56 protein-coding genes and 2 pseudogenes (1 of these 58 running past the window's edge) are annotated in these 56660 nt (G+C 70.3%); 31 read left to right on the top strand and 27 right to left on the bottom strand.

All coding sequences use genetic code 11. The annotated features are described in order from the left end of the window. The 6 genes and pseudogenes from ENC19_RS15805 to ENC19_RS15825 all read left to right on the top strand — a co-directional run. Window positions 1-1846, top strand: a pseudogene (locus tag ENC19_RS15805) (FtsX-like permease family protein); the annotation flags it as partial. A gap of 319 nt (window positions 1847-2165) precedes the next feature. Further along, window positions 2166-2606 carry an FtsX-like permease family protein gene (locus ENC19_RS30260; RefSeq protein WP_235944830.1) on the top strand — a complete coding sequence of 147 codons (441 nt, stop codon included), beginning with the start codon at window positions 2166-2168 and terminating at the stop codon, window positions 2604-2606. Continuing rightward, on the top strand, window positions 2603-4660 hold the full coding sequence (locus tag ENC19_RS15810; RefSeq protein ID WP_208020914.1) for a SpoIIE family protein phosphatase: 2058 nt from the start codon (window positions 2603-2605) through the stop codon (window positions 4658-4660). The genes ENC19_RS30260 and ENC19_RS15810 overlap by 4 nt, the downstream gene beginning before the upstream one ends. 137 nt (window positions 4661-4797) lie before the next feature. Beyond that, window positions 4798-5352, top strand: a complete 555-nt coding sequence (locus tag ENC19_RS15815; RefSeq protein ID WP_164447952.1) for an RNA polymerase sigma factor — start codon at window positions 4798-4800, stop codon at window positions 5350-5352. Then, window positions 5349-6416, top strand: coding sequence for a hypothetical protein (locus ENC19_RS15820; protein WP_164447953.1), 1068 nt, complete (start codon window positions 5349-5351; stop codon window positions 6414-6416). Before ENC19_RS15815 ends, ENC19_RS15820 begins: the two co-directional genes overlap by 4 nt. A gap of 174 nt (window positions 6417-6590) precedes the next feature. Then, window positions 6591-6866, top strand: a complete 276-nt coding sequence (locus ENC19_RS15825) for a putative quinol monooxygenase (RefSeq protein ID WP_166458696.1) — start codon at window positions 6591-6593, stop codon at window positions 6864-6866. 84 nt (window positions 6867-6950) lie between these two features. On the opposite strand, the gene ENC19_RS15830 is transcribed toward ENC19_RS15825, so the two are convergent. Both ENC19_RS15830 and ENC19_RS15835 read right to left on the bottom strand, forming a co-directional pair. Beyond that, complete coding sequence (locus ENC19_RS15830; protein WP_164447955.1) at window positions 6951-7508, bottom strand: dihydrofolate reductase family protein; 558 nt, start codon at window positions 7506-7508, stop codon at window positions 6951-6953. Window positions 7509-7540: 32 nt separating this feature from the next. After that, the gene (locus tag ENC19_RS15835; RefSeq protein WP_164447956.1) at window positions 7541-8446 is read right to left on the bottom strand and encodes an oxidoreductase; all 906 of its coding nucleotides are present in this window, start codon (window positions 8444-8446) and stop codon (window positions 7541-7543) included. A gap of 132 nt (window positions 8447-8578) precedes the next feature. Between ENC19_RS15835 and ENC19_RS15840 the strand changes: the two genes are divergently transcribed. Then, window positions 8579-9460 carry a helix-turn-helix transcriptional regulator gene (locus ENC19_RS15840; protein ID WP_164447957.1) on the top strand — a complete coding sequence of 294 codons (882 nt, stop codon included), beginning with the start codon at window positions 8579-8581 and terminating at the stop codon, window positions 9458-9460. A 62-nt stretch (window positions 9461-9522) separates the two neighbouring features. Here ENC19_RS15840 and ENC19_RS15845 read toward each other — a convergent pair whose 3' ends face one another. The 5 genes from ENC19_RS15845 to ENC19_RS15860 all read right to left on the bottom strand — a co-directional run bounded on the left by ENC19_RS15845 (window position 9523) and on the right by ENC19_RS15860 (window position 14816). Next, on the bottom strand, window positions 9523-9972 hold the full coding sequence (locus tag ENC19_RS15845) for a hypothetical protein (RefSeq protein ID WP_235944831.1): 450 nt from the start codon (window positions 9970-9972) through the stop codon (window positions 9523-9525). Window positions 9973-10025: 53 nt separating this feature from the next. Beyond that, window positions 10026-11237, bottom strand: coding sequence for a hypothetical protein (locus ENC19_RS15850; RefSeq protein WP_164447958.1), 1212 nt, complete (start codon window positions 11235-11237; stop codon window positions 10026-10028). A 392-nt stretch (window positions 11238-11629) separates the two neighbouring features. Beyond that, window positions 11630-12877, bottom strand: a complete 1248-nt coding sequence (locus tag ENC19_RS31420) for an FtsX-like permease family protein (RefSeq protein ID WP_309245969.1) — start codon at window positions 12875-12877, stop codon at window positions 11630-11632. Then, window positions 12799-14037 (bottom strand): ABC transporter permease, encoded by a 1239-nt coding sequence (locus ENC19_RS31425; protein ID WP_328824264.1) that lies wholly within the window; start codon window positions 14035-14037, stop codon window positions 12799-12801. The genes ENC19_RS31420 and ENC19_RS31425 overlap by 79 nt, the downstream gene beginning before the upstream one ends. Before the next feature lie 14 nt (window positions 14038-14051). Further along, window positions 14052-14816 (bottom strand): ABC transporter ATP-binding protein, encoded by a 765-nt coding sequence (locus ENC19_RS15860; protein ID WP_164447959.1) that lies wholly within the window; start codon window positions 14814-14816, stop codon window positions 14052-14054. A gap of 169 nt (window positions 14817-14985) precedes the next feature. Between ENC19_RS15860 and ENC19_RS15865 the strand changes: the two genes are divergently transcribed. The 5 genes from ENC19_RS15865 to ENC19_RS15885 all read left to right on the top strand — a co-directional run bounded on the left by ENC19_RS15865 (window position 14986) and on the right by ENC19_RS15885 (window position 19890). Continuing rightward, on the top strand, window positions 14986-16143 hold the full coding sequence (locus tag ENC19_RS15865; protein WP_309245967.1) for a sensor histidine kinase: 1158 nt from the start codon (window positions 14986-14988) through the stop codon (window positions 16141-16143). Then, window positions 16140-16808 (top strand): response regulator, encoded by a 669-nt coding sequence (locus tag ENC19_RS15870; RefSeq protein WP_164447961.1) that lies wholly within the window; start codon window positions 16140-16142, stop codon window positions 16806-16808. The genes ENC19_RS15865 and ENC19_RS15870 overlap by 4 nt, the downstream gene beginning before the upstream one ends. Window positions 16809-16993: 185 nt before the next feature. After that, entirely contained in the window at window positions 16994-18442 is a 1449-nt protein-coding gene (locus ENC19_RS15875; protein WP_235944832.1) for an endo-1,4-beta-xylanase, read from the top strand. A gap of 165 nt (window positions 18443-18607) precedes the next feature. Further along, entirely contained in the window at window positions 18608-18790 is a 183-nt protein-coding gene (locus ENC19_RS15880) for an antitoxin (RefSeq protein WP_164447963.1), read from the top strand. Between the two features lie 272 nt (window positions 18791-19062). Further along, entirely contained in the window at window positions 19063-19890 is an 828-nt protein-coding gene (locus tag ENC19_RS15885; protein ID WP_164447964.1) for an SAM-dependent methyltransferase, read from the top strand. A gap of 64 nt (window positions 19891-19954) precedes the next feature. On the opposite strand, the pseudogene ENC19_RS30275 reads toward ENC19_RS15885, so the two are convergent. Then, a pseudogene (locus tag ENC19_RS30275) lies at window positions 19955-22186 on the bottom strand (CHAT domain-containing protein). Window positions 22187-23151: 965 nt separating this feature from the next. Between ENC19_RS30275 and ENC19_RS29340 the strand changes: the two are divergent. After that, window positions 23152-23442 carry a hypothetical protein gene (locus tag ENC19_RS29340; RefSeq protein ID WP_166458695.1) on the top strand — a complete coding sequence of 97 codons (291 nt, stop codon included), beginning with the start codon at window positions 23152-23154 and terminating at the stop codon, window positions 23440-23442. A gap of 147 nt (window positions 23443-23589) precedes the next feature. Here the strand turns inward: ENC19_RS29340 and ENC19_RS15905 are convergent, their stop codons facing one another. Together ENC19_RS15905 and ENC19_RS15910 are read right to left on the bottom strand one after the other, a co-directional pair. Then, complete coding sequence (locus ENC19_RS15905; RefSeq protein WP_164447968.1) at window positions 23590-24690, bottom strand: hypothetical protein; 1101 nt, start codon at window positions 24688-24690, stop codon at window positions 23590-23592. 162 nt (window positions 24691-24852) lie between these two features. Further along, window positions 24853-25242 (bottom strand): nuclear transport factor 2 family protein, encoded by a 390-nt coding sequence (locus tag ENC19_RS15910; protein ID WP_164447969.1) that lies wholly within the window; start codon window positions 25240-25242, stop codon window positions 24853-24855. A gap of 80 nt (window positions 25243-25322) precedes the next feature. Here ENC19_RS15910 and ENC19_RS15915 point away from each other — a divergent pair, with 80 nt between their 5' ends. Next, entirely contained in the window at window positions 25323-26090 is a 768-nt protein-coding gene (locus tag ENC19_RS15915; RefSeq protein WP_166458697.1) for a helix-turn-helix domain-containing protein, read from the top strand. Window positions 26091-26119: 29 nt separating this feature from the next. On the opposite strand, the gene ENC19_RS15920 is transcribed toward ENC19_RS15915, so the two are convergent. Then, window positions 26120-26476: a VOC family protein gene (locus ENC19_RS15920; RefSeq protein WP_164447970.1), complete on the bottom strand. Its 357-nt coding sequence runs from the start codon at window positions 26474-26476 to the stop codon at window positions 26120-26122. Window positions 26477-26640: 164 nt separating this feature from the next. Next, complete coding sequence (locus tag ENC19_RS15925; RefSeq protein WP_208020916.1) at window positions 26641-27528, bottom strand: alpha/beta hydrolase; 888 nt, start codon at window positions 27526-27528, stop codon at window positions 26641-26643. A 104-nt stretch (window positions 27529-27632) separates the two neighbouring features. On the opposite strand from ENC19_RS15925, the gene ENC19_RS15930 reads away from it, so the two are divergent. Beyond that, window positions 27633-28061 carry a winged helix-turn-helix transcriptional regulator gene (locus ENC19_RS15930; protein ID WP_309245964.1) on the top strand — a complete coding sequence of 143 codons (429 nt, stop codon included), beginning with the start codon at window positions 27633-27635 and terminating at the stop codon, window positions 28059-28061. 155 nt (window positions 28062-28216) lie between these two features. Here ENC19_RS15930 and ENC19_RS15935 read toward each other — a convergent pair whose 3' ends face one another. Continuing rightward, window positions 28217-29125 carry an alpha/beta hydrolase family protein gene (locus ENC19_RS15935; RefSeq protein ID WP_208020917.1) on the bottom strand — a complete coding sequence of 303 codons (909 nt, stop codon included), beginning with the start codon at window positions 29123-29125 and terminating at the stop codon, window positions 28217-28219. Between the two features lie 104 nt (window positions 29126-29229). On the opposite strand from ENC19_RS15935, the gene ENC19_RS15940 reads away from it, so the two are divergent. After that, window positions 29230-29748 (top strand): helix-turn-helix domain-containing protein, encoded by a 519-nt coding sequence (locus ENC19_RS15940; protein ID WP_164447972.1) that lies wholly within the window; start codon window positions 29230-29232, stop codon window positions 29746-29748. Window positions 29749-30012: 264 nt separating this feature from the next. On the opposite strand, the gene ENC19_RS15945 is transcribed toward ENC19_RS15940, so the two are convergent. The 3 genes from ENC19_RS15945 to ENC19_RS15955 all read right to left on the bottom strand — a co-directional run bounded on the left by ENC19_RS15945 (window position 30013) and on the right by ENC19_RS15955 (window position 32249). Then, window positions 30013-30786, bottom strand: a complete 774-nt coding sequence (locus ENC19_RS15945) for an alpha/beta fold hydrolase (RefSeq protein WP_166458722.1) — start codon at window positions 30784-30786, stop codon at window positions 30013-30015. A gap of 67 nt (window positions 30787-30853) precedes the next feature. Further along, window positions 30854-31423, bottom strand: coding sequence for a DJ-1/PfpI family protein (locus tag ENC19_RS15950; protein ID WP_164447974.1), 570 nt, complete (start codon window positions 31421-31423; stop codon window positions 30854-30856). An 82-nt stretch (window positions 31424-31505) separates the two neighbouring features. Then, window positions 31506-32249: a GntR family transcriptional regulator gene (locus ENC19_RS15955; RefSeq protein WP_164447975.1), complete on the bottom strand. Its 744-nt coding sequence runs from the start codon at window positions 32247-32249 to the stop codon at window positions 31506-31508. A 440-nt stretch (window positions 32250-32689) separates the two neighbouring features. Between ENC19_RS15955 and ENC19_RS15960 the strand changes: the two genes are divergently transcribed. From ENC19_RS15960 to ENC19_RS15995, 8 genes are all read left to right on the top strand, one after another. Next, window positions 32690-34075, top strand: coding sequence for a sugar ABC transporter substrate-binding protein (locus ENC19_RS15960; RefSeq protein ID WP_309245963.1), 1386 nt, complete (start codon window positions 32690-32692; stop codon window positions 34073-34075). A gap of 47 nt (window positions 34076-34122) precedes the next feature. Further along, window positions 34123-35022 (top strand): carbohydrate ABC transporter permease, encoded by a 900-nt coding sequence (locus ENC19_RS15965; RefSeq protein ID WP_281603632.1) that lies wholly within the window; start codon window positions 34123-34125, stop codon window positions 35020-35022. Next, a complete protein-coding gene (locus ENC19_RS15970; protein ID WP_164447978.1) occupies window positions 35022-35933 on the top strand; it encodes a carbohydrate ABC transporter permease in 912 nt (303 codons plus the stop codon). Before ENC19_RS15965 ends, ENC19_RS15970 begins: the two co-directional genes overlap by 1 nt. Next, on the top strand, window positions 35933-37000 hold the full coding sequence (locus tag ENC19_RS15975; protein WP_164447979.1) for an ABC transporter ATP-binding protein: 1068 nt from the start codon (window positions 35933-35935) through the stop codon (window positions 36998-37000). Before ENC19_RS15970 ends, ENC19_RS15975 begins: the two co-directional genes overlap by 1 nt. Beyond that, entirely contained in the window at window positions 37000-38076 is a 1077-nt protein-coding gene (locus tag ENC19_RS15980) for an ABC transporter ATP-binding protein (RefSeq protein WP_164447980.1), read from the top strand. The genes ENC19_RS15975 and ENC19_RS15980 overlap by 1 nt, the downstream gene beginning before the upstream one ends. Before the next feature lie 274 nt (window positions 38077-38350). Then, on the top strand, window positions 38351-39811 hold the full coding sequence (locus tag ENC19_RS15985; RefSeq protein ID WP_164447981.1) for an NAD-dependent succinate-semialdehyde dehydrogenase: 1461 nt from the start codon (window positions 38351-38353) through the stop codon (window positions 39809-39811). Further along, complete coding sequence (locus ENC19_RS15990) at window positions 39808-39957, top strand: hypothetical protein (protein ID WP_164447982.1); 150 nt, start codon at window positions 39808-39810, stop codon at window positions 39955-39957. The genes ENC19_RS15985 and ENC19_RS15990 overlap by 4 nt, the downstream gene beginning before the upstream one ends. Then, window positions 39950-41176, top strand: a complete 1227-nt coding sequence (locus ENC19_RS15995; RefSeq protein WP_164447983.1) for an iron-containing alcohol dehydrogenase — start codon at window positions 39950-39952, stop codon at window positions 41174-41176. The genes ENC19_RS15990 and ENC19_RS15995 overlap by 8 nt, the downstream gene beginning before the upstream one ends. 24 nt (window positions 41177-41200) lie before the next feature. Here ENC19_RS15995 and ENC19_RS16000 read toward each other — a convergent pair whose 3' ends face one another. Then, on the bottom strand, window positions 41201-42391 hold the full coding sequence (locus tag ENC19_RS16000; protein ID WP_164447984.1) for a hypothetical protein: 1191 nt from the start codon (window positions 42389-42391) through the stop codon (window positions 41201-41203). A 211-nt stretch (window positions 42392-42602) separates the two neighbouring features. On the opposite strand from ENC19_RS16000, the gene ENC19_RS16005 reads away from it, so the two are divergent. Further along, entirely contained in the window at window positions 42603-43457 is an 855-nt protein-coding gene (locus ENC19_RS16005) for a DUF6745 domain-containing protein (RefSeq protein ID WP_164447985.1), read from the top strand. A gap of 219 nt (window positions 43458-43676) precedes the next feature. Here the strand turns inward: ENC19_RS16005 and ENC19_RS16010 are convergent, their stop codons facing one another. Next, window positions 43677-44558: a sigma-70 family RNA polymerase sigma factor gene (locus tag ENC19_RS16010; protein ID WP_164447986.1), complete on the bottom strand. Its 882-nt coding sequence runs from the start codon at window positions 44556-44558 to the stop codon at window positions 43677-43679. Window positions 44559-44627: 69 nt separating this feature from the next. Here ENC19_RS16010 and ENC19_RS16015 point away from each other — a divergent pair, with 69 nt between their 5' ends. Then, window positions 44628-45395, top strand: coding sequence for an SDR family oxidoreductase (locus ENC19_RS16015; RefSeq protein ID WP_164447987.1), 768 nt, complete (start codon window positions 44628-44630; stop codon window positions 45393-45395). Between the two features lie 70 nt (window positions 45396-45465). Here ENC19_RS16015 and ENC19_RS16020 read toward each other — a convergent pair whose 3' ends face one another. The 3 genes from ENC19_RS16020 to ENC19_RS16030 form a co-directional block, all read right to left on the bottom strand. Next, a complete protein-coding gene (locus tag ENC19_RS16020; RefSeq protein WP_164447988.1) occupies window positions 45466-46686 on the bottom strand; it encodes a CorA family divalent cation transporter in 1221 nt (406 codons plus the stop codon). Beyond that, window positions 46683-47534, bottom strand: coding sequence for a glycosyltransferase family 2 protein (locus ENC19_RS16025; RefSeq protein WP_164447989.1), 852 nt, complete (start codon window positions 47532-47534; stop codon window positions 46683-46685). The genes ENC19_RS16020 and ENC19_RS16025 overlap by 4 nt, the downstream gene beginning before the upstream one ends. A 170-nt stretch (window positions 47535-47704) precedes the next feature. Beyond that, on the bottom strand, window positions 47705-49327 hold the full coding sequence (locus ENC19_RS16030; protein WP_164447990.1) for an FAD-dependent oxidoreductase: 1623 nt from the start codon (window positions 49325-49327) through the stop codon (window positions 47705-47707). Window positions 49328-49402: 75 nt separating this feature from the next. Here ENC19_RS16030 and ENC19_RS16035 point away from each other — a divergent pair, with 75 nt between their 5' ends. Further along, window positions 49403-49960 (top strand): helix-turn-helix domain-containing protein, encoded by a 558-nt coding sequence (locus ENC19_RS16035; RefSeq protein WP_164447991.1) that lies wholly within the window; start codon window positions 49403-49405, stop codon window positions 49958-49960. A gap of 29 nt (window positions 49961-49989) precedes the next feature. Here the strand turns inward: ENC19_RS16035 and ENC19_RS16040 are convergent, their stop codons facing one another. Then, window positions 49990-50184, bottom strand: coding sequence for a helix-hairpin-helix domain-containing protein (locus ENC19_RS16040; RefSeq protein ID WP_164447992.1), 195 nt, complete (start codon window positions 50182-50184; stop codon window positions 49990-49992). Window positions 50185-50364: 180 nt separating this feature from the next. Then, window positions 50365-50991 (bottom strand): histidine phosphatase family protein, encoded by a 627-nt coding sequence (locus ENC19_RS16045; protein ID WP_164447993.1) that lies wholly within the window; start codon window positions 50989-50991, stop codon window positions 50365-50367. Window positions 50992-51151: 160 nt separating this feature from the next. Between ENC19_RS16045 and ENC19_RS16050 the strand changes: the two genes are divergently transcribed. Next, window positions 51152-52099: a hypothetical protein gene (locus tag ENC19_RS16050; protein ID WP_164447994.1), complete on the top strand. Its 948-nt coding sequence runs from the start codon at window positions 51152-51154 to the stop codon at window positions 52097-52099. Between the two features lie 52 nt (window positions 52100-52151). On the opposite strand, the gene ENC19_RS16055 is transcribed toward ENC19_RS16050, so the two are convergent. Next, a complete protein-coding gene (locus ENC19_RS16055; protein ID WP_164447995.1) occupies window positions 52152-52439 on the bottom strand; it encodes a DUF2277 domain-containing protein in 288 nt (95 codons plus the stop codon). 263 nt (window positions 52440-52702) lie between these two features. Between ENC19_RS16055 and ENC19_RS16060 the strand changes: the two genes are divergently transcribed. Together ENC19_RS16060 and ENC19_RS16065 are read left to right on the top strand one after the other, a co-directional pair. After that, a complete protein-coding gene (locus tag ENC19_RS16060) occupies window positions 52703-53134 on the top strand; it encodes a RidA family protein (protein WP_164447996.1) in 432 nt (143 codons plus the stop codon). A 155-nt stretch (window positions 53135-53289) separates the two neighbouring features. Continuing rightward, the gene (locus ENC19_RS16065; RefSeq protein WP_164447997.1) at window positions 53290-53697 is read left to right on the top strand and encodes a hypothetical protein; all 408 of its coding nucleotides are present in this window, start codon (window positions 53290-53292) and stop codon (window positions 53695-53697) included. A gap of 80 nt (window positions 53698-53777) precedes the next feature. Here ENC19_RS16065 and ENC19_RS16070 read toward each other — a convergent pair whose 3' ends face one another. Beyond that, window positions 53778-54824: an alpha/beta fold hydrolase gene (locus tag ENC19_RS16070; RefSeq protein ID WP_208020919.1), complete on the bottom strand. Its 1047-nt coding sequence runs from the start codon at window positions 54822-54824 to the stop codon at window positions 53778-53780. Between ENC19_RS16070 and ENC19_RS16075 the strand changes: the two genes are divergently transcribed. Beyond that, on the top strand, window positions 54780-55727 hold the full coding sequence (locus ENC19_RS16075) for a helix-turn-helix transcriptional regulator (protein ID WP_164447998.1): 948 nt from the start codon (window positions 54780-54782) through the stop codon (window positions 55725-55727). The two genes, ENC19_RS16070 and ENC19_RS16075, sit on opposite strands and share 45 nt — an antisense overlap. Window positions 55728-55934: 207 nt before the next feature. On the opposite strand, the gene ENC19_RS16080 is transcribed toward ENC19_RS16075, so the two are convergent. After that, entirely contained in the window at window positions 55935-56351 is a 417-nt protein-coding gene (locus ENC19_RS16080) for a hypothetical protein (RefSeq protein WP_235944833.1), read from the bottom strand. A gap of 162 nt (window positions 56352-56513) precedes the next feature. After that, window positions 56514-56660: the final stretch of a class I SAM-dependent methyltransferase gene (locus ENC19_RS16085; protein ID WP_164448000.1), read on the bottom strand. 513 nt of this gene lie beyond the right edge of the window; 147 of the gene's 660 nt are visible here — the last part of the coding sequence; its start codon lies off the right edge, out of view; it ends in the stop codon at window positions 56514-56516.

The raw sequence follows: 56660 nt of genomic DNA on the forward strand, positions 1-56660 counted from the left end.
CGTCCTCGTCCACGCCAACTGGGCACGCGACGACGGTCCCACCGGCGGGCGGATCCGGATGCCCCGCCTCGCCGAGGACGTCGACGACTTCCGCGCCCGGGCGACGTACGCGCTCGGGACCGACCTGGACGCGGCGCTGCTGCCGCCCATCGCCGTTGTCACCAGCCCGAGCCTCACCATCACCGACGGCGACCGACCGCGTACCCTCCAGGTCACCTACCTGGCCGATGACTTCGGCGGCCCGGACGTGACCTGGATCGCCGGCGACGCACCCGGCCCCGCCACACCCGGGCGGTCCGCCGAGATCCCCCACAACGGACCGCCCTGGCCGATACAGGTCGGCCTGTCCGAGGCGGACGCCGCCGCCCTGCACCTCGGCCCCGGCGATCGAATTCCGGTCCGGGACGGTCAGGGCCACGACAAGGACGTCCGGATCAGCGGGATCTACCGACCCGTGGACAGCGCCGACCCCGCCTGGCGACTCGCCCCGGCCCTGCTGCGACCCGTGCCCGGCGCCGACGGCGTGGGCACCACCCGGATCGCCGGACTGCTGTCGCGCGAGTCGCTGCCGGACGCCCGGCTCGCCTTCGACGAGGACCAGCTGCGGCGCACCGTCCACTTCGCCCCCGAACCCGACGCGCTCGCCTGGGACGCCACCGCGACGCTCGTCAGGCAGGTGGTCACGCTCAAGGCGACCTCCGGCTCGTCAGGTGCCCGCGACCAGTCCCTGAAATGGGAATCACAGCTCGACACCGTGGTGCGCGACGCCCGTACCCAGATCAGTGCCGCCTCGGCACAGGCCGCCGTCCTGCTCGCCGGGCTCCTGACCGGTACGGTGCTGGTCCTGCTGCTCGCCGCCGATCTGCTGGTCCGCCGGCGTACCGCTGTGCTGAGCGCCGCCCGGCAGCGTGGGGCTGCGCTACCCGACCTCGGTGCGGAACTGCTCATCGAGTCCAGCCTGGTGTCCCTGTCGGCCGCCGCCGTCGGGCTCGCGCTCGCCCGCGCGGTCGCTCCCGGCGTCTCCTGGACCTGGACCGTTCCCGTGGTCCTGGCCGGTGCTGTCGGCGGGCCGACGTTCGGCATCCTCGCCGCCGCCCGCGCCAGCCGCGACCGGCGTCAACCCGCCAACCCGGCCGCGCGCCGCCGGATCCTGGCCACCGGTCGGTTGCGCCGCGCCGCCGTGGAGGTCGCTGTGCTGATCGCCGCGGTCGCCGCCGTCGTGACCCTGCACCAGCGCGGGCTGCTACCCGTCGCCGCCGACGGCGACACCGGCGAGCTGACCGGCGAGCTGACCGGCGAGCTGACCGGCGACCTGGTCCTACCGGTCAGCGCCGTGGCGCTGGGCGTGCTCGCCGGCACGCTCGTCCTGCTGCGGCTGCTACCCGTCGGAGTGCGGCTCGCGCTCCGGCAGGCCCTGCGCTCGCGCCGCCCGCTGGCCGTGTTCGGTGCCGCCCAGGCGGCCACCACGGCCGGACGCGCGCTGCCGTTGCTGGCACTTGTCAGCGCCACGGCGCTCGCGTCGTTCGCCCTTGTCGTCGGCACCACCGTCGCCCGTGGTCTGACCGACGGCGCGTGGAGCGCCGTCGGCGCCGACGCCCGCCTCGACGTCGACGCCGATGCCGACGCCGCGACGCCCGCGCTCGCCGAGCGCATCGCCGCCGCACCCGGGGTGGAGCAGGTCGTCGTCGCGCAGGTGACCGACTCGGCACGTGTTCACCGAATCGGCACTGCTCACCCCACGCCTGGTCGTCGTGGACGCCGTCGCGTTCCAGCGCCTGCTGGCCACCACCCCGCTACCCGACGCGCCGGCGTTGGCCCGGCTCGCCGCACCCGGTCCCGACCCTGACGTCCCGGCTCTGGTCCGTTCGAGCAGCGGCGACCTGCGGACCGGCATGCGGCTGCGGCTGGCCCGACGACGCCCCGGCGATCGGTCTCGCCGCGGTCGGCACTGCTCCCGCCGTCGGCGGCGCCGCCGACGTCGTCATCGTGGAGGCCTCGGCTCGCCGACGCGGGGCTGCCCGCCGTTCCCAACACCGTCTGGGCGACCGGCCCCGGCGCGGCGCGGGCCGTGTCGAACAGCGGCGTCTCCGCCGACGTGGTGCTACGCACGGACGTCCTGCGGGCACAGCGGGTGGTCCGCTGACCGCGGGGATCTCCCGGCTGGCGTGGACGGTCGCCGCGGTGTTGGTGGCGCTGGGCCTGCTCGGCCTCACGCTCGCCGCCGCCGCCGGTGCGCGTCGGAGCGGTGGCAGACCCTGACCCGACTGCGGACCCTCGGCCTGCGGCCACGCGACATCCGCTGGGTCGCCGCGGGCGAACTGCTGCCGCCGGTCGTGGTCGCCGCCTGCTGCGGCCCGCTACTCGGGGCCCTGCTCGCCCACCTGACCCTCGGCCCGCTCGAGCTACGGCTGCTCACCGGGCAGGCCGCCGACCCGGCGGCGGTCCTGCCGTGGTGGCTGCTCGGCCTGGTGGGCGTGGCGCTGCTGGCGACGGCCGCCGTGGTCGTACCTGTCGAGTCGGCGCTGCGGCGACGCGACCGGCTGAGCGAGGTGCTCCGCGTCGGAGGGATTACGACATTAGGTGAAGGTGACGTCGGCAGGCGATGATGCCTCTGCGCGCGGCGATGGCGCGTGAGGGAGGTGGCGAGGTGGACGACTGGCTGCCTGACGCTCAGGTGCTCGCCATGCTGGACCTGGAACCGCAGGGCTGGATACTGGCCCGGGCGGTGCACGAGGGTCGCCTGATCGTTGATTTCGAACTGGCCTACATCAACGACGCGGGGTGCGGCCTGGTCGGACGGTCGCGCGCCGAGTTGATCGGTCGCCGCTACCGGCACCTGTGGCCGGAGACCGTGCACGACGGGACGCTCCCGTTCTACCGGTCGGTCGTGGAGACGGGGAAGCCGGCCTTACGCACGGTCTACTACGAGCGGCAGTCCATCACCGGACATTTCGAGTTCCGGGTGGGTCCGTACCGCGACGGGATCATGGTGCGGTGCGTGGATCTGCGTCAGGTGACGGTGTCTCCGCAGTCGGCCGGTGCGGTACGGCTGTACGACATGCTCGACACCGCGTTCGACGGGTTCACGGTGCTGCGTCCGGTGCGGGATGCCGGTGCAGCGATCGTCGACTTCGTCTGCGAGTACGTCAACCAGGTCGGGGCCAAGATGACCGGCCGCAGCGTGGAGGACGTGATCGGTCAGCGGCTCAGCGATGTCTCTGCCCACAGCTGGGACAGCGGGCTGTTCGATCGCTATCGCACGGTGGCCGAGACCGGGGAGCCGTGGCGGCAGGAGTTGACCTATCCCGAGATCAGTCAGGTGTGGGAGATCAAGGTGGGGCGTACCAGCGGCGGTCATGTCGCGGTGTCGTTCCGGGAGATCACTGAGCAGGTCGACAAACAGCGACAGCTGGCCGACAGCGTGGCCCGCGCCGAGAAGGCCGTCGCCCGCGCCCGCAGCCTGGAAAGCGTCACCGTGGCGTTGGTGGCGGCGAGCACGACAGCGCAGGTGTATGCCGCCATCGGATCGGTGCTGCGGCCCTCGGCCGGCGGGCAGTCCCTGGCGTTGCTCCTGCGCCAGGAGCAGTCCCTGCGCCTTGCCTACCACGCCGGGTACGAACCAGAGGTCATCGCGCGGCTGCACGACCTGCCGATCGAGCACTGCTACCCGGCGGCGGCCGTCGCCCACACCGGACAGCCCTGTTACCTGACCTCACTGGCACAGTTCCACGCCGCTCAGCCCGACCCGGAGACGGCCGTTCCGCCCGGGTCCCGCCAGGCGTGGGCTTTCCTCCCGCTGACCGTGGCCGGCGAGGTGCTGGGTGCGCTCGTCGTCGGCTATCGGGAACCACGCGACTTCGATCCCGACACCAGATCGACGCTGACCGCCCTGGCGGGGCTGGGCGCCCAGGCACTTCAGCGGGCGATGCTGTTCGAAACCAGCGTGTCGATCGCCTCCGAACTGCAGCACGCGCTGCTGCCGGCGACGCTGCCGCAGACGGCGGGGCTGCGACACGCGGCCCGGTACCTGCCGTGGACCCGCGGCGCCGAAGTAGGCGGCGACTGGTACGACATCATTCCCATCAGTGACGGCGTCGTCGCCGTCGCGATCGGCGATGTCGCCGGCCACAACACCGCGGCCGCAGCGACGATGGGTCAGGTCCGGGACGCCCTGCGCGCGTACGCCATCACCGGGCAGCGGCCGGCCACGGTCATGAACAACGTCAACCACCTCATCCGGACGCTGCGGCTGAACACCATGGCCACCTGCTGCTACCTGCAACTGGACGTCGCCGAGGGTGCCGTCACCGCAGTGCTTGCCGGACATCCGGCCCCGATCCTGCGCGACGCACACACCACCGGCCTGGTCCGCCTCGCCACGCACCCGGCCCTGGGTGTCTCGGACTCGGTTCTCTACCGTGAGGACCGCTTCGACCTCCCACCCGCCGCCACCTTGGTGCTGTACACCGACGGACTCGTCGAGGACCGCAGCCATCCCCTCGACCGGGGCTTGGCGGAGCTGTGCGCGGCAGTGCACAGCGCACCCCGCCTCGACCCGGCCGAGATCCTGGATCACATTCTGGCCGGCGGCGTCGGTCCGTCGCCGCGGCGCGACGACATCGCCCTGCTCTGTCTCACCCGGGACCCGGTCGAGCGCTGACGAGGCGATCCAGGCCGGCGGCGGCCCCACGACGAGCAGGTGCACGGTGAGTTCGGCGGTACGTTGGTGACAGCTGACCCGGTCGGCCGACGATATCGTGGTGTCACGATGCGCCTGGTGCCGGACATACAAAGAACGTGAGCTCTGAGGATCGGTTCCGGCGCGTCTACGCCGGCAACTTCGAAGCGCTTCTCGCGTACGCCTCACGTCGTGTCCAGCAGCCGGAGGACGCCGCCGACGTGGTCGCGGAGACCTTCCTGGTGGCGTGGCGGCGCAGCGCCGACCTGCCGCGCGACGATGAGGTCCGGCTGTGGCTGTACGGAGTTGCCCGCCGGGTGTTGGCGAACCACCACCGCAGCGGGATCCGCCGGGAGCGGTTGGGTGAGCGGCTCCGGCAGTGCCTGACCGCGTTCGCCACACCCGATCCCGGCAACGAGGTGCCGCAGCGACTCGCGGTGCAGGCCGCGCTGAGTCGACTGAACGACACGGACCGGGAGATGTTGCTGCTCGTCGCGTGGGAGGGCCTGCGGCCCCGGGAGGCGGCGAGGGTGGTCGGGGTGAGCGCGACCGCAGCCCGGACCCGCCTGTCGCGGGCGCGGGCCCGGCTGCGCGAACTCGTCGGTGACGATCCAGAAGCGCCCGGACATGTACTCGATGTCCTGGCCGTACCCGTTCCGAAGGAGGGCAGATGACCGACGACCACCTCGACCGCCTGATCCGCGACGTCGACCCCTATCGGCCTGAGATCATCAAGCGCCTCGCCGGGGCGGATGAGCAGCTCCTGGAGGAGATCATGTCCACCCCGAAACCCGACTCGGTGCCGGCGAGACCGCTACGCCGTACCCTCGTCCGTCGACTCGCCGGCCCTGCAGCCGCCGCGGCCGCCGTGGCCGGCATCGTCGTCGCCTCGTCGGTCTGGTCCACGCCGCCCGACGACCGGTACGCCGGACCGACCGGCCTGCCCGGCGTGGGCACGGCCGCGATCAGCGGGCGGGAACTCGACCTGAAGGCCGCGCAGCAGCACCCGCGCCTGCTGATCGACGAGCCGGGCTGGAACGCGACGAGCGTCTACGGGTTCGCCGAGGAGAGCGGCACCATCGAATTCCGCAACGGCGACCGCAGCCTGGAGATGAACTGGTACCCGGACGAGCAGTACCAGGACTACTACGACGACCGGCTGCAGGTGAGCAGACCGGAGGCGACCACCGTGGCGGACCGACCGGCCAGCGTCTTCACCTACAGCGAGAACGACATGTCGGCCATGCGCGAACCGCAGGACGGCACGTTCGTCGAGGTGCGCACCGGGGGCAACTGGACGCGGGCCACCTTCGACGGGATCCTCACCCACGTGATCAAGGTGGATGCCGAGTCGTTCCTCGATGCGCTGCCGCCGGAGATCGTCACGCCCGGCGACGTCCGGGAGGAAGCCGCCAGGATTCTCGCCGACCTGCCGTCCCCGCCGGGCTTCGACGTGTCGGTACTGGACAACGCCGGGGCCAACGACCCGTACCAGTTCGGCGCCGCAGTGGCCGGCAGGGTCACCTGCGACTGGATCGCCGAGTGGATCCGGGCCGACTCGGCCGGTGACACCCAGGCGGTCGAGCAGGCGGCGGCCGCGTTGCGCAGCAGCCACCGGTGGAAGGTGCTGCACGACATGAACGACGAGGGTGACTACCCGGAGGTCGTCTGGGAGATCGCCGACCAGGTCGCCGACGGCGATGTCCCCAGGTCGTACCAGGAGAGCCTGGGCTGCTGACCCAGCCGGCCGGCACCGGCGGGTGGCGCGGCTTCCGGCCGGCGCTCCACCTCACACCACGGCACCACACGACGACCACGAACACGTAACCTCCGAGGTTCGGATCGCGCTCACCCGTGAACGCGGCCCCTCGACCATCAGGGAGCGGTTGTGCCGTACGGATACATCGGATCGATGAAGAGCACACCGGGCCACCGCGACGAGGTGGTGGACATCCTGCTTCGCGGCGTCGAGGGGCTGCGGCTGATCGGATGCCAGCTGTACGTCGTCAGCGTCTCGGACACCGATGACGTCACGATCTGGGTGAGCGAGGTGTGGGAGAGCAAGGAGCAGCACGACGCGTCCCTCCAACTTCCCGAGACCAGGGCTGCGATCAACAAGGCGATGCCCATGCTCACGGGCGAGTTCACCGGGCAGGAGGTCACCGTCGTGGGCGGTCTCGGCCTGTGAACCCGGGTCGGTCGGCGCTGCACGGGAAGTCCGAGGAGGACCCCGGGTTGCCGGGTGAGCCGGCCGGCGACGGACTGCTGTGGTTCAGCCCGCGCGGCGGTAGTGCATCGCCACCGCACCGTTGCGCAGCGGCTCCGCGGAGAGCAGTTCCAGCCGGCGCGTACCGGGCAGCCCGTCCTGGTACAGCGTCGGGCCGTGACCGGCGATCCGGGGATGGACGAGCAGTTTGTACTCGTCGATCAGGTCCAGCCGGTCGAGCTCGGTCGCGAGCTTGCCGCTTGCGAGCAGGACCCCGGCCGGGGTCGCGTCCTTGAGCTTCCGCACGCCCTCACGCAGATCACCGGCGATGTGGTGGCTGTTCGCCCACGGGAAGTCCTGACGCGTCGACGACACCACGTACTTCGGCTTGGCCTCCAGCTTGACCGCCCACTCTCGGATGGCCGGCGGCGCCTCCACGTCGCCGCGGGCGACGGCCGGCCAGTAGCTCTCCATCATCTCGTAGGTGACGCGACCCCACAGCATCGCTCCGCCCTCGTCCATGAGACGGGTGAAGAAGGCGTGCGTCTCGTCGTCGGCGACTCCCTCCTGATGGTCGACGCAACCGTCCAGGGTGACGTTGAAGCTGAAGGTGAGAAGTCCCATGACCGGCGACTCTAACGCCCACCACCGCGTCGTCAGAGGTAGGTGACCCCGGTCAGGTCCTCGGCTGCCGCCCACAGCCGCGTGCCGACGGCCGGGTCGGCGGCCTCCCGGCTGAGCCGGGCCTCGGTGACCCGGCCCCGCGTCTCCCAGAGCCCGGACGGGCCGAAGAACTGGCCGCCGCGTACCCCGGGCTCGGTCGCGGCGCGCAACTGCGGCAGCGCGCCGCGCTCCACCGGCTGGGTTGCCAACAGCCCGCCCCAGGCGATCATTCGCCCGAACCGGCCACGGTGCTCCCAGGCACGCGGAGTCAGGTTGGTGCGGGTGAGACCGGGGTGGGCCAGCGCGCTGACGATCGGCGCTCCGGCGGCGCGCAGGCGGCGGTCCAGTTCGACGCCGAAGATCGTGGTGGCGAGCTTGGACCGGCCGTAGGCGGCGGCTGCCCGATAGTCCCGTTCGAACATCAGGTCAGCGAAGTCCAGGTGCGCGCTCCGGTGAGTGATCGAGCTGAGGCTGACCACGCGGGCTTCCCGCGCCGCGGCCAGGTTCCCGAGCAGCAGGCCGGTCAGCGCGAAGTGGCCCAGCATGTTGGTGGCGAGGTGCAGCTCGAATCCGTCGGCGCAGGTGCGGCGCGGGCCGAGCAGCACCACACCGGCGTTGTTGACGAGCAGGTCGATCGCCGGGTGGTCGCCGGCCAGCTTCGCCGCGAAGGCCCGCACGGAGGCCAGGCAGGCCAGGTCCAGCTCGCGGACCTCGACGTCGCCGCCGATCCGGCGGGCGGCCTCCGCACCGGCGAGGGTGTTGCGTACGGCGAGCACGACGTGGGCGCCGTGGCGGGCCAGTTCGGTGGCGGTGACCAGGCCGAGGCCCGAGTTCGCGCCGGTCACGACGGCGACCCGGCCGTGCTGGTCGGGGATACGGTCGGTGCTCCATCCGGTCATCTGCTGCTCCTGAAGGTGCCGGTGCGCTGGGGCCATCGACGTTAGGAGCGATCCGGGGCGGTTCGATCGTTCTCGGTTGCCTAGGTCTGCCGGGCCTACCTTCGGCGGTTCGCGCCACGGCACACTTGCGGCATGAACGGTCCCCATCCGTACGCTCGGGAACTCGGCGACTTCCTACGCGCTCGGCGTGGCCGGTTGCGTCCACACGACGTCGGCCTGGAGCCGGGCGGCCGACGCAAGGTCACCGGGCTGCGGCGCGAGGAGCTGGCCCTGCTGGCCGGGCTGAGCACCGACTACTACCAGCGGATCGAGCAAGGCCGGGAGGTACGCCCGTCCGACGACGTCCTGGACGCCCTCGCCGGCGCGCTCAGTCTCGACCACAAGGAACGTCGGCACCTGTTCACCCTGGCCCACGCCGCCCGCCGGCCCGCGCCCGCCCGCGTGGACCGCGATCCGGAGCGGGTACCGGAGGGCACCCGACGCCTGCTGCGGGTGCTGGACACCCCTGCGGTCATCCTCGGCCGGCATCTCGACCTGCTCGACTGGAACCCGATGGCGCAGGCGCTCCTCGGCGACCCGGACGCCTACCCGGCCGACCGGCTCAACATGCTCCTGCTGCTGTTCGACGACACGCTGACCGACGAGCGTAGCTGCCCGGACTGGGAGCAGCAGGCGCTGGACTACATCGGCATGATGCGCGCCGCCGTCGCCACCGACCCCAGCCACCCACGCGCCACCGCGATCGTCGGCGAACTGAGCATCCGCAGCGCCGAGTTCCGGCGGCTGTGGGCGCAGCACGACGTACGCGAGTCGGTGAGCGGCACCAAGACCTTCCGGTTTCCCGAGGTAGGCGACATCGTCCTGGACTGGGACACCTACCCCCTACCGGGAAACCCCGGCCCCGTCATGCTGGTCTTCACCGCCGAGCCGGGCAGCGCCGACTCGGACCGGTTACAACTCCTGGCATCGCTGTACGCGACCCGCTCTGCACCCACCCGCAACGCGACTTCATGATCGAGTGCGCTCGGGGCTCCAGGTTCCGCTTCGACGTCCGACGACGGACGCTCCGCTCCGATTCACCGCGGCCGTTTGTCCTCGACGTGTACGACGTTCAGCTCATGGCCGTCCTGGTCTCGCTTTCCGCGTCCGTACAGACCAACGGCCAGATCGCTGATGTCCGAGACCTCGTCGGGCCCCACATAGGTCAGCACGTCGTTGTGGTGGCCGTAGACCACCCATCCGGGACCAGGATCGAGGGTGACGGTACCGAAGTCTCCAGCAGGTGAGCCGGCGTAGACGGGGCCGTACTCGCGGAGGATGTCGACGGCCTGGGCGGCGAGGTCGGCGCTGGGTCCGGGGTCTGGGAGTACGACGCACGTGCCGTGGGCGAATACGACCCAGGACTTGCCGTCCCCTCGGATGATTCCACGCCAGGTTCCGGCCAGATCATGCTCGGACATGGCGATGATCATCCCCGAGTTGACGCACCAACGCCACCCGCCAAGGCGCCCGGCGAGCACCTTCATCAACTCCAGAATGCCGGCTGGTTTGTCGGCACGAGGACGGCTGGCCTTGCCCGCTACTGCGGGGCGGCCTTCTCGGCCTCCTTGAGCACGGCCAGACACAGCCACGAGGCGAACTGCTGGTCGATGATCTGGCGAGCCCGCAACGCGCTCAGCACTGCCTGCGGTTGGGTGATCTGCCATACCTTGACGTCGAAGCTGGGCAACCCGTCGTCATTGAAGCGTTCTCGGGGCAGGAACGGCAGCGCCCGCCAGGCGATACCAGCGTTGCGCAGCTGGTCGACCTGCATGAAGGTGCCCAGGTTGGCCAGCAGGGTAGGCAACGGCACTGCCCGACCACCGCCGTAGGTGGTACGCAGGTCCCGCAAGGTGCTCAGCTCGTTGCCACTGAGGCTGACATGGCTCCGATCGAACTCGGCCCACCAGAACGCGTCGTACGCGCCGAGATATCCCTGAAACAGCGCAGCCGTTCCATCGGTGGCTCGCTCCAGAACGAACTCGTGGATGGCGTCGTTCACCACGTTGATCAGAACCGGGTTCGGATAGGTGGCCTGGACCAGCTGGGTCAGCTTGGCAGCGCCGTTGGCGCCGTACAGTCCCTTCTCCTCGGCCAACAGCTCCACGTGGCCGCCGAGGTCCTGGATACGGCCGACGAGGTACTTGGCGGTGGGGCCACAGGCGCCGAAGAAGTTGTCGAACTGGAAGCGGCTGAACGTCATGTTCACCGGGTCATACCAGGTCAGCACACTCGCCGGATGCCGGACCACGCGGTAGGCCATCAACTGCTGCGGATATCCGGTGCCCGGCACCCACCCCTGCAACGACGTGGCCACGTCACTCCAGTCGCCAAACCGCCAGCGATCGGCCACCGTGTCCGCGGCCAGCGCGGCGAATCCGGGGCTGCCCAGCCACGCCGCACCCTGAACCAGCGCCTGGTACACCTCGGCCTGCTGCAGGTCGAGCAGGGTGGAGTACTCGACAACCGCCTGACCCCGGCCGATACGCACCGTGCCAGGCTTCTCCGCACCGGACGGAGCGACGTAGCTCAGCGCGACTGCGGGGGGCGGCGCGACCGACCCGCCGGCCCACTTCGCTTGCAGCAGCACTGCCAGCGCCTTGGCCAGCGCGTCGACGTCGACGAACTTCCACAGCTTCGTCGAGCTGCCGAACAGCAGAGCAGGTATCCCGGCTGACACAGCCCCCACCGCAGCGGCGTGCTGGGGCAGATTCTTGTCCCGGTAGACGAGCGAGCCGACCTGTACCGTCACGTTGTCCCTCCTCCGCGGGCCCTCACAAGAGCCGCCGGGATCACGATGGGCCACAGCGCCGGGCTGATGCAGTCACCAGAGCGACATAGGGCGGTTCGTCGTCGTCAATGCGAGAACGGCTCCAGGCAGCCGAATTCGACAGCCGAGCCGGTGACCTCGATGGCGTCCGCCGCGATGCCAGGTCGAGCAGCGCTCGCCGGGTGGAGCCCGGCGCGAAGTCCCCCGCCTCGCGAAGCGCCTCGAGCTTGGGCCGGATCCGCTCGGCGAGTCTCTTTCCGGTGCGCTGGTCCGCTTCGGAGAGTTCGTGTCGCCGCCCGGCTGATCCTTCCCACACGCATCGACGCCCCCGTTCATCCTCGTCCGAGGATCCGATCGTACGACTAGGCACACTTTCACCCCACGACGTCGACGGGGGGCCGCGCGGCCGGATGGCGTAGTGACCGCCAGGTCGGCAGCGCGCTCGCCAGCGCCGCCAGCAGCAGGCAGAGGCCCACCACCCCGCCGACCACCGACCACGGCACCACCAGGTCGACCGGTACACCGGCCTGCTCGGCGAGCCCGGCACGGATGCTCAGTAGACCGACGAACGCGACAGCGCCTCCGAGCAGCGCGCCGATCAGCACCACCAGGGCGGACTCGGCCGTGACCAGCCAGATGACCTGCCTGCGGGTCGCGCCGGCCAGCCGGATCAGCCGCAGGTCCGGCACCCGACCGGCAGCGGCCATCAGCAGCGTGTTCGCCACCGCGACGGCTCCGTAGCCGGCCGAGACAGCGATCAGCAGCAGCGTGGCGAGCCAGACGAGACGATCCTCCGCACGGTCCGCCTCGGCCGCCCATGCGGCAACGTCGAGAATCCGCGCTCCGGGCGGAGGATCGATCCGCTCCCGGACGTACACCGCGGAGGAGAGTGCCGAGGGGTCGTGCTTCCGCACCACCGACCGGGGCAGCAGCAGGTCGCCCGGGATCGAGTCGTCGGTGACGACCGCCACCACGCGCAGCGACACCAGCTCCCCGTCGGCGAAGATCAGCGCGAACGGATCGGTCGGCTGCCGGTTCGCCGTAGCGGTGAGCACCACCGTGTCGTCGCCGCTGAGGTCGCCGAGGGAACCGGCGACGACGGTGAGCGCGCGGTTCGCGGCGGCGAAGCCCGCCGGGTCCACGCCGAGTGCGGTCAGTGGCCGGTTCTCCGGCGGCGTGCTCGGGTCGCTCACGAAGACCGTCGTCGGTAGCAGGGCGGTCCCCCCGGTCGCCGTGACGGCCTGGTCCGACAGGCCGGGTGTGCGGTCGGGCACGACGATCCAACCGGCGTTCACGTCGCCGGCCCGACCCGCCGCGTAGGCGGCCGTGGTGGTGCGCACCATGCCGGAGACCAGCACCGCGAACGCCACCGTGAGCAGCACCGGGGCGGCGATCGAGGCGGTTCGTCGGGTCGCGGTCAACGCCCCGGCCCGGATCAGCATGCCGATCGCACCGCCTCGTCGACGCACCGGCACACGCAGCATCCGCACCACCGGGCCGACGACCGCCGGGGCGAGCACCGCGGCGCCAGCCACCAGGGCCATCACCGCGTAGAGGGCGAACGTGGCGGCGCTGCGGGCGTCGTCGGAGGTCGCGGTACCGAGGCTGAGGGCGGCCCCCACCGCGACGAGCAGTGCCCCGGTGGCGACCGTAGCCGTCCGATCGGCCGCTGCTCCACGGCCGCCGCACGCAGCGCCTCCAGCGGGCGAACGCGTGCCGCGCGGCGCGACGCCGACCAGACGGCCAGCAGCGCGATCACCGGCCCGGCGGCGAGCGACACCGCGACCGGCCAGGGCTCGTAGCGGACCCGGAAGGTCGCCGGCTGGAATCCGGCGTCGACAAGCAGTCGATCCAGCACCGGAGCGAGCCCCGCGCCGACCAGCAGCCCGGCGAGGCCGGCCGTGACACCGACGACGAGCGCCTCGACGTACACCATGCGGCGGACCTGACGACCTGTGGCGCCGACGGCGCGTAACAGACCCAGCTCACGGCGGCGTTGCGCGACCGTGAAGGCGAAGGCGGAGGCGACCACGAAGACCGTGACGAAGCCGGCGAGAGCCGCCGTGGCGGTGAGCACCTGCATGCCGATCCAGCGGGTGCGGGCGTCGCCCCGAGGTTCCAACGCGCCGCGTCCGTCGGCGGTCAGCGCCCGGCCGTCGCCGCCGACGACACCGCGAGCCGCCGCGGCGACGTCCTCGGCATCGGCGTCCGGCGCGATGAGCAGACCGATGGCCCGGACACCGGGCGCGAGTGCGGCGGCGACCTCGTCCGCGACGTAGACGCCGGGCGCATCGACCAGACCGGTGACGGTGTACGACTGGGGCCCTGCCGCCGTGAGCAGGGTGACCGGCCCGCCGGGAGGCAGCCCGAGCGCACGGTCGACGACCACCTCGCCGGCCTGCCGGGGTGGCTGCCCGGCGGTGAGACGGAACCCGCCCAGCCGGGTGCTGGACCAGCCGTGCCCCTGGTGGGCGTCCTCGCGCTGGCCATCGGTGGGAGGGGGCCGGCCGTCGACAAGCGCCTGGGCGTAGAAGGTCCGGTCCGGCACCACGGCCGTGACACCCGGCACCTCGGTCAGCCTGCTGGTGAGTTCCGCTGCCCTGGCGGCCGACCAGGGCCGGGTCGGCGCGAACGAGTCAGCCGGCGCACCGGCCTCGGGGCTCTGAACGACGACTGCCGCGTATGCCAGCCGGTCGGGCACCCGCGGGCGTCCGGAGGCGAGCAGCAGGGTGGCCGCCGCGACAAGTGCCACACCGACGGCGACGAGCACGAACGCGCTCACCGACCGTCGGACACTCAGCACGACCGCTCCACGGTGGTTCCCGCCGGAGCCGTCTCCTGCTCGGCGATCCGCGCGGCGACGACCGCGGCGGTGATCCCGCCGGTCATGTCGTCGACGATGCGGCCATCGGCGAGCAGCAGGACCCGATCGGCGTACGCGGCGGCGATCGGATCGTGGGTCACCATCACCACGGTCTGCCGGTGGTCGTCAACGAGTGCGCGCAGCAGCCGCAGGATCTGCCGGGACGCCGCGCTGTCCAGTGCCCCGGTCGGTTCGTCGGCGAAGACCACCGCCGGACGGGTGATCAACGCCCGGGCCACGGCGACGCGTTGCTGCTCGCCGCCGGACAGTTCGCTCGGCCGGTGCCCGGCCCGACCGGCCAGTCCGACGGCGGCGAGCGCGGCAGTGACGTCCCGGGCCGGCGGACGGCGCCCGGCCAGGCGCAACGGCAACTCGACGTTCTGCGCCGCGGTCAGCGTCGATACCAGGTTGAACGCCTGGAACACGAAGCCGATCCGCTCGCGGCGCAGCCGAGTCACCTCGTCCTCGCCCAGGTCGTCGAGGCGTCTGCCGTCGATGACGACGGTCCCCTCGGCGGGCCTGTCCAACCCGGCCGCGCAGTGCAGCAGGGTGGACTTGCCCGAGCCCGACGGGCCCATCACCGCGGTGAACGTGCCGCTGGCGAAGCTGGTCGTCACGTCGTCGAGCGCCGTCACCCGGCGCGCCCCGGTGCCGTACACGGCGCGTAACCCGGTCAGGGTCACCGTCTGTGTGGTCATGACCGCCAGGGTGCCGGCTCCGGCGGGTGCCGGGCGTCGTGCCGGAGCGGACACTTTCCGGTCCGCTCCGGAGCGGATCCGGGATCCTGGAACGCACCAGACGTCCTGCCTGAGGATGACCACCCGCGGGTGGACGCGCCCGGTCCGGGTGGCCGATACGCTCGGGCAGGTGACCGCCTTCCTGCTGACCCGGCGGCTCCGGCCGGCGGAACTGGCCACCGTGGACGTCGTACTCGCCGTGGCGGTCGGCGGGTTGCTCGGCCCGTACGCGGCGTTGGAATCGCCGCTGCGGGGTGGAGTGCACGAACCGCTGTGGGTGTCGGTGCTCGTCGGGATGGCCCTCGGGCTGCCGCTGGGCGTCCGGCGACAGTGGCCGATCACGGTCGCCGTCGTGATCAGCTGTGTCGCCGCCGTCGCCCTGATCAGCGGCGTGGTTCCCAACTACGCCGCCGCCGCGCCCGGGCTCGCCGTCGGTCTGTCCGTCTACACGGTGGCCGTGTCGACGAGCCCGCACCGGTCGGTGCTCTGCGCCGCCGGTTGTCTCGCTCTGGTGAGCATCGCCCTGATGTTCACCGAGAGTGATCTCTGGTCGCGGACCGGCGCGGTCGGCTACGCCGCCGTCATGATCGTGCCGGCTGGGATGATCGGCTGGCTGGTCCGGGAGCGTCGTGCCGTCGCCGTCCGTCAGGGCGAGCACCTGGTCCGTCAGGCTGCGGCCGAGGAGCGGTTACGGGTGGCCAGGGAACTGCACGACGTGGTCGCGCACACGCTCAGCCTCATCGTGGTGAAGGCGGCCGTCGCCAACCACGTCGCCGAGGCCGACCCTCGCGAGGCGGGAGCCGCCCTGCGGGTGATCGAGGAGACCGGTCGCAACGCGTTGACCGACGTCCGCCGGGTGCTCGGTGTCCTGCGCGAGGACACCCCGTACGCCCCGCAACCCGGACTGGACGAGTTGCCCGCGCTCGCCCGGCAGGCCGCGATCGGCGGTGTCGACGTACGTCTCGACGTGCGACGGGACGAATCGGCCGAAGCGGTGCCGGAGTCGGTGGGTCTGGCGGTGTACCGGATCGTGCAGGAGGCGGTGACGAACGTGGTGAAGCACGCGGCGCCGGCCACCTGCCGGGTGACGGTGATCGTCGCCCCTGGCGAGGTCAGGGTCGAGGTGACCGATGACGGCCGCCGGCCGGTCTCGACGGTCGGTGAGGGGCACGGGATCATCGGTATGCGGGAACGGGTGGCGCTGCACGGCGGCGAGTTCCACGCCGGCCCACGCTCCGGCGGCGGCTTCGTGGTGACGGCCGGCCTGCCCTACCGGGTGAACGCGTGATCCGGGTGCTGATCGCCGACGACCAGGCGCTGCTGCGTGGCAGTTTTCGGCTGTTGGTCGATTCGACCCCGGACCTCGTCACCGTCGCTGAGGCGGGCACCGGTGCGGCGGCCGTGGCGCTGTCGGCCGAGTACCGGCCGGACGTGGTGCTGATGGACGTGCGGATGCCGGAGATGGACGGCATCGAGGCGACCCGACGGATCTGCGGCGACCCGACGGGCACCGGCACCCGGGTCATCATCCTCACGACCTTCGACCTGGACGAGTACGTCTACGGGGCACTGCGCGCCGGAGCCAGCGGGTTCCTGCTCAAGGACACCCCGCCGGCGGATCTGCTGGCCGGCATCCGGGTGGTGGCCGCCGGGGAGGGACTGCTCGCGCCGACGGTGACCCGGCGGCTGATCGACGAGTTCGCGCGTCGACCCGAGCCGGCCCGGCCGCTGCCGCGACGGCTGGAGGCGGTGACCGAGCGGGAACGGGAGGTGCTCACGCTCATCGCCCGTGGCCTGTCCAACGCGGAACTGGCCGCGTACCTCAATCTCAGCCCGACCACCGTCAAGACGCACGTCGGACGGTTGTTGACCAAGCTGGCGGTACGTGATCGGGCGCAACTGGTCATCGTCGCCTACGAAACGGGCCTGGTGCAGCCGAGCAACCCACGTTGAGACGATTTCCGGAATGTTTCCGGAAGTTGTTGACATCGCGGCCGGCCGATATCGAGACTGACCGTCCGGGACATGCATCCGCGTCGATAGATGACGTCCGGCACCAAGGAGGACCCGTGCACAGCGACCTGCGGCACCGTAGAAAGGTTGCTCGAACAGCTTTGCCGGCGGCGGTGTTGTTGCTGATGGGCAGCGCTGTGGTGGTTCAGTCCAGCGCCCCCGCCGCGGCCGCCGAGACCACGCTGCGGGCCGCAGCCGCCAAGGCCGGGCTGTTCTTCGGCGTCGCCGCCTCACCCAACCGGCTCTACCCGATCGTCGGGCAGGAGTTCAGCCAACTGACGCCCGAGAACGACATGAAGCCGGACAGGATCGCCACCTCCAGCGGCGGGTTGCAGAACACCAGCGGCGCGGACACCTTGGTCAACCATGCCCAGAGCAACAACATGCTGGTCCGCGGCCACACGCTGGTCTGGCACTCGCAGGCCGGCGCGTTGCAGGGTGCCAGCCAGGCGACGCTGAACACCTTCATCGGCAACGCCATCAACCGCTGGGGCAGCAGGATCGCCTACTGGGACGTCGTCAACGAGGCGTTGGAGGACAACAACACCGGCCGGCGGCGCAACCAGTGGCCACACACCATGAACCGGGACGCCAACGGCGACGGTGACTTCTTCGACGCCGGCGACACCGACGTCATGCGGGACTCGTTCATCCGGGCCAAGCAGGTCGTGCAGGCCGGTGGGCTGACCACCAAGCTCTGCATCAACGACTACGACGTCGACGGCCTGACGGTCCAGGGCGGCACCCCGAACCGCAAGGCCAACGCGCTCTACGACATCGTCCGCAACTACCGGCAGTACATCGACTGCGTCGGGTTCCAGGCGCACTTCAACGACAACCCGAACAGCATCATCACCGACGACCTGCAGGCCAACATCCAGCGCTTCGCCGACCTCGGCGTCGAGGTGCACATCACCGAGCTGGACATCGACGACGACCTGAGCAACAACGACATCGGAGCGGGCCAGGCGGAGAACTACCGCAAGGTCGTCCGGGCCTGCCTGAACGTCGCACAGTGCACCGGCATCACCGTCTGGGGCATCTCCGACAGCGAGTCGTGGCGCTCTTCGGAGCGGGGCCTGCTGTTCACCGGCGGCAACGGCAGCTACCAGAAGAAGGCCGCCTACCACGCGGTTCTCGACGAGCTGAACAAGGGCCGCAACCCCACCACGCCGCCGACCACACCGCCGGTGACGCCGTCCGTCCCGCCGACCACGCCGCCGGTCGATCCGACCACGCCACCGCCGCCGACCACCCCACCCCCGCCGACCACGCCGCCGGCCACCGGGTGCTCCGCGACGGTGTCGCTGAACTCTTGGACCGGTGGCTTCGTCGCCACCGTGCGGGTCACCGCCGGTACCGCGCCGATCAGCGGTTGGAGCGTCCAACTCACCCTGCCCTCCGGGGCCACCGTCACCAACGCCTGGAACGCCAACCGCTCCGGCAGCAGCGGCACCGTGCAGTTCAGCAACGTCAGCTACAACGGCTCGGTGAACGCCGGCCAGTCCACCGAGTTCGGCTTCCAGGGCGTCGGGACCGCCACCGGCCTGACCCCGGTGTGCAGCGCCGGCTGAGCACCACCTGTGCTGGACGGCCGGCGCGCCGGCCGTCCAGCACAGGCAACGCGGTGGTGACACTCCGTTGCTGGCGCGGCCGGGCCGTTGCGTCCGATCTGCCGGCGTTTGCGGCGCCACGCCGAGGGAACCCGACGAAGGTATCCCCGGAACAGGAGGACCATCGTGGGTGACTTCATGAACAAGGCCAAGGACTTCGCGGACAAGCACGACAAGCAGGTTGACCAAGGGCTGGAGCGGGCCGGTGACATGGCCGACAAGCGCACCGGCGGCAAGTACGACCAGCACATCGACAAGGGCGTGGACCAGGCCCAGGCGCGTACCGGCGAGGGTGACCAGGTGCGCTGACGGCAACGCCGATCCCGGGTCGCCCGCAAAGGGTGACCCGGGATCCGGATTTCCGACGGTCGGGCCAGGTCGACGTCGACCGTCGGCCACCACGACCTTCGCGAGCGCCACGGGTCAGCCGTATTCTCGAGCAGCCGCGAACGTCGCCTCTGCTGGGAGCGATACCAGCGGGGCGACAATCCGCACCGTCCGATCGCTACACTTCGCACCAAGGTCCGGCGCCGCCCAACAGACCCCCGGTGCGTCGGTCAGATTCGGATGGAGATGCCATTGTGACCCGCGACGAGGCCGCACCCCCCGGAATCGACCTCACCGTCCCCAGCGTGGCCCGGGTCTACGACTACTTTCTGGGCGGTAAGGACAACTTCGAGGTCGACCGGAAGGTCGCCGAGCACGCCCTGCGGATCACTCCCGACGGCCCGGCCGCCGGCCAGGCGAACCGGGCCTTCCTGCGTCGGGTGATCCGTTTCCTCGTCACCGAGGCCGGCATCGACCAGTTCCTCGACATCGGGTCGGGGCTGCCCACTCAGGGCAACGTGCACGAGGTCGCCGCCGAGCACAACCCGAGCGCCCGGGTGGTCTACGTGGACAACGACCCGATCGTCCTGGCGCACGGGCGGGCGCTGCTCGCCGCGGAGGGCCGGGCAACGGTGATCCAGGCCGACGTCCGTCGACCGCAGGAGATCCTCGGTCATCCGGACGTCCGTCAGTTCCTCGACCTGGACCGGCCGATCGGGTTGTTGCTCTTCGCGATCCTGCACCACCTCGGCGACGACGAGGAGCCGCGAGCGGTGTCGGCCGAGTTGATCGAGGCGCTGCCGTCGGGCAGCTACGTGGCCATCTCACACTTCCGTGACCCGGGTGAGCGGGATCCGGAAGGCTCCCGTAAGGCCCGTGAGGTCGAGCGGGTCTTCAACGAGTCGCTGGGTACCGGTCGCTGGCGTACCGACGAGGAGATCCTCTCCTTCGCCGACGGGCTGACCCTGCTGGAGCCGGGCCTGGTGCCGCTCGCCGAGTGGCGTCCGGATCCGGACACGCCCGCGCCGAAGCAGACCGACACCTACCACACCTTCGTCGGGCTGCTTGCCCGCAAGCCGTAGGCGGTCGCGACGGAGCCGCCGATCATCGTCGCCCGCGCCGGACCGTCCGCTGTGCTGGTAAAGCCTACGTTCCGGCCGGCGCGGCGCCGTACACGGTGAACGAGACCCAGTCGGCAAGTCCGGCGAACGGACGGACCGTCCGGTACGCCGGCGCGCTCGTGGACACGTGTCGGGACGTCGCCCCCGCCGGTAGTGGCTGACCCTCCACGAGCCTGCTCAGATGGCGCTGCCAGGTCACGAACGCCTCCATCTCGCCCGCCGTCCGGTGCGCCACGGCGATGGTGCGGCACCCCAGCACGGCCTGGTCGCCCCCCGCCGCCACCAGGTGGACGCCTCGCTCCACCAGGTCGGCCGCACTCGCCCCGCGCAACTGCCGCTGCGCCTGGCCGAGGACCGTGCCGACCTGTGCCAAACCAAGCTGACCCGCCGGGTCCAGCCCGTCGTAGAACCAACCCATCAGCAGCGCCGTCGCCAGGTCGGGGACCGGCCGGATCGCCGTCACCAGGCCGCTGGCGCCAGCCGCCAGCAGGGTCCGGCCCAGCCCGACGAGTTCGTCTCCGTCGCGCACCTCATGCCGACCGCTGTCGCAGGCGCTCAGGACGACGAGCGCCCCGCTCTAGTTCCACTGCGCCAGTCGTGCCAGGCTCACCAGATCGGCGCCCGAATCCGGCTCGGCGGCGGCGCGCGGATCCAGCGGTTCGCCGCGTCGCCGGTCCCCGTCGAGATGCCGTCCCCGCATACCCTCGTCCAGGTTCCTCGACGCACCAGGTGTCGGCGCGGCAAGCACCAGTCCGCTGCGCTCGGGGCGCCGCCGATCGAAGACGGCGTGGCAGGCCAGATGCACCAACCGGGGGCGTTCGGGCCCGGCGAGGGTGTCGGCGAGCCAGGTCGAGGTGACCGCCGCGCCGGTCCGCCCCGAGCCGCCGAGCCGGGCAGCCACGTAGGCGCACTCGGCACGCGCATACGGCAGGTCACCGAGGGTATCGCCGCACACGAGGACGCGGCCCACCGACGCGGTGTGCCTGTCGGGTTCGCCGCCGCGCGGGTTGGTGCGTGCGGGGACTGACCGGTGTGCTCGCAGCAGCGAGGCGCTCGGCAGCAGGTACGTCCTGGGCCGAACCCTGATGTCTGCGGTATCGGACGGCCCGGCTGCACCGGCATCGTCGACGGTCCTGGCCGGTGGAAGCACATGCAGGGGAACCAGATGCAGGGTGCCGTGCGGTACCACGTACACGGGCCGGCTGGGCGGCACGTCGGCGATGGGCGCGGTGAGCGCGGCGTGCACCGGATGCTCGACCAGCTCGCGGAGCCCGTCGTCGTCCGCCGAGGCGAGCAGGTCCGCCCAGCCGTCGACGTCGGTGGCGGCCACCGCGCCGGGATCGTGCGGCCCCAGCAGACGTCGGGCGGTGAGGTCGGTGCCGCTCAACGTGAACGCCCACACGCCGAACGGGCCGGTCAGGTACTCCACCAGGACGGCGTCTCCCGCGTCGGCCAGTAACGGAGCCACCTCGTCGGCAGTGATCGGCTCGGCCATCCGGTGGGCGCGCATCGTCGGATGGGTCGTGGCCATCTGCTGCCACAGGTCATGCAGCTCACCGCGTACCCGCGACTGCTCCTCGGAGGCCGACATCCGACGCACCAACAGCCGTCGACGCTCCTCGACATCGACGGAGCCGCCGACGTCCATGCCCGAGGCACGCAGCCGCCGCAGCTCGGCCCAGAGCGCGGCCTCACGGGCCACCAGCGGGTCGGCCGGGTCGACGCCGGTCTCCCGGTCCCGCATCGCCTCCAGCAGCGCCCGCGACTTCGCCCGTTCCAGCAGCGCGAACGCCTCCTCGACCCGGCCCAACTCCACCGCCAGGTCCGCGGCCTCGACAAACGGCGGCGTGAAGATCGCACCGTAGCCTGCCGCCTCGCTCAGGTCGGCGATCCCCTGGCGCAGCTCGTCGTAACCGTCGCAGGCGTCGCGGAGCACCCGCAGCGTCTCTTCGGTGCGCTCGCCGGCGGCCAGCGCGGCGAGGCCCAGCGCCGCGTCCGCCGGATAGCGCACGGCCGCCGCTGTCGCCTCGTCGCGCAACGCGACAAGTCGGGCCCGGAAGGGCGCGGCCTGCTCCGCCCGGCCCGAGCGCGACCAGTTCAGCACCAGTGTGCCGAGTCGGAGCGCCAACCGGTCCAGGCCGGCGAAGGGTAGCTCCGCACCGTGCCGGTCGTGTGCGCGCTGCATCGTGTCGATCGAGGCCAGCAGGTAGCGGTCGGCGAGCGCCGTCGCGCCGTAGCCGCAGGCCACCCCCGCCATGATGGAGTCCAGGATGCCCAGGTCGCCGGTGTTCTCGACGGGGATCTGCGCGGTCAGGAAGGCGATCAGCGCCCGAGCCTGCGCTGCCAGCTCCAACAGGGGTCATCCCGGTACGGGTCGGGTCGCGGGACAGCAGCGTACACAGGTTGATCAACGCGGTGAACTCGGCGCGGGCGTCGCCGATCTCGTGTGCCGTCCGTCGGGCCTGCTCCAGCAGTGCCAGCGCCTCGTCGTGGCGACCGACCGTGGTGTAGAGCAGGCCGAGGGACGACCAGACCGCCGGCAGCGCGTGTACGGCGCCGAGCTGGTTCCACAGTTCCCCGGCCGTGCGCAGGGAGCGCTCCGCCTCGCCGTAGCGGTGCTCCAACAGATGCCGCTGACCATCCTCACTCGCCCGCTGGGCGAAATAGGCCGGCGCACCGATCGTCAGATCCCGACGTATCCGTGGGTCCAGCTTCGCGACCATCTCCCGGAAGGCCGGGTGGGCCAGGGCCATCGGGTCAGCGCCCATCCGCTCCCGGGTCGCCGCCTCGATGCGCTCGACCCGCGCCCGGAAGCCGGTCGTGTAGTGCGCGGCGTCCACCTCGGAGTGCAGGTCGTGAATGAGGTCGTGGGCGGCGGTGAATGCGTCACCGGCGGAGCCGCCGTCTGCCTCCCGGCGCATCGTCGCCAGATTGATCATCGCCTTGTAGGCGTCGTACCGGGCCGGCGAGTCGGCCAGCAATCGTACGGCCCCAGCCGCTGCCTCGATCGCCTCGTCGTGCCGGCCCTGCCGGAACAACTCCCGGGCCAGGTTGTCCAGCAGGATCCCCCGCCGGGGCCCCGCCACGCCAGGCTGGGCCAGCGCCCGCCGGTAGAGCTCCTCGGCACCGTCCCTGCCCTGCTGGTGCAACACCTCCGCGTGCCCGGAGAGGGCCGAGGCCAGGCCGATCTTGTCGGTAACCAGCTCCGCGAGCTGGGTCGCCATGCCGAACAACTTGGCCGCCTGCTCCAGACGATCATCGGCGATCTCGACGGTGGCCATCCCGATGATCGCCGCGACCCGCAGGTCCACCGCCCGCTCCCCGTCGCTCTCCGGCATGGCGGCGGCCACCTCGAAGGCCATCGCGTACGCCCTACGGGCGTCGTCGAGCCGACCGACGATCCGCGCGCACTGGCCGAGCAGCCGGAAGACCAGGAAGCTGCCGGGGCTGGGCGAAAGGGCCTGGGCGTGGCCGACCAGTCCCCGCAACACCCGGTCCGCCTCCGCCAGCTGACCGGTGTTGACGAGTTCGTGCGCCCAGTTGGCGGCGCCCAGCAACATCTCCTCGGTGACCTCGCCGCCTTCGCTCGGCCCTGTCGACCGGCCCTTGTCGGCCGGGGCACCGGAGCCGGATCGGCGTCGACGGAAGAACGGCATGGCCTCAACGCCCCAATCGTCGCAGCAGGATCTCCGGGTCGTCTTCGAACTCCGTCGCACCGTTGCGCTCAGGCCCGCCGTCGTCGCCATGTTCGCCGCCACGTACCGTGCCAGCCGGGGCGCAGGCGCGCTCCACCAGCGCGACGTACTGGCGTTGGTATTCCTCGAACAGGGCCTCCTGTTGCGGGCGGATCAACTCGTCGGTGCAGAGCGCCCCGGCGGTCTGCCGCCACAGCACCTGGGCCGCTCCCAGGTCGCCGTCCGCGAGGTGTTGGCGGGTCCGCTGCCAGAGCTGGAAGAAGGCCAGCTGGCGGTAGTCGTCGCGGTGGCGGGTCGCCTCGACGCGGACCAGGATGAAGTCGTGCTCCGTATAGGGCGCGATCGTGCCGTCCGCGGCCACCCGGCAGAGCCGACCACCGACCACCCCGAGCGACGCCAACTCCGCCTGGGTCGTCTTCCCCGCCGGCCGGCGGATGATCACGAAGTGGGTAGGCGCCAGCTCCGTCGGGCCACGGGCCACCCCACCCGCACCGGTCGGAGCGGACCAGGACTGGTGTACGCCCACGCGCAGCTCCAGCGCCGCCGAGTCCATGAAGGACTCGATGCCGTCGATGAGCGCCGTGGCGACCCTGGCGGAGCCCAGTAGCCCGGCGAAGCCGATGGCGCTGCTCACGTTCTCGATCAGGTTGAGCGATCGCTGCAACGTGTCCGACGTCTTCGCTCGAAACAGGGCCAACAACAGACTCACGTCGTCGCCCTCGTAGGGCACCGGTCCGGCCACCCGCAGGTTCGAGATCTCCACCGCGTCGCGTTCACCGGTGACCTGCAGCCGCCGACTCAGCTCGCTCGCACCGATCAGGTACGGCACCGCGACCCGGTTGCCATCGCGCAGGAACTCCGTCACCACGGCACCGAAGGGCAGGAACTCCCGCCACAACTCGCGCTCGTTGGCCAGCCACAACTGGCTGACCCTGATCACCAGATAGACCTCGTCGGTCACGAACGGCGTAGCGTCGGTCGGCCCGTCCAGTGTGGGCACCGGTCGAGCGATGATGCCCTCCGACTGCCGCGCGAGCACCCGGCGCACAAGGTCACGCAACGCCATGCACTGCTCCCCACTCCAGCTCGACTCCGTCACGTTAGCGCGTGATCGCAAAGCGCGAAGTGCCGCCCGACCGAGCAGGTCGTCGTAGCCGTTGCGGACGGCCCGGGAACGCGTACGTTCCCGGGCGTTCGAGAGATGCCCCTCGTAGCGGCTCACCCAGGGTCAACGCTGAGCAGGCTCCCACCACACCAGATTTGCGGCGACCTGGGCGACCGGCTCGATGATCTCCCACCCCTCGGCGATCAGCCCGTCGTCGATCCGCCAGATGTCGACGACCGCGATCTCCGGCCCGGTGTCCGCAAGCCAGCGCCGCGAGTACACCACGACGTGATCGCCATCGGCCAGCACCTGATGGATCTCCACCCGCATGCCGGCGAGCGGCACCAGCGCGGCCCGGACGGCGGCGAGCCACTCCCCCTTGGTCGAGGTGGTCGAACCCGGCCGGTGGTGGACGAAGTCGTCACGCAGCGACTGGGCGAGCGTGTCGACGTCACCCGTCTCGATCAACCCGGCCAGCGCCCGTTGGACGATGTTCTTGTTCTCCGTGGTCATGGACGCAGTGTTTCCGCATCCGCGTCGCCTGTCGATGACATCGGATGTCATGGCGACCGGCTCCACGATGGGTACGCTCCATGATCGTGCACACGGTCGGGGAACTCCTACGACAGTGGCGGAAACGCCGGGGACTCAGCCAACTCGATCTCGCCATCGTCGCGGACGTCTCGGCCCGCCACGTCAGCCTGGTCGAGACCGGCAGATCCAGGCCGAGCGCCGACATGATCCTCCGGCTCGCGGATCAACTTCACGTGCCGCTGCGCGACCGCAACCGGCTCCTGCTCGCCGGCGGCTTCGCACCCCGCTACACCGAGCGTCCACTCCACGACGACGCACTGTCGGCCGTCCACGACGCGATCAGCCGGGTGCTCCGCGCACACGAACCGTATCCAGCGGTGGTGTTCGACCGCCGGTGGAACATCGTGATGACCAATCGCGCCGTCGAACCGTTCTTCGCACAGGTGGCTCCCGACCTGCTGCGGCCACCGGTCAACCTGGTACGGCTGGGACTGCACCCGCGCGGGCTCGCCCGCCTGGTCGTCAACCTGGCCGACGTGCGCGCGGTGTTCCGCGCACGGATCTCACGCCAGCTCGCCACGGCTCCCGACCCCGAACTCACCGCACTCTACGAAGAACTACTGGCACCCGAGGCCGACGACACGTCCGATCAACGGATCGACGCCGACGTGGTGATCCCGATGATCCTCAACGTCGGCGGACGAGAACTGCGGCTGTTCTCCACCATCACGACGTTCGGCACCCCGATGGACATCACCATCGACGAGGTCGCGGTCGAGTCCTACTACCCGGCGGACGCGGAGAGCGCCGCCTACTTCAGGAAGTAGCGCATGCCGCACACCGGGCACGCTACCCGTCAGCCGTAGTACTCGACCAGGCAGAACTCGTGGCCCTCCGGGTCGGCCATGACGACGACGACACCCTCCTCGTAGTCGTGCCGCTCACCGGTGGACCGGCCACCGAGCTTGACGACCTCCGTCATGGCCTCGTCAATATCGTCCACCGAGATGTCGAGGTGGATCCGCACCTTGCCGGCCTGAAGCTCAGGCACTGGCTGGAACACCAGCCGTGGCTGCGGGTCACCTCGTTCGCCCAGGTAGACCCAGCCCTCCTGCGACGAGCCGGGCTCGCGACCGAGGAGGGCGCTCCAGAATCCGGCGACCCGCTCGGGGTCGAGGCAGTCGATCGTCACACCGGACCAGACGTTCGCCATGCGCCGATCCTGACAGAGCACGTCCATCGAGGACGCGAGAGCGTCGCCCATGCTGCCGGGGTTCTTCGGCGGCCGCCTCTGGCCGCCGTACGGTCGTCGCTCCGCGTCACGGCGGTCGTGGCCGGCAGACACCGTGGCTCCGGAGGTTCCGGCATTCGCCGCGATCATGGACTCGCGGGCGTCGCGGCAGCGCCGCCGAGGTGGTGGTGCAGGAAGGCCGCGGCCGCTTCGGCAGCCTGGCTGACGTACGGCTCCACGTCGTAGAGGTCGATGTGCTGCTTGGCGTCGAGCCAGCGAATCTCCTTCGGTCCGGTCGCGTCGGTGTAGAGCGCCTCGGCGAGTTCCGGTGCGCAGTAGGCGTCGGTGCGGCCATGCACGACCAGCAGCGGGGTGGCGGCGAGCAACGGCGCCGCGCCAAGTGCGTCGAAGGTCATCAGAGCGTGCAGCGAGCCGTAGGCGACCCGGTTCTCCCAGTGCGCCGCCGCCGACCGCTCGGTGCCGTAGTAGGCGAACGGCTCGTCGCCGCCCATCGCCGCGAGTGCGCCGTCGGCCGCCACCGCCGGCAACTCGTCGTCGTAGCGCTCCACGAAGGAGCGCAGCGCCCGACGGTATCCGTCGAGGTCGCCGGCACTGAAGCGGACCGGGCTGTTGTACCCGCCGGCAATGCCCACGACCGCGCGGATCCTCGGGTCGGTGGCGGCCGCGCGGACCGCGTAGCCGCCGCCGAGACAGATCCCGACTGCGGCCACCCGAGCGGCGTCCACGGCCGGATGCGCGGCGAGCAGGCTGACCGCTGCGCGCAGGTCGGCGAGCTTGCCCTGGCTGTCCTCGTGGGCACGGCGTCCGCCGCTCTCGCCGAAGCCGCGGTGGTCGAAGGCGAGTGTGGTGAGACCGTGTTCGCGCAGCCGAGCGGCGTACGTGCCGACGACCTGCTCCTTGACGCCGGTGAACGGCCCGGTCAGTACGACGGCAGGTGCGCCGTCGGCGGCCACGGCGAGGCTGCCGACCAGCGTGAGACCGTCGGCGGTGAATGTGACACGCTCGGTGGTCATGCCGCCAGCGGGATACGTGTGGGTGCGGTACTCGGACGTGCGGTCGGACATGGCGGCGGTGTTCCCTTCGGGCGTCTACTGTTGACTCGACGCTAGGTCGCACGGTGCTCGTCGAACAGAAGGCACTTCCCGGTGCCCTTCGCCGCACGGTCCGATACCCGGGGGTGCTCATGTCGCTGGTGGTTCCGGACGTGCTCGACGAGGGCTGCACGACGCGGCAGGCGATCGAGCGGCTCGCCTCGAAGTGGCGGATCCTGATCATCTACGCGCTGCTCGCCGGTCCCCAACGGCACGCCGAGTTGCGTCGCCGCGTCGCGGGGATCACCCAGAAGGTCCTGACCGAAACGCTGCGCGAGATGGAGCGCGACGGGCTGGTGCAGCGACGGGTGCTCAGGGAGACACCGCCACAGCACGTCGAGTACGCGTTGACCGCCCTCGGCAAGACCCTTCAGGAACCACTCGCCGCCATCTGCGCTTGGGCGACGGAGAACAATCCCGTCCGATCATCTGCCGTGCCGCCGTCTGGGCAGTGACATCGGTCGGGGAAGTCGGGACGGTGCGAACGGGCCGGCCCTCGCTGGCCTGACTCGAAGACCACGTCCGGTAACAGCCGCCCGGCGCCTCTGGTCCCGGTTCCATCGGCTGGGCGTTACTGTGACGGTCGTCGGCATGGCGGCTCACCGGGCGCTCAGTTCGCGAGACGGATCCGGGCCCACGCCACGACGCGTCGGATGACCCAGTCGTCTATCGGCCTGCGGAGCTGACCTCGGTACCGCCACAGTCCTGGCGGTCCGCAGTCGCGACGTAGCAGGTGGGTGAGGTCGGTCGGCAGTTCACCATCGAACTGGCCGGTCACCAGCCGGCCGATTCGTGGGACGTCTGCCGGGTCGACCTGGACGTCCTTGCCGCCGGTGATCGCCAGCACCGGCCGGTCGATGGCGGCCAGGTCCGGCCGTGGGTCGTGGGCCAGGTACTCGCGTAGCCATCGGTCGGTGAGGCGCGAGCGGGGCATCCGGTCATGTCGGTCTGCGGTGGACCGGCGGATCCGGTCGCGCTCGCGGGCCTGGCGCCGTACCAGTACCGGGCCCAGCGGGCGTAGCAGCCGTGGCAGCGTGGCCGCGATCCGCTCGCTCTGCCAGGCCATCACCTGGTCACCGGGCTGTGCGGCACCGGCGAGTAGCACATAGCCGGCGGGCGGTCGAACTGCCCGTACGAGGTTGGCCGCCACCACCGCTCCGGTCGAGTGCCCGACGACGAAGACGCGCTCCGGGTCCACCGCGGGATGGGCGCGCAGCGCGGCGAGGGCGGCTGCGGCGTCGCGGCACTCGTCGTGGAAGCCGGTACCGAGATAGTCACCCTGCGAGGAACCCACGCCCCGTTTGTCGTAGCGCAGAACGACGCAGTCCTCGTCAGCCAGCGCCACCGCGAGTGCCGGGCCCAGCCCCAGCGCCAGCCCGGGCATGGCGGAGTCGCGGTCTATCGGTCCGGAACCGTTGACAAGTAACGCGGCGGGACGTCGGCCGTCCACGTCGGGCCGAGTGAGTGTGCCGGCCAGCAGCGCCCCCGCAGCTTCGATCTCGACGGTCTGCTTCCGCACCGATCCACCCTCTAACATTCTCATATCTGAGAATCAGAGGGCTCAAGCTAACATTCTTGATTGTGATAATCAACGCCCAGCCCGCGAGATCCAACGCCCGAATCGTGGAGACCGTGCTGCATCCGGGCCGGTTGCGCATCGTGCACGCGCTCATGGACCGCGAGCTGACCGCACGCCAGCTGAGCGCCGAACTCAGCGACATCCCGCAAGCATCGCTCTACCGACACGTCGGGCGTCTGGTGGACGCGGGGGTGCTACGGGTTACCCGCGAGGAGCGGGTCCGCGGCGGCACGCAACGCACCTACACGGTGGTAAAGTCCGCGGTCACCCTCGGCCCCCGCGACCTCGACACCGCATCTTCCGCCGACCATCAGCGCTACTTCGCCGCGTTCGTCGGCGCACTGGTCGCCGGGTTCGAGCAGTACCTGCGAACCACCGACGCCGACCCCACCCGCGACGGCGTGGCGTACCAGCAGATTCCGGTCTGGATCACTCCTGCCGAATCGCGCCAGCTCGCCGCCGCGATCACCGATCTTGTGCAACCTCTGCGGATGCGGACACACGGAAGGCGACGCCGCCGGGCAACCTTCGCAATGGTCCTGCACCCCGACCCGGCCACGTAGCGGACACCCGCTCATGGCCGGGCGGCGATCCTGCCGCCGCGCTGACCGCCGCGTGAGGGCGATAGCCCGGTTGCCGCCGAGCGCTCTACTGCGGTGACCCGGTCTACCGGCCGGGCCCCTGGGACGAGGTGACCTGCTCAGCCACGGGTCGCCGATCCCCCGGAGGAGGTCGGGTCGCCACAGCACCACGACCGGAAGGACCGAGGACTCATCGCACCGATGCGCGCGGCGGCAAGGCACCGCCATCTGACCTGCCGTAGCTGTTCAGTGCCGGCGGTCCTGGCGCAGGAAGCCTGACAGCAGGTCCCTGAACTCGTGCGGCTGCTCGATCGCCGGCACGTGCCCGCACCCGCCGAACACGTGCAGCCGGACATCGGCCAGGTGCCCCAGGAGGGGCCGGGCTGCCGTCTCGAGGGGGGTGATCCGGTCCTCGGCGCCGTGCACGAGCAGCACGGGCGCGCGGACCGCTGCCAGCGCCTGCGTCGAGAGGGTGAGTTCGTCGACCCATCGTGCCCTCGGTGGAGGGAACAACGACGCGTACGCGGTCGCCCCGGCTCGCATCGCGGCTGCGCGGGCATCGACGGCCGAGTCGGTCACCAGCGCCTGGTCGTGGACGAGGCGACTCAGCATGTCCCGTGCTCCGAGGGCGGTGGCGGGGGCGGCCCAGATCGCATCGAGCCCGGCCGACAGCGGCGCCCCGGGGGCGCCCATCGTCGAGACCGCCACGACCCGGGTGACCTGCTGGGGTCTCACGGCCGCCAACGCCAGCGCCACGGCACCGCCCATGGAGTGACCCACCACGGCGTAGCGGTCGATACCGAGGGCATCCATCAGGCCCGCAGCCTGCTCCGACCACAGCCGCAGCCCACTGCGGGAACCCGTCGGGACCGGCGTCCCACCGAACCCCGCCTGGTCAGGAGCCACCAGGTGCCAGGACGTGCCGAGCGCCTCGGCCGTCGGTGCCCAGGCTCCGGTCCCGGTCGTGCCGGGTCCGGAGCCGTGCAGCATCAGTACCGCGGGCCCGGTGCCGCCTTCCATGACGTGGACGGGCGAGCCGTCCACTGTGACGGTGCGAAGCGTCGTCACCGGGGCGGGCCAGGTGTGCTCATGCCGACCCGGAGCTGACGGACTTCGAGAAGAGCTCCATCATGGCCCTGCCGAACTGCGGCATGTCCGGCCAGCCTCGGCAGGAGACGAGGTTGCCGTCCACCACGTCGGGAGCGTCGATGACCGTCGCGCCCGCGTTCTCCATGTCTCCGGTGATGGGTGGGAAGCACGCCGTCTTCCGGCCCTTCAGCAGCCCGTACACCGCCGGCACCTGCGCGCCGTGGCATACCAGCGCGATGGGGAGGTTGCGCGCGAAGAAGTGCTCGGTGATGCGCCGGACGTCGGCGTCGACCCGGATCCACTCGGGGGCACGTCCCCCGGGGATGATGAGGGCGTCGTAGCGCTCGACGTCGACCTCGGCCCAGGGCACGTCGACCGGCAACTTCCGGCCGTTCTTCTCCACGTAGGCGTCGGAGTTCGGGTCGAACTCGTGGATGACCAGTTGCACGTCACGCCTCGTCCGTGACGAGACGTCGACGTCCCAGCCGCCCTCCTGCACGCGGTAGTAGGGATACATGGTGTCGAGTTCCTCGGCGGCGTCGCCGGTCAGGAGCAGCGCTCTGGGCACCTGCTTCTCCTCGCGTCCGGGGGCGGGTGAGTAGATCCAATCCGATCCGATTCAGTTAGCATTCCCCGGCCCGGCCCGCCCGTCAAGCCTCCAGCGCCACCGCGTCGGCGTCCTTGGCCTCGTCGAACAATCGCCGGAAACGCTCGCCGGACCGCAGGATGTGCCGGCGCATCGCGTACGCGGCGGCGTCGGGGTCACGCGCGGCGATCGCTGCCACGATGTCCTCGTGCTCGGCCATGGCCAGGTGGGTGACCTGGGTGTCGTGGTGCAGCCGGAAGAGGTGCACATGGCTGTGCAGGCGCGCCAGCGCCTCCCGGATGACCTGGTTCTCCGCGCTCAGGGCGACGAGATCGTGAAAGGCGGCGTCACGTAGGCCGAAGGCGCCGTAGGCCGTGGGCCCGCTGCCCCCCTCCAGCTCCGCCATCTCCTCCAGCATCGCCCGCAGACCGGCCACCTGGGCCAGGGACGCGCGTTCGGCCGACCGGCGCGCCGCTGCCGGCTCCAGGAGCAGGCGGACCTCCAGCATGTCCTCGAAGCGGCGACGGGTGATCTGCGGAGGTATGCGGTAGCCGGCGTGGGGCACCCGCACGACCAGGCCCTCGGCCTCCATGCGGTTCAGGGCGTCCCGGATCGGCGTCTGCGAGACCCCCAGCTCGCGCGCCAGAACGTCGATCGTGACGCGGGAGCCAGGCTCGATCCGGAGCGACATCAGCTGTCCGAGCAGCGTGTCGTACACCTCGTCGGCGAGCCGGCCGCCAGATCTTCCCGACGACGTTCCGCCCGCCACCGTCCGACGGCCCCGCGCGATCATTCCTTCGTCGTCCATCGTGACGTGAGGCCCTTCTTTGCGTCTTCCGGAACCTGTTGACATCAGTCACAACTCTGCGACATGCTGACGCCCCAGCCGGATCGTATAGGAAAAGTGGCGAACCACCGCCATCCCCCACCGTCGCGGAGCCACCCCGCGATCGCGCTACCCCGATCACCTGGAGCTCCCATGAGCGTGCTCGACGTCCTGCTCGGTCCGCCTCCGGGCCGCTGCTGGACCGGAGGGCCGCTCGACGGCACGAAGATCCAGTACATCACGACGTACTCGTGACGCCGGTTCGCGGGTCGGTCCCGCGACAGCCCGCCAACCCGCCGGAAAGAACCCAGCAACTGCTCGGCGAAGCACAGGGCGAGGTTCCAGAAGCTCTCATCCGGAAAGCAGGCGAGAAGATGCGCTATCAACAGCGAATAGGACGACTATCCGTTCCCGGTCGGAAGGTGCAGCTGGCGACGGCGGCCATGCTGCTGGTGGCCACGACCATGGTGGCCTGCGGCGATGGCCAGGACGACGGCGGCCAGGCGAGCGCCCCCAAGGCACCGGCGACCATCCCGGAGCTCACCAACGACCCGCTGACCCTCAGCTTCATCTGGTTCGACTGGCCGCCCGCCCAGGCACTGGAGGCCTTCGCGAACGCGGAGTACAAGAAGGAACGGCCGAACGCGACGATCAAGGTCAACACCGTGCCGAACGCGAACTGGCACGACGCGATGTTCACCCAGTTCGCCGCCCGCAAGACCGACTTCGACATCGCGATCCTGGACTCGCAGCACATCGGCGAGGCCGTGACGAACGGCAACATCCTCGACATCACCGACTTCGTCAAGAGCAACATCGACGTCGCGGCCTACAACCCGTACCTCCTGGCGGCGTACGGCCAGTTCCCCCAGGCGGAGACCGGCAAGCGCGACGAGAACGCCAGCCTGTACGGGCTGCCGCTGCTCGGCGACACCTGGACGATGATCTATCGCAAGGACCTGATCGGCGACCAGCCACCGCAGACCTGGGATGAGATGATCTCAGTCGCCGAGAAGTGCCAGGCGGACCACCCCGGCGTCAGCGGGCTGGCTTTCCACCAGGCCAACGGCTCCGACGCCGCGGCCGTCACCTACAACACGGTGAACGGCGTCTACGGCGGCAACCTCTGGGACCCCAAGACACGCAAGATCGAGGGTGTCCTCAACGACGCCGCCGGCCAGGAGGCGATGGACGTCCTGGTCAACCGGATGAAGCCACTGACCGCCACGGGATCCGGCAACTGGTTCATCGACGAGGTGAACGCGGCGGTCGCCCAGGGCAAGGCGTGCATCGCGTTCAACTGGATCGCGGCGAGCGGCGGCCTGCTCGATCCGAAGCAGTCGACGCTCGGCTCCACCCGGGAGCAGATTCTCGACAAGCTGGGTTTTGCCACCCTGCCGAGCCAGAAGACCAACCTGGTCCCGCTCGGCGGCATGGGGATGCACGTGTCGGCCTACTCCCCCGAGGCGAACCAGGTTGAGGCCCTGAACTTCATGAAGTGGTTCCAGCGGGCCGACATCCAGAAGAAGTGGGCCGCGGCCGGTGGTGTGCCGTCGCGTACGGACGCCCTGCAGTCGCCCGAGTTCCTCAATGCCGGTCCGTTCAACCAGGTGTACGCCGACTCGGTGCCGCGGATGCGGGACATGTGGAACGTGCCGGAGTACGCCCGCCTCGTCGACATCGAGAACACCAACGTGAACGCGGCGCTCAACGGCGCGAAGGCGCCGAAGGACGCGCTCGACGACATCGCCAAGGAGCAACAGGCCGTGCTCGACTCCAGCAGCCGCAGGGGCGGCGGCGGACTGTGAGTGACGCCGTACCTGTGACGACCGACCAGCCCGGGCAGGTGGCGTCCGTGACGCCACCTGCACCGGGTCGGTCCCGCCGGCTGAGCGACCGCTGGCTCGCCGTGGCCTTCATCTCCCCGGCGCTGCTGCTGTTGCTCGCGATGTCGGTGTTCCCGCTGCTGTGGGCGTTGTACCTGTCCTTCACCGACTACTCGGCCACCCGGGGCGGGCCCGCCCGTTCCGTCGGGTTCGGGAACTACACCGCCATCCTGACATCGGCGCAGGTTCACCAGCGGGCCCTGACGACGTTGGTCTACGTGGTCGGCGCGGTCACCCTGCAGACCGTGCTCGGTTTCGGCATCGCCTACCTGATCTCACGGCGCACGCACGGGCGAGGGGTGCTGACCACTCTGTTCCTGGTACCGATGATGCTGTCGCCGGTGGTGGTCGGGCTGTTCTGGCGATTCATGCTCGACGCACAGTTCGGCGTGATCAACAGCATGCTCGGCTCGCTCGGCCTGGGACCGGTGGAGTGGCTCACCCGACAGCGGACCGCGTTGATCTCCCTGATCGTGGTCGACACCTGGCAATGGACACCGTTCATCATGCTCATCGCGCTCGCCGGCCTCACCGCCGTGCCCAAGTACCTGTACGAGGCCGCCTCGATCGACCGGGCGTCCGAATGGTTCCGGTTCCGCACCATCACTCTTCCGCTGGTGTGGCCGCTGCTGCTCATCGCCGTGCTGTTCCGGGCCATCGAGGCCTTCCGCCTGTTCGACCTCGTCTACATCCTCACCAACGGCGGCCCGGGGGTCTCCACCGAGACGTTGTCGTTCCACGTCTACAAGGTGGCGTTCCTGGGCTTCAACACCGGGACCGCCTCGGCGTACGGGATCCTCATGGTCCTCGTCGTCATCGTTCTCACGCAGCTCTACCTGCGCTACCTGAACAAGCTCAAGGAGGGCTGATGGCCGTCTCCGTCGACGAGGCCGTGTCCACAGGTCCCGCCCGGGACCGCACGCCTCCCGCGCGCCGCCTCGGCGGCCGGGGCCGCTCCGCGTTGGAGGTCGCGCTGCTGACCGTCCTGGCCGTCGTGATGCTCTTCCCCGTGCTGTGGATGATCGAGACGTCCATCAAGGAGAACCGGGACGTCTACGCCGTACCGGCCCAGTTCTTCGGCTTCACGGTCACCATGGATCACTTCAAGGACGTGTTCGTCGGCCCAGACGGGGGTCGCTCGGCCCTGTCCGTCGCGTTCCTCAACTCCGCCGTGGTCGCCGGAGTCTCCACGGTGCTGGCCACCGTGCTGGGAGTCCCGGCGGCCTGGGCCTACTCCCGCCTCGCCGTGAAGGCCAGGAAGGACCAGCTGTTCTTCATCCTGTCCACCCGCTTCATGCCGCCCGTCGTGGTCGTGATCCCGATCTTCCTCATGTACCGCCAGGTCGGACTCATCGACAGCAAGCTCGGCCTGATCCTCATCTACACCGCGTTCAACGTCCCGTTCACGATCTGGATGATGAAGGGGTTCGTCGACGAGGTGCCCGCGGAGTACGAGGACGCCGCCATGCTCGACGGCTACACCCGTCTACAGGCGTTCTGGCGATTCACTCTCCCCCTGCTCGTACCCGGCATCGCCGCGACGGCGGTCTTCGCGCTCATCTTCTCGTGGAACGAGTTCGTGTTCGCCATCTTCCTCACCTCCAGCGACAGCGTGCGGACAGCGCCACCAGCCATCGCCGGCCTCATCGGTGGCACCACCACGGACTGGGGTCTCGTGGCCGCCGCGTCCGTGGTGTTCGCCCTGCCGGTGCTCGTCTTCGCCTACCTGGTACGCAAGCACCTCGTCGCCGGTGTGACGCTCGGGGCGGTGCGACGCTGATGGCGGGCATCGAGGTGACCGCCCTGCACAAGCGCTACCCGGACGGGACGGTCGCGGTTGATCACGTGGACCTGTCCATCGACGACGGTGAGCTGTTCGTGATGCTCGGCCCGTCGGGTTGCGGCAAGACGACCACCCTGCGGGCCATCGCCGGCCTGGAGCGGCAGACGACGGGCGACATCCGCATCGGCGACACCCTGGTCAACGACCTGCTGCCCGCCGAGCGCGACATCGCCATGGTGTTCCAGTTCTACGCCCTCTACCCGCATCTGAGGACCCGCGACAACCTGGCGTTCCCACTGCGGGCCGAGGGGCTGCCGAAGGCGGAGGTACGCGAGCGGGTCGCCGAGGCCGCCCGGTTGATGCGGCTCGATTCGCTGCTCGACCGGCGACCACGCCAGTTGTCCGGCGGGGAGCAGCAACGCGTCGCATTGGCTCGCGCCCTGGTGCGACGACCGCGCGCGTTCCTCATGGACGAGCCGCTCACCAATCTGGACGCGGAGCTGCGGGCGGACATGCGTACGGAGATCAAGCACCTGCAGGGGGAACTGGGGACGACGATGGTCTACGTCACCCACGACCAGGTCGAGGCGATGTCGCTCGGGCACCGGATCGCGATCCTCAACAAGGGCCGCGTCGAGCAGATCGGGACGCCGCTGGAGGTCTACAACCGTCCGGCGAGTCTGTTCTGCGCCGCGTTCATCGGCTCCCCGCCGATGAACCTGATCGAGGTGGAGGTGGCCGACGGGAAGCTGCGCAGCCAGGGCGGACTGGTCCTCACGCCACCGCCCGGGCTGCCACGCGACCGTCGCCTGGTCGCCGGCGTCCGGCCGGAGGCGTTGGAGGTCACCGAACCGGGGGCGCAACGTTCCGTCCCGGCCCGGGTGGTCTCGGCGGAGTGGCTGGGCGACGAAATCATCTACGCGATCGACCACAGCGGCCAACGCGACGTACGGGTGCGGATGCCACCGACGGTCCGGTTCGCCGCTGACGCGCCGGTCGGGCTGCGGCACACCGGCGGCACCCCGACGGTCTACGACGTGCACACGGAAGAACTGGTGGCCTGATGGGAACCGTGGCAGCGCACGGGCTGTGCAAGTCCTTCGGCAAGGTCCAGGCCCTGGACGGGGTGACGCTGGACGTCCCGGACGGCTCGTTCTTCGTCGTGCTCGGGCCCTCCGGGGCGGGCAAGACGACGACCCTGCGGGCGATCGCCGGCCTTGAGAAGCTCGACGCCGGGTCGGTGCATCTGGACGGCCGGGATGCGACCGGTGACGCCCCGGCCGACCGCGACCTGGCCATGGTCTTCCAGAACTACGCCCTCTACCCGCGACACACGGCGTACGAGAACATCGCGTCGCCGCTGCGGGCGCGCCGCTGTTCGTCGAGTGAGATTGCCGCCGCCGTCGAGCGGATGTCGAGGCTGCTGCACATCGACCGACTGCTGCAACGTCGTCCCGCGCAGTTGTCGGGCGGTGAGATGCAGCGGGTCGCCCTGGCTCGGGCACTGGTCCGTAGCCCGCGCGCGTTTCTCATGGACGAGCCGCTGACAAACCTCGATCTCAAGCTCCGCGTCGAGATGCGCACCGAGCTCACCCGCATCCACCGCAGCCTCGGAGCGACCTTCGTCTACGTGACGAACGACCAGGTGGAGGCGCTGTCCATGGCCGACCAGGTGGCGGTCCTCAAGGAGGGGAAGGTGCAACAGGTCGGCACGCCGACCGAGGTGTACGAGCGTCCCGCCAACCAGTGGGTCGCCGGCTTCGTCGGGAGCCCGCCGATCAGCCTGCTCGCCTGCCACGCGGAGGGAGATCGTCTGGTCGGTGCGCAGGGCTGGACGCTGCCGCGGCCGCGCTGGACCACCGCCGAGGACGGTCGTGCGCTGCTGCTCGGTGTGCGCGCGGAGGACCTGTCCGTCGAGCAGCGTGGGAACGCGTCGTTGTCCGGGCAGCTCTACGGCCTCGAGCCGCTCGGTGACCGAACGGTGGTCGACGTCCAGGTGGGATCGGAGATCCTCAAGGTCAAGGCTCGACCCACCGTCACCGGAACGCCGGGCGAACGGGTGCAGGTCACCGTCGACCTGGACCGTGCGCACCTGTTCGACGCGGACACCGGGCTGTCGCTGTCCGAGGCCGGGCGGTAACCGCCCCGGGCGGCGACGGCACCATGCGCCCGTACCCGGCGATCGGACCCCGGCGGACCGTCACCACTGCGCGCGGCCCGACGGCGCGCAGACCGCCGTGGCCCGGAAAGGCGACCGGTGACGCGCGGCGTCGACCGGCAGACCAGACCACCGCCACATCCGACCCGCTCGGCGACCTCGCCCCCGGCGCGGGCGGGTGACCCGTCCGGCTACCCGCACCGCGCGGTCGTCGAGGCAGCCGGACATCACCAGGAAGATCAGAGGAGGCGGCGCAATGAGTGACCCGATGGACGTCCTGGCTCCCGAACATCGACGGCTCCGGATCGGCGACGTCTGGCGAGACGCCGCGAGTGGAGCCACCTTCGCCGTCGAGGACCCCGCCACCGGCACGACCATCGCCGAGGTGGCGGATGCCGACGTCGTGGACGGGCTCGCGGCTCTGGACGCGGCGAGCGCGGCGATGGGGCGGTGGGCGGCGACTCCGCCGCGGAGACGGTCGGAGTTGTTGACGGCGACGCACCGGGCCCTGACCGAGCGGACCGAGGAGATAGCCCGGTTGATAACGCTCGAGATGGGCAAGCCGCTCGCCGAGGCTCGGGCGGAGGTGGCGTACGGCGCCGAGTTCTTCCGCTGGTTCGCCGAGGAGGCGGTACGCGTCGAAGGGCGCTACAGCACCGCTCCCGCGGGCGGGTACCGCGTCCTCACCGTGCCGAAGCCGGTCGGCCCGTGCGTCTTCGTGACACCCTGGAACTTCCCACTGGCCATGGGCGCCCGCAAGATCGCCCCCGCGTTGGCCGCCGGCTGCACGACAATCACCAAACCAGCAGGTCAGACGCCACTCACCATGCTGCTCCTGACCCGCATCATGGAGGAGGTGGGCGTTCCCCCGGGCGTCGTCAACGTGGTGACCACCAGTCGTTCCGGCGCCGTGGTCTCCGCACTGCTGGCCGACAGCCGCACCCGAAAGCTGTCGTTCACCGGGTCGACCGAGGTCGGGCGAGTGCTGCTCCGACAGGCTGCGGACAACGTGCTGCGCACCTCCATGGAGCTGGGCGGCAACGCGGCCCTGATCGTGTGTGCCGACGCGGACCTGGATGTCGCGGTGGACGGTGCCATGGTGGCCAAGATGCGCAACATCGGAGAGTCCTGCATCGCGGCCAACCGGATCTACGTCGAGGAACCGGTGCGCGAGGAGTTCACGGCACGTTTCGCCGAGCGGATGGGTTCGCTCTCGGTGGGTCACGGTCTCGACGACGGCGTGGACGTCGGTGCACTGATCGACGAGGCGTCGGTCGCCACCATCGACGGGCTGGTCGCCGACGCGGTCGATCGCGGCGCCCGGGTCGTGGTGGGTGGCAAGCGTCCGGACGGGCCGGGTCACTTCTACCCGCCCACCGTCCTGGTCGACGTGCCCGAGGACGCGCGGATGCTCAGCACGGAAATCTTCGGCCCGGTCGCGCCGATCATCTCGTTCACCTCCGACGACGAGGTGCTGGCGAAGGCCAACGACACCGAGCACGGCCTGGTCGGGTACGTCTTCACCCGCGACCTGGCGCGGGCGCTCCGGTTCACCGAAGGGCTGGAGACGGGGATGATCGGCATCAACCGTGGTCTGATATCGGACCCGTCGGCTCCGTTCGGCGGCGTGAAGCAGTCCGGGATCGGCAAGGAGGGGTCGCACGAGGGCATCCTCGAGTACCTCGACGTCACCTACGCGGCGATCGACCTACCGTGACCGGCCTGCCGCCGTGGACGTACGCCGGGCATCCCCACGCCCTGCGCACGTCCGCCCTCGCCGACGCCGTCCCGGTCTCGCAGGTGACCTGGACGTCCGCACAGCACATCACCGCCGACGTTCCGGAGAGGCACCGACATGCTTGAGACCGTCCGCGGACCACGCCAGCTGATAGTGGGCGAAGGGGTCGCACAGAACATCCCACGGGTGGTGGCCGAGACCGGCTCGCGCGTCCTCGTCGTGACCGACCGGGTTCTGCTGGGGCAGCCGGGCGTGGCCGAGATCGTCGCCGCCGTGCGGGAGAAGGTCGAGATCGTCGAGGTGTTCTCCGACGCGACTCCGGACGTGCCACTGGCCGATGTCGCCCTGGCCGTCTCGGTCGCCGCCGAGGTGGACGCCGACGTGATCCTCGCCGTCGGCGGTGGCACGGTGATCGACCTCGCCAAGGTCGTCGGCGTCATTCGACGCCACGGTGGGACCCCGCGCGACTTCTACGGCGAGTCGAAGGTGCCGGGGCGGACGATTCCGCTCGTCGCGGTCCCGACGACGTCAGGCACCGGCTCCGAACTCACCCCGGTCTCGGTGCTGACCGACCCGGACCGCGAGCTGAAGGTGGGTATCTCCAGCGTCCACATCGTGCCCGACTTCGCCATCGTCGACCCCGAACTCACGTACACCTGCCCGCCGACCGTAACCGCCCACTCCGGCATCGACGCGCTCTGTCACGCCGTGGAGAGCTACACCGCGCGACCCCGGCCGCACGGACCGCGCGACCCGGTGGAGCAGGTGTTCCTCGGCCGCAACCCGATCACCGACCACTACGCCCTCCTGGCGGCGGAGCGGATCGCCCGTAGCCTGCCTCGGGCTGTCCGCGACGGCGGCGACACGGACGCGCGCGCCGACATGTCCTACGGGTCCATGCTCGCCGGGCTCGCCTTCTCCCACGCCGGCAACGCGGCCCCGCACGCCCTTCAGTACCCCATCGGCGCGGCCACGCACACGCCGCACGGCCTGGGCGTCGGGCTGCTGCTGCCCTACGCGCTGGACGCGGCCAGGGACGCCATCGCCGACCGATTGGCCATCCTCGCCGGAGTGTGCGGGCTTGACGTGGCCGACGCCTCGGACGTCGAGGCCGCGGATGCGTTCCTCACCTGGCTCGACGGGCTCCTCGCCGACATCGGCATCCCACCCACCTTGGCGGACATCGGCGTGGCCCGCGCCGACCTCCCCCGCTTCGCGGAGATGGCCAGTGGCGTCACCCGCCTGATCCAGAACCACCCGGGCCCGACCGACACCGCCAGCCTGACCGCGATCCTCGAAGCGGCCTGGACCGGGGATCGGACCCGACACGTCCTGAAACAGTGACTCACCCCGGATGCCGGACTGCGGTCAACCCGTCGACCAGGCGACAGTGAGGTTGTTCCGCTTGCCAGCCCAGAAGAAGACGTACGTGGTCTGGTCGGCGGTCGAAGGGCTGTCGATCACCACGCTGTCGCCGGTGTCCCGTCCTCCGGCGGACTGGACGCTGGTCCCACGGATCGGCGTCCAGGTCTGCCCGGTGCCGCCCTGCCAGATCGGGCCGACCGCGTCGAGTTGGGCCACGTGAACTCGGGGTACCGCCGGTCCGACCCGATTCTCCCGGACGGCGACCACCCCGACCGGGTCCACCCACTGGGTGCCGGTCACCACCCCCTGCGGCGTCCATCCGCCGGTGTCGCCGTACAGGTCGAAGGCGAACACCTGGGCACCGTAGGCGGTGTAGGCGGCGACGTGGCTGGTGCGGGTCCTGGGGTCCGGGAGGTCGACCACCCCGAGACCGTGCGGCCAGGCCACCGTCGGCACCGGCCGGCCGTGGTTGGTCCACCGCCAGGCGCTACCGTCCCAGCCGTGCCGCCACAGGTCGCCACGGACGTCCAGCAGGAACGCCTGCGGATGCTCCGGTCCGCCCGGCGAAGGCTGGCGCACCGTCACACCGACGCGTGCGTAGTACGGGTTGACCACCGCACCGGGCGGCGTGCCCCGGTCGTCCCAGTGCCAGTCGCGGCCGGTCCACCAGGTGAGCCACAGTTTCCCGTCCGCACCGGTGACGAAGACGTACGGCCGGCCGGCGAGGCCCTGACCGTCGTGGACGGCGACCGCTCCGACGGCGGCCACGATGTCACCGCCGGGTGGGGTGCCCAGGTCGGTCCACACCCAGTCGACGCCGACCAGCGAACACACCCACAGGTGCCCGTCGGTGCCCCGGACGAAGACGTACGGCCGCTCCGCCTGCCCGTTCAGTGGCTGCCCGACGACCACGCCGATGGGCAACTCGGCGGCGACCCGACCCGACGGCGGGCCCGTCTTCGCCCACTGCCACCGCCCGTCGTACCGGTAGGTCATGAATATCTCGCCGGCGAGGATGCTGAACAGGTACGGCACCCGGGTATCTGCCTGGTCGGTCTGGACGGCGACGGCCCCGACGGCGACCCCGGCAGGGGCGCCCGGGACCGGGTTGCCGAGTTCCAGGATCTGCCAGTCAGTCTGGGCCGCCCGGGCCGGCGCCACCGCGCCGGACAGCGCCAGAGCCGTCAGCAGCACGCCGGTGACACACCCTGCCATCCACCGCGATTCCGAACGCCGAGCCATGACCATCCGACTCCCACCCGCCCCGCGTCAGTCCACTTCGGAACAGCTTGCGTCGACGGTCTCACACGTCTCCCCGGTCAGCCAGACCGGTTGCGCATAGCGACCCGATCGGCCATCATCTAGCGATGATCTCCAACCGGAAGGGCGGACACGCCCTGGCGCGTTGACCGCGCCCACGCGGCACGACGAGGCCGCGACCCTCTCCCCGACCTCCCGCGAACTGTGGCGGCAGGCCGAAGTGATCCGGCAGGAGTGGCTGGGGTACGCCCTCTCCACCGAACCCGCCGACCGACCCACCACGCAACAGTGCCTCACGGCGATCTACGCCCGGGCCGGTCGCCGCGAGCCCCGGTTCGCCTGGGTGGACTCCCCCGCCGCGGCCGTGCCGCTGATCCAGCGGCTGCCCACTCTCGACCAACTCCTCCAGTGGGTCCGCGACCCCGTCCCGGCCGGCCCACCGACTCCGGCCAGCGACGTCGCGACCGTGGCGTCCCGGCTGAGGGCAGCGCTCAGCGACGGCGTCCGGCACACCGACCCTGAACTGTCGCCCGTCCGCCGGGGCAGAGCGCGCGAACCCTGGCCGGACCTGCCGCCGCAGGATGCCCTCGACCGGCAGGTACCACTCGGCGTCGTGCTGCACCGAGGCGTCCGCAACGCCCTGCACCGCAGCCTGGTACCCGGCTTCACGCAACCGGTCCGCGCGGGGCTGCCCGGTGGCGACCGACAGACCCCGGTCTGCTGGTACGGCCAGCAGGACGCATTCTGGGTCGGCTACTACGACACGCTGCACCGGCTCGGGCTGGCCGCGTACCCCGCCGAGGTGAGCGACCAGCTGCGGACCTGGACCGAGCTGGCGCGATCCGGCGGCTGGTGGTGGCCCGGCTCGACCGTCTGCGTCGTGGTGGAGCGGCCGGCAGTGATCCACACCGAACCGGTGCCCGGCTCGTGGTACGACGAGGTCCGGCTCCGGCCGGACGGTGTCGAGTACCGCGACGGCTGGCGACCACCGCCGTGCTGACCGACGGCTGAACACCGCCACGAGGACGGGGCAGGCTTGGCGGGCGGCCGTTGCGGCAGCCAACGACGCCGCAACGCGGGAGGGCCGGGAACACGAGCCGGTCGTCGCCCGCCAAGCCGCTCACGTCCGCCATTGCCGGCATGGCCGGCACACGTCGGCCATCCGCGTGCAGACCGCCAGCCGTCCGGTCCGGGCGCGCTTCGCTGCGGCAGCGTCGAGTCATCCGGCCAGGGCGATGGTGAACGTGCGGAGACGATCGCGGTCGGCGGTGATCTGAACGGTGGTGATGGCCGGGCCCAGGAAGCCGAACTGGATCACCAGCGACAGTTGGCCGAGTGGGGCCATGACCAGAGCCGGGCTTCCATCGACCAGGGCCAGGGCGGTGTGGCGTGCCCGGGGCGTCGCCGCCACGGCGCTCTTCGCCACGGCCAGGGCGCCGTGGAGAGTCAGGGGCTTCCCGGTCCCGGTGACCGTCGCGTCCGCGCGGAGTTCGATCTCGGGGTCCAGCAGGGTCAGCAGCGCCGCGAAGTCCCCCACCCGCGTCGCCGCGAGGTACGCCTCGACCGCCGCACGTCGACGGTCCCGATCCGCCGTCCGCACCTGCCTGCCGCGCACCTTGACACGAGCTCGGCTGGCGAGCTGTCTGACGGCGGTGACGCTGCGCTGCATCGTGTGCGCGATATCGCTGAAGGCCACATCGAACATGTCGTGCAGGACAAACGCGATCCGCTCCGCGGGGGTGAGACGGTCGAGCACCACCAGCATCGCCAGACCGACCGATTCGGCCCACTCGACCTCTTCCTGCGGGATCCGGTTCTCGTCGACCGCTGTCAACCAGTCGGCGGTGTGACCGTCCAGCGGCTGCTCACGCCGGGCCTGCCGGGCCCGCAGCAGGTTGAGGCATACGCGGCTGAGCACGGTCGTCAGCCAGGCCGCCACGTTCTTCACCTCGGACATGTCGGTGCGGTCGTAGCGCAGCCACACTTCCTGGACCGCGTCGTCCGCCTCGGCACTGGAGCCGAGCATCCGACAGGCCTGCGCCCGTAGCCGGGGCCGCTCCGCCTCGAACCGGTCGAGCAGCGTGGCGCCCTGGACCGTCATGTCACGTCTGCTGGCCGGTTCGGGTCGTAGCCGTGTCACATTCCAAACCTACAAGAGGGAGATCGACAGATGTCCTCCACAACTCTGGTCACCGGCGGTACCGGTCTGCTGGGTTCGCAGGTCGTACCGCTGCTTCGGGATGCCGGGCAGACGGTCCGAACCCTCAGCCGTCACCACCGGCAGCCGGTCGAGGGCGTGCAGCACGCGGCCGTCGATCTGTTGGCCACGCACGATGTCGACCACGCTCTCGACCGGGTACGCATCGTGCTCCACCTCGCCGGAGGACCCAAGGGTGACGACGTCAGCACCGGTAACCTGGTCCGGGCCGCCCGGCGGGCGGGCACCGTGGAACACCTGATACTCATCTCGGTCATCGGCGCGGACGCCGTCCCGATCGGCTACTTCGCCCGCAAGGCGCAGGCGGAGCGGATCGTGGCCACCTCCGGCATCTCGCACACGATCCTGCGCGCCGCGCAGTTTCACGACCTGGCGCTGCGAACAGTCCGAGCCATGGCAAGGTTGCCGGTCCTGCTCGCGCCCACCGGAGTCCGCTGGCAGCCGGTCGCCTCCGCCGAAGTGGCATCGCGGCTCGCTGAGTTGACTCTGGGGAACCCAACTGGCCGGGTGACCGACCTGGCCGGACCACACACGTACACCCTGGAGGAACTCCAACGTAGCTATCTGGCCACCGTCGGCAAGCGCCGAATCCGCCTTCCGATCCATGTCCCCGGCAAGCTGGGAAGGGCCTACCGATCCGGCGCCAACCTCGCGGCGGAAGCATCGGCCGGCATCGAAACCTGGGAACAGTTCCTCGCCGCCCGGACCACCCCGAGGTGAATGCTCGCGTCGGAGCAGGTGGCGGCCCGTTGCGGGCCGCCACCTGGCCCGGCGACCCGTACCGCGCCGCTCAGCTCCGGGGACGGCGGGATCGGGCCCGCACCACCAGGATCAGGCAGACGCTGATCAGTCCGGCGAGGACCGAACCGAGCAGCATGAACCAGAGACCCTCCCGCGCGTCGGCGCCCGGCAGGCCCTTCACGTTCGCCCCGTAGAACGCGGCGATCAGGCCGGGTGCCACGAAAACGGCCGCCAGGATTCCCACGATGGCCTGGAAGGCGCCGTCCCGGTCGGCCCGCTCCTGGGCCAACCGGAACTGCTGGCCCGAGGTGGCGTTGGCGACGAGGTCGAACGACTGCCGGACCGCCCGGCGCTGCGCCTGCGACTGGGACAGGAACCGCTCACACTTCTCCCTGACCAGGTCGCGGACGTCGGCGGGAATGCCAGGCTGGATCTCGATCCGGCGGACCAGGGTACGCATGGCGTCCCGGTTGAGCGCGGTGCCGTGACCGAGCAGGGCGAGATGGCGCTGCAGGCGGTGGAAGTCCGGCCCGACGAACAGGCCGCCGTCGCCGGCCGCCTGCGCCAGGAAGTAGTTTTCCCAGGTCTCCAACTCCAGGTCGACCATGTCGACGGACCACTCGATGTGCCGCACCACCGCGCGCAGGATGCGGGCCATCCGCTCCGCGCCGCCGCCGTCCGACGGCCGACCCTCGAACCGCCGGTCGGGCAGCCCCCACGTCCGGTACTTCGAGCCCTCGCCACCGGTCCGTCCGGTCCAGACGACCACGCACCAGCGCGGCGCCCAGATGATCCGGGCGTGCCGGTGATGGGCCACCGGATCGGCAGCGGCGTCGTCCTGCCGCCAGTTCACCGACGGCACCAGCACGTCGAACCAGGCGGCGCCCTCGCCGGCCAGGGCCGGCGGGACGGGCGGGACCCACTCGGCATGCCAGGGCATCGGGTCGTCGCACAACTCGTCGGCGAGCGCGGCCAGTTCGTCCACCGCCCCGGCCGGAAGCAGGTCGGCGAGGAGCAGCCGCAACCCGGCGCTGGCCCCGGCCCCGGACTCGCCGACCTCCAGGTCCCAGCCGTCCGCGCCGGCGGCGACCATCGCGGCCAGGTCGACGCCGTCACTGATCCAGCCGGCCCCGAGCGCCTCATGCTGGAAGGTGTCCGCGTCGGGGATCGTACGGTTGCGTCGTTCGATCTCGGCTCGGGCGCCGGTGACCAGCCTCAGATCCTGGTCGTTTCGGCTGACCCGCAGTTCGCAGCTGGCCGGTGCGCTCATCCGGCGGTGACCTGACCGGCGATCTCGGCCTGCCATTCCGGCGTCGTGAACGTGCTGATCTCCTCGGGCGAGGGCAAGGGCGTCTCCAGCTTCCGCAACTCGTCGGGATCGTCGCCGCGCAGCGTCCGCAGCGCGACCAGCCGGGCATGAGTCCACCGCCGGTAGCTCTCCCGGTTGGCCTCGAACCGGGCGGTCCGCACGGTCTGGTCCCGGTGCTGCCGGTAGAGATGGACCGGGTGCGGCACGTACCACCCCGGCGCGAACGTCGAGATGGCCAGCAGGACGTCCTGGTCCTCCATCTGGGTACCAGCCGGCCACCCACCGGCGGCGAGCAACCAGGTGCGGTCGAACATCACCGCGCCCGGATGGAAGAACAGGTTCTTGTGGTGCCGCCAGATCTCCTCCAGGCGCCCGGGTGGCACCGGACCCGGCTGGTACGGCCGGCGGGTGAAGCGGGTCAGCCGCTTGCCGTCCGGGAAGACGTCGACGCTCTCACCGAAGACGAACCTCACCTCCGGGCGGGTCCGCAACGGCTCGGAGAGCAGCGCGAGCGTGTCCGGGAAGAACTCGTCGTCGGCGTCGAGCGGCGCCACCCAGCGCCCGGTCGAGCGCAGCAGGGCCCGGTTCCGCGCCGCGCTGACGCCGAGTCGGTCCCCGTTGGCGGCAACCCGGATCCGGCCGTCGCCGGCCGCCGCCGGGAAGTCCACCTCGACCGGCCGCTCGAGGGTGCCGTCGATCTGGATCAGCCACTCCCAGTCCGGGCCGCCGTCCTGCCGGAGCAGGGACTCGTGGGCCTGGGCGAGCAGGTCAACGTGAGCCGGCAGAACAGGCGTGATGACGCTGATCATTCCTTGATCCTAGGTGCGGTGTCCACGAACGGTCCGGCCCACGTGAGCGCCGCTGATCTTGTGCGAGGTAGATTGACGCGGCTGGTCACGGCGCGTCAACCGGATCTGCGCCGTCGCATTCGTCGTGCTCGGACTACGACTGGCCGCCGGCTGACCCCTGCGGCGTGGCCTCACCGCTCCTTGCGATGGTCGAGCCGGACGGCGCGCAGCACGACGTCGTTGACGTGGTGGGTGCTGATCGCTCCCGGCGGACGCGGCCGGCTCTCGTTCACGGCGACGCGCCAGTCGCCCGAGGCCGTGAGCGCGGCGGCGATCTCGTCGATGCCGACGTACGCCTGCGGGTCGTACATGCGGGTCTGCTCGCCGGGGTCCGACGGCTGCTCGAGCCAGGTCAGGTCGTGACCGACGACGAGCAGCGTCCCGCCGACGGCCACGGCGTCGAGCAGGTTGCGCAGGCCGCGCTGCTCGGGCGTGCGCTGGAACGAACCGTACTGTAGCGAGACGAGGTCGTAGGTCTCGTCTGCGTACGCGGCGGGGTCGTTGGCGTCGCGGTGCAGCGTGCGCACGTCGAGCCCGCGACGTTCCGCTTCGGCCCGGATGCGGTCCAGTGCCCTGCCGGAGACGTCGGAGGCGGTCACCTGCCAGCCTCGTTCGGCCAGCCAGAGCGCGTCGGCTCCCTCACCCGCGCCGACGTCGAGCGCCCGCCCCGGGGGCAGGTCCGTGGCCTCCGCCACGAGGGTGCCGTTCGGGTTGGCGCTCCACACGCGTTCCTGATCCCCGTAGCGACCGTCCCACTCGATCTCGACGCCGGAGGGGCGGAGGCCCGCCGTGGTGTCCTCGGCAGCGAGGCTGAAGGCGATCTGGGCGCCGATCCAACTTCCGTTCGCGGCGGCCGGCAGGACCTGGGCGCTCGGGTCCGTCAGGTTCCCGGCGGCGAACACGCCCGGCACGCTGGTACGTCCGGTGGAGTCGACCGCGACGAGATCACCGAGTCCGCTGGGGTGAGCCGTGATGTCGATGCCCAGCCCGGCGAGCATCTCGACCCGGGGACGGAACCGGGCCCCGGTGAGGATCGCGTCGGCTGGCAGGCTGCGGCCGTCGGCGAGTTCGACGACGAGTGACCCGTCCGGGTCGGCGTCGGCCACCCGGCGCACCGCACTCTCGACCACGGCTACCCCGGAGGCGACGAGGGTCTGCACCGCGGCCGGGTCGATCCCCGTCGCGTCATGCAGCACCACGGTCAACCGGTCGGTCAGGTGCCGCATCAGCTGGGTCGGGTGCAGTCCCATCGGCGTCGTGACGATCTGCACGACCCGCAGGTCGCGGACCTCCCAGCCATGGCAGAACGGACAGTTGAACACCTGAGCGCCCCAACGCTCGGCGAGACCCTCGATGTCGGGAAGCTCGTCAACGATGCCGGTCGCGGCCAGTACCCGGCGGGCGACGAGACCGTGCCCGCCCGAGAGGGCGAGGTGGAATCCGTCCTCCTCTTGCCGCACCGCCAGGACACGACCGGTGAGGACGTTGCCACCATAGCTACGGACCTCTTCGCGCCCGATGGCCCGCATCTCCTCGGGCGGGGTGCCCTCGCGTCCGAGGTAGCCGTGCATGTGCGCGGCCGGCGCGTTCCGCGGGGTGCCGTCGTCGACGACGATGACCGAGCGTCGCTGACGGGCGAGTTGCAGGGCGGCCGCCAGACCGGCCGCCGAGCCGCCGATGACGGCAACGTCGCACCGGCGGACGACGCGCTGGTGGGGTGGGTGGTCGGAGGCTTCGTGAGCGTGGTTCGTCATGCGTCAAGCGTAGGAACACCTGGCGCAGACTGAAAGACGGTTTGCGGAATTCGCAAGGCGTGGCATGCTGGGGGTATGACCGACCGCAGTGACGTGGAGCATCTGGCGCGCACCCGGCTGCGAAGCATCCGCACCACGCTCGGCTACTCCCTCGACGAACTCGCCGAACGCACCAACCTCAGCCCGTCGACGATCAGCCGGGTCGAAACGGGCAAGCGCACACTCAGCCTCGACGTGCTGGTGCCGCTGGCCAACGCGCTACAGATCAGCCTCGACGTCCTGTTCGAGGCGACCAGCGACGAGGACGTGGTGATCCGTCCCGTGCAGCACCGTTCGGGTTCGCGCACCACCTGGCCGCTGAGCCGCGTCGACGGACGCACCATGGCGATGAAGGTCCGGTTAGAGCCCGAGGCGACGATGCCGGCCCAGCGGGTCCATCCCGGGTACGACTGGTTCCTGGTCCTCGACGGCAGGGTGCTGCTGTGGCTCGGCGAGCGGCGGATCGAGGTCGGAAAGGGCGAAGCGGCCGAGTTCTCGACGATGACGCCCCACTCGATGACAGCGCTCGACGAGCCGGCCGAGCTGATCATGATCTTCGACCGCGAGGGCCAGCGCGCACATCTGCACCAGTGAGCGCGAACCGGGCAGGGGGGTGCCTCGCGTCAGCTAAGCCCCAGATTGTGCTGTTCGAGGGCGGCCTCGATGATGTCCAGTGCCTTCGGCCCCACGCCGTGCAACCTGGCGAGCTCCGCACGGGGCGCACCGGCGAGCTGGCGTAGGGCCGTGTAGCCGGCGGCGTTCAGCGCCCGCGTCGCGGGTGCGCCGATCTTCGGCAGGGCGTCAAGGGACGATTCCACCGCTCGATGCTAGACCGCCGATCCCACTCGGGATCGACCCGTCGCGGCAATCCGGACACGGTTCTGCGGCAGCCGTGCGCCCCGAACCGGAACCCCGCATCGACGACCATGGCGAAGGTGCCGGTCGGAACGCCAACCTGGCCGGCGTCGCCCAGGCCGGAATGCGGTCGATTCCGGGCCTCACGCCAGGTGCTGGGTGTCGTTGAGTTGGACGATCCAGCGGTTATGAAAGTAATCGTCCTCGCGCAGGTGGGTGATGCCGCCAGCAGAGAAGCGGATGCCCACCAGACCCGCCGCGCCGATGGGCATGCCGATCCAGGCCGCGAGCAGGAACGTGGCCGTTCCCCCGTGGGTCACCACAACCTGATGCTCCACCTTCGACCGTAGGATCCCCTCCAGCGCGGCGTAGGCCCGTACGGCCAGCTCCCATTTCGTCTCCGCGCCGGATATGCCCTCGTCATGACGCATCCGCTCACCGGTGGCGGGCGGCGGCACGAACCGTCCGTCCAGCCACGCCTGCGGGCGTCCTCCGGCTTCACCGTACAATTTCTCACGGAGGTCGGCGTCCAGCACCACGCTCGATCCGAGCCGTTCACCGATCGTCTCCGCTGTCCGCCGGGCACGTAGCAAGTCGGACGAGAACACCTCGACGCCGGCAGCAGACCACAACCGGTCGGCGAGCACCTGCGCGATCAGGTCAGCGTGCGCGCGGCCCCGGGCAGTCAGGTCAGAGTCGAACCACCCACCGACCAGTCCATCGACGTGGTGTGTCGCCTCTGGGTGCGTCACGACGTACAGGTCCCTCACTCGGCCTCCTGCTCCGCATCAGGGGATTTCTGCCCCATCCCGACGTCCGGCGCTATCCAGAATCCCACCCCTCCGGTAGCCGCCGACCGGTCCCCCGCGACCGCGCCGGCCGGATGAACCGCCAACTGTGCCCTTGCACCGCTGTCGTCAGATGGGTGGTGTGGCTGACGACATCGAACAACGGCTGGCTTCGGCCGCCGAAGCGCTCCGTGAGTACGAGATGACCACCCGGCGTAGTGCGGAACTGCGCCGGCGCACGGAGGAGATGACCGCGCAGCTCGCCGCGTTGCGCGCACGGCACGCCCGCGAGCGGGAGGACGTCGAGCGGTTGGAGGGTCTGTCCCTGACCCGGGTGCTGGTCTCGTTGCGCGGTGCCCGTGGCGACACGCTGGCGCGTGAACGTGCGGAGGCCGAGGCCGCGCGCTATCGGGTGGCCGAGGCCGAGGGCCGGCTTGAGGCGATACGGCGGGAGCACAGCGCGGCGGAGGCGCGGCTGCGTCGGCTCGCCGGGGCGCCGAACACCTATGCCGCCGTACTCGACGACAAGGAGCGATACCTGGCCGACTCCGGGGATCCGCGCCGTGCGCCACTGTTGGAGCTGGCTGCCGAGCGGGGCCGGCTCACTAGTGAGACGCATGAGGTGACCGAGGCCATGCAGGCCGCGCACACCGCTTCGCGCGCCCTGTCTCAGGTACGGGACAAGCTCGGTAATGCGTCCGGTTGGTCAACCTATGACACGTTTCTCGGCGGCGGTGCGATCAGCAGCGCGATCAAACACTCTCGGCTGGACGAGGCGGCACAGGCCGCAGCCTACGCCGATCGTTGCCTCGCCGTGCTGCGCACCGAACTCGCCGACGTCCCAGGGGTGACGCTGACGGCTCCGCAGCTGGCAGTCGACGGCCTGACCCGGTTCGTCGACGTCTGGTTCGACAACATCTTCACCGACCTCGCGGTACGAGATCGAATCAAGCAAGCCGAGCAGAACATCGCCCGGTCCATGCACCTGGTACGCGACGTGCAAGCCCGGCTGGAGCAACGGGCAGCCCAGGTACGCGCCAGACTCGCCACCATCGACACCGAACGCCGCGAACTCCTCACCCAACAGTAGGCGGCTCGGCGCACCCGACGGCTTCCTGACCGGCAGCTACCTTCGGTGTCGCTCAGCGCGAGGCGATCGCTTGAGACCCGTACCGTTCGGCCGCGCGCGCCTTGGCCTTGGCCGCCTCCACTTCGCGGTCACGGGGAGGCGCCTTCGTCACGAGGCTGTCCAGCAGTGTCCGGGTGGCTGCCGTGACGGCGCGGACCGCCTCACCGAACGCCTCCTCGTTGGCCGCTGAGGGCCGGGTCGTGCCGCTGACCTTGCGCACGTACTGGAGGGCGGCGGCTTCGATCTCATCGTCGGTCACCGGCGGTTCGAAGTTGTGAAGCACGCGTATGTTTCTGCACATGCCCCTACCATGCCACGCAGCTCCACCTGGCCAGCATGCCGAGCTGGCTTTCACCCGAGCCACCTGAGGTGAACCACGTGGATGAGGAAACCGCGTCGGCTCGACAGAGCGGGTAACCCCGAGACCTCTACGGCCAGGCACACCCGATCAGGTAAGTCTTGAGCTTCTAGTCGCGGTCGGCGATTCCCAGCGCCCTGGCCCACTATCGTCGGCCGTTGGCGGGTGGACGTCCGAAACCGCAGGTGCAGAGAGGCGAAAGTGACATGGCCGATGCCGTTCGTAGCGGGGACATCGACGGGCTCACCTTCATCAACCCGAAGGGCCTCTATGATCCACGGCCGAACGCCTATTCGCATCTCGCGGTGTTTCCGGCCGGCTGGCGGATGATCCTTCCGGCGGGCCAGGGCGGGGAGACCGAGGACGGCGTCCTGTCGGACGACTTCGAGACGCAGCTCAGGCAGGCGCTGACGAACACGCAGACGGTGCTCGCCGCCGCCGGCGCCGCGATGTCGGACGTGGCCAAGTTCAACCTTCTCATCGTCGATCACGACGAGGACAAGTTCGGGGTGGTGAAGCAGGAGTTCGCTCGGGTGTGGGGTGACCGTAAGCCGGCCTGGACCCTGATCCCGGTACCCGCGCTGGCGCTGCCCGGCATGCTGGTGGAGATCGACGTTATCGCTGTCGTGCCGCAGTGAGGTGGCGCTCCACCAGCCACGACGCGGAGGCGCTGATCAGAAACCTCGTCGCTCGGCCCGCCGACGGCCACTGCCGGCCGCGGTCTGGTGTCGGATCGGAAACGGCGTGGGTACGCGAGGGAACGTTTCCCATCGCTGTCCGCTAGCGTGTCGCCGTGACCGAGACAGCACGGCTGATCAGTAGGAGTTGCACGACTGGATGGGGCGATTGGATCCATGGTGAGCTGTGGTTGCTGCCACGTCATCTGGTGCGACGCCGGCTGACCCTTCGTGAGTCACGAGCCAACAAGAACGGCCGTACCGTCCCCGTCCCGCTGCCCGAGGTGCCGGCGTCGTCCTTGGCTCTGCGAGACATCACGTCCGCGCACCGGACCAACAAGGTGATCCCACTCGATGAGGTAGCTGAGGCCCGGCTTCACCGCGGGATCCTGACGGATCGGCTGGCGCTGAAGATGGGTGACGGCAGCCGCCACAAGTTGCTGTGGCTGAAGGTTGATCCGGCACACGAGATCCTCGACACCACACTGGGGCACCTTCTAGGTGCCCGCTTCACGCGAGATTGAGCCGAAGCGCGGGCCCCTGAACCGCCCCGGATCTTGTATAGACTCCACAGAACCCGGGGCGCTTCAGATCTCCTGCTGCGCTAGACGACACCCCGCTGGTCCAGCCACTTGAGGATAATTTGGTTTGTTTCTTCCGGCTTTTCCTGCTGGATCCAATGACCGCAGTCCAGACTGACCACGTCCACATTCGGCACGAATTGTGGCAGTCTTTCAGACCTCGCGACCGGGTCGCGGTCGCCGTAGATCATGAGGGTGGGCTGCCGGATGATGGGGTCCACGTCCGCCAGCAACCGCCAGTTGCGGTCCAGGTTGCGGTACCAGTTGATTCCGCCCGTGAACCCTGTTGACTCGAAGGCGGCGACGAAGACGGCCAGTTCGCTGTCGCTCATGATGGGTTCACCGAGTGGGGTTTCCATTCTGGCGAGGTTGATCAATGCGTTGCCCGGCTGCGGCCCCGCGGGGGGCACGTCCTTCCGGTACAGGTTCCGCAGGAACTGGAACGTGTTCTCCTCGAACACGGCGTCCGCGACGCCCGGCTGCCGGTTGAAGTGGACGAAATAGAAGTCGCTACCGAGCACATCCTCCATGACCTCGATCCAGGGTCTGTCGCCGCGCTCTAGGTACGGCAGGCTCAGGTTGATCACCTTGTCGACCCGATGCGGATGCAACAGGGTCAGGCCCCAGACGACGGCCGCGCCCCAGTCATGGCCGACGAAGGTGGCATCGTCGTATCCGTAGTAATCGAGCAGTGCGACGAGGTCGCCCGACAGGTGTGCGATGTCGTAGTCGGTCACCTCGGTCGGGCGGGACGAGCCGCCGTAACCCCGCTGGTTCGGAACGATGACGTGAAAGCCCGCAGCCGCGAGGGCGGGCATCTGATGGCGCCAGGAGAAGGCGTGCTCCGGCCAGCCGTGACACAGCACGACGGGGTTCCCCGCGTTCTGCCGACCGGCTTCGAACACCTCCAGTTCCACACCGTTGACCGAAACACGGGTGGGCTCGGGAAAGTCGGTTGTCATGCCGGCATCCTGCCCACCGAAACCGGTCACCTCCTGACCGGTTTTCCTGCCAGAGTTGTCCGAGTGCGCGCCGACCGCTTGATGGCCATCCTCCTGCTGCTGCAACATCGCGAGCAGGTGACCGCAGCGGAGGTCGCCCGGGAGTTGGAGATCTCCGAGCGCACCGCCCGCCGCGACCTCGACGCCCTGGGCATGGCCGGCGTCCCGGTGTACTCCATCCAGGGCCGAGGTGGCGGCTGGCGCCTCGTGGGCGGCGCCCGTACCGACCTGTCCGGGTTGACCGCGAGGGAGGCCCGCGCCCTGTTCCTGGTCGCCGGCCCGGCCTCGGCGGCGACGCCGGCCGTGAAAGCGGCGCTGCGCAAGCTCGTCCGGGCCCTACCGGAACCCTTCCGGGTACAGGCCGAGGCGGCAGCCTCGTCGCTCGTCCTGGACCCGCGACGATGGGGAGCGAGCCGGATCGAGCCCCGACCACCCCGCTTCCTCGACGCGCTCCAGGACGCGGTGATCCGCGGCGTCCAGGTCCGGCTCGGCTACGTCGACCGCGAAGGCACCGAAACCGAGCGCACCGTGCACCCGCTGGGCATCGTCGCCAAGGGCCCGTCGTGGTACCTCGTCGCCGACACCGAGGCCGGTCGGCGGACCTTCCGGATCGACCGCGTGTCGTCCGCCGACCCGACCTGTGACCCCGTGCGCCGGCCGGAGGACTTCGACCTCGCCGCAAGCTGGCGCGCGATCGCCGACGACGTCGACCGAAAACGAACACCTCTCGAAGCCCGGGCGGTGTGCGCGCCCGAGGCGATAGGCATACTCCGGATGGGATTCGGCGGTCGGCTCGAAGTCGGGGGCGCCACGACCGACGGCCGCATCGAGGTCGTGATCCGCGGCAACGACGAACACACACTCGCTGGCGAGCTTGCCGGGCTCGTCGAATGGATCGAAGTCACCAGCCCTCCGGCTGTGCGAGGCCACCTAGCCTCGATCGGCAACGCACTCGTCGAGCGATACAGCTGAGACCGGCAGCGCCGCCGTACGGCAGGACGCCGACCCGGGTTGACTCGATCGCCATGCCGACCATGAGGGCGGCGACGACGCCCGCCACCCCCACCGAAACGGTGAGAGTACGGCGCCCTGGGCGGCGCACCGCAGCGTACGGCTGCAACAGAAGAGCATGCGTCCGCCGCCCGGCATGAACGGCTGTAGCCTGCCAGGGATTCCTTCTCAGAGCTCATCCAGAAGCAGAGCGCCCTGTGGTGAGTAGAAGTAGGTGCGCATGTGCCGCGCCCAGTCTTCGATCTTCGGATCCTCCGCGTGCAACAACCATTCGGAGAGCTGCGCGTGCTCGTCGGTGTACCCGTTCTCCGAGAGCCACCGAAGCGTCTCGTGCCGCCCGGCTCCGAAGATGGCCTGGGCGTCGAAGCCGGTGCCCAGGTCCATATCACCGGTGCGGAACTTCGCGGCGTACAGACGGCACGAATCGGCGGGGTCACCGATCAGGAACAGCAGGAAGGCAGCTACGTAGATCTGCTCGTACTCGTCACTCTCGCCACCGTCCGGACCCTCGCGCCAGTCCCTCTCGAGGTCGAAGAGCTCCCGTAGCATCCCGTGGTGGGGACGCGGGTCACCGACGTCCACCATCCGGAGTGCTTCCCGGCGCGAAGCCGGACTCGACAGGTCCACCGACATGGGCACGCGTGCACAGTAGACGAGAACTCCTCGTGCACGTGGGCCGTCCGGAAACAGGATCGCACTGGGCTGCCGACCGCGACGGCGCAGAGCGGACGGTGTCAGATCCGCGCACTACGCGTTCGTGGAGCCGGTCTTGCGGACCAGCATGTACCCGTACGCGGGCTCTGGCTCTTCGGGCGGGGTGCTGCCCTGGAAGACCAGGGCGAACCCGGCCGCGGTGAACCGGTCCGCCATCTCGCGGGCCGAGAGCCAGTACCG

Source organism: Verrucosispora sioxanthis (genome assembly GCF_010560025.1).
Classification (GTDB): Bacteria; Actinomycetota; Actinomycetes; order Mycobacteriales; family Micromonosporaceae; genus Micromonospora; species Micromonospora palythoicola.

What these genes read in the sequence shown, in the direction of transcription:
- ENC19_RS16015 (WP_164447987.1), top strand. Translation starts at nt 44,628, where the DNA reads ATGTCCTCCACAACTCTGGTCACCGGCGGTACCGGTCTGCTGGGTTCG.
- ENC19_RS16035 (WP_164447991.1), top strand. Translation starts at nt 49,403, where the DNA reads ATGACCGACCGCAGTGACGTGGAGCATCTGGCGCGCACCCGGCTGCGA.
- ENC19_RS15970 (WP_164447978.1), top strand. Translation starts at nt 35,022, where the DNA reads ATGGCCGTCTCCGTCGACGAGGCCGTGTCCACAGGTCCCGCCCGGGAC.
- ENC19_RS15945 (WP_166458722.1), bottom strand. Translation starts at nt 30,786, where the DNA reads ATGGAAGGCGGCACCGGGCCCGCGGTACTGATGCTGCACGGCTCCGGA.
- ENC19_RS16070 (WP_208020919.1), bottom strand. Translation starts at nt 54,824, where the DNA reads ATGTTGCAGCAGCAGGAGGATGGCCATCAAGCGGTCGGCGCGCACTCG.
- ENC19_RS15955 (WP_164447975.1), bottom strand. Translation starts at nt 32,249, where the DNA reads ATGGACGACGAAGGAATGATCGCGCGGGGCCGTCGGACGGTGGCGGGC.
- ENC19_RS15875 (WP_235944832.1), top strand. Translation starts at nt 16,994, where the DNA reads ATGGGCAGCGCTGTGGTGGTTCAGTCCAGCGCCCCCGCCGCGGCCGCC.
- ENC19_RS16055 (WP_164447995.1), bottom strand. Translation starts at nt 52,439, where the DNA reads ATGTGCAGAAACATACGCGTGCTTCACAACTTCGAACCGCCGGTGACC.
- ENC19_RS15995 (WP_164447983.1), top strand. Translation starts at nt 39,950, where the DNA reads ATGCTTGAGACCGTCCGCGGACCACGCCAGCTGATAGTGGGCGAAGGG.
- ENC19_RS16080 (WP_235944833.1), bottom strand. Translation starts at nt 56,351, where the DNA reads ATGGTGGACGTCGGTGACCCGCGTCCCCACCACGGGATGCTACGGGAG.
- ENC19_RS15840 (WP_164447957.1), top strand. Translation starts at nt 8,579, where the DNA reads ATGAACGGTCCCCATCCGTACGCTCGGGAACTCGGCGACTTCCTACGC.
- ENC19_RS15845 (WP_235944831.1), bottom strand. Translation starts at nt 9,972, where the DNA reads ATGAAGGTGCTCGCCGGGCGCCTTGGCGGGTGGCGTTGGTGCGTCAAC.
- ENC19_RS15835 (WP_164447956.1), bottom strand. Translation starts at nt 8,446, where the DNA reads ATGACCGGATGGAGCACCGACCGTATCCCCGACCAGCACGGCCGGGTC.
- ENC19_RS15820 (WP_164447953.1), top strand. Translation starts at nt 5,349, where the DNA reads ATGACCGACGACCACCTCGACCGCCTGATCCGCGACGTCGACCCCTAT.
- ENC19_RS15825 (WP_166458696.1), top strand. Translation starts at nt 6,591, where the DNA reads ATGAAGAGCACACCGGGCCACCGCGACGAGGTGGTGGACATCCTGCTT.
- ENC19_RS16060 (WP_164447996.1), top strand. Translation starts at nt 52,703, where the DNA reads ATGGCCGATGCCGTTCGTAGCGGGGACATCGACGGGCTCACCTTCATC.
- ENC19_RS15905 (WP_164447968.1), bottom strand. Translation starts at nt 24,690, where the DNA reads ATGGCGTTGCGTGACCTTGTGCGCCGGGTGCTCGCGCGGCAGTCGGAG.
- ENC19_RS15980 (WP_164447980.1), top strand. Translation starts at nt 37,000, where the DNA reads ATGGGAACCGTGGCAGCGCACGGGCTGTGCAAGTCCTTCGGCAAGGTC.
- ENC19_RS15860 (WP_164447959.1), bottom strand. Translation starts at nt 14,816, where the DNA reads ATGACCACACAGACGGTGACCCTGACCGGGTTACGCGCCGTGTACGGC.
- ENC19_RS15830 (WP_164447955.1), bottom strand. Translation starts at nt 7,508, where the DNA reads ATGGGACTTCTCACCTTCAGCTTCAACGTCACCCTGGACGGTTGCGTC.
- ENC19_RS16030 (WP_164447990.1), bottom strand. Translation starts at nt 49,327, where the DNA reads ATGACGAACCACGCTCACGAAGCCTCCGACCACCCACCCCACCAGCGC.
- ENC19_RS15925 (WP_208020916.1), bottom strand. Translation starts at nt 27,528, where the DNA reads ATGACCACCGAGCGTGTCACATTCACCGCCGACGGTCTCACGCTGGTC.
- ENC19_RS15920 (WP_164447970.1), bottom strand. Translation starts at nt 26,476, where the DNA reads ATGGCGAACGTCTGGTCCGGTGTGACGATCGACTGCCTCGACCCCGAG.
- ENC19_RS16025 (WP_164447989.1), bottom strand. Translation starts at nt 47,534, where the DNA reads ATGATCAGCGTCATCACGCCTGTTCTGCCGGCTCACGTTGACCTGCTC.
- ENC19_RS29340 (WP_166458695.1), top strand. Translation starts at nt 23,152, where the DNA reads ATGCCGAACAACTTGGCCGCCTGCTCCAGACGATCATCGGCGATCTCG.
- ENC19_RS15915 (WP_166458697.1), top strand. Translation starts at nt 25,323, where the DNA reads ATGATCGTGCACACGGTCGGGGAACTCCTACGACAGTGGCGGAAACGC.
- ENC19_RS16010 (WP_164447986.1), bottom strand. Translation starts at nt 44,558, where the DNA reads ATGACGGTCCAGGGCGCCACGCTGCTCGACCGGTTCGAGGCGGAGCGG.
- ENC19_RS15910 (WP_164447969.1), bottom strand. Translation starts at nt 25,242, where the DNA reads ATGACCACGGAGAACAAGAACATCGTCCAACGGGCGCTGGCCGGGTTG.
- ENC19_RS15985 (WP_164447981.1), top strand. Translation starts at nt 38,351, where the DNA reads ATGAGTGACCCGATGGACGTCCTGGCTCCCGAACATCGACGGCTCCGG.
- ENC19_RS15975 (WP_164447979.1), top strand. Translation starts at nt 35,933, where the DNA reads ATGGCGGGCATCGAGGTGACCGCCCTGCACAAGCGCTACCCGGACGGG.
- ENC19_RS15810 (WP_208020914.1), top strand. Translation starts at nt 2,603, where the DNA reads ATGATGCCTCTGCGCGCGGCGATGGCGCGTGAGGGAGGTGGCGAGGTG.
- ENC19_RS16020 (WP_164447988.1), bottom strand. Translation starts at nt 46,686, where the DNA reads ATGAGCGCACCGGCCAGCTGCGAACTGCGGGTCAGCCGAAACGACCAG.